At 65.6% G+C, this 54412-nt stretch carries 72 protein-coding genes and 1 tRNA gene (1 of these 73 cut by a window edge); 10 read left to right on the top strand and 63 right to left on the bottom strand.

Features of this window, described 5'->3' with window-relative positions; genetic code table 11:
* The first annotated feature begins 146 nt into the window (after positions 1–146).
* The 4 genes from QH470_RS17060 (at position 147) to QH470_RS17075 (ending at position 4155) form a co-directional block, all read left to right on the top strand.
* Positions 147–1793: a UvrD-helicase domain-containing protein gene (locus QH470_RS17060; RefSeq protein WP_280273357.1), complete on the top strand. Its 1647-nt coding sequence runs from the start codon at positions 147–149 to the stop codon at positions 1791–1793.
* Between the two features lie 62 nt (positions 1794–1855).
* Positions 1856–2068, top strand: coding sequence for a helix-turn-helix transcriptional regulator (locus QH470_RS17065; RefSeq protein WP_280273358.1), 213 nt, complete (start codon positions 1856–1858; stop codon positions 2066–2068).
* A 37-nt stretch (positions 2069–2105) separates the two neighbouring features.
* Positions 2106–2777: a DUF2637 domain-containing protein gene (locus tag QH470_RS17070; RefSeq protein ID WP_280273359.1), complete on the top strand. Its 672-nt coding sequence runs from the start codon at positions 2106–2108 to the stop codon at positions 2775–2777.
* A 100-nt stretch (positions 2778–2877) separates the two neighbouring features.
* Positions 2878–4155, top strand: coding sequence for a GTP pyrophosphokinase (locus QH470_RS17075; RefSeq protein WP_280273360.1), 1278 nt, complete (start codon positions 2878–2880; stop codon positions 4153–4155).
* Between the two features lie 26 nt (positions 4156–4181).
* Here QH470_RS17075 and QH470_RS17080 read toward each other — a convergent pair whose 3' ends face one another.
* The 8 genes from QH470_RS17080 to QH470_RS17115 all read right to left on the bottom strand — a co-directional run bounded on the left by QH470_RS17080 (position 4182) and on the right by QH470_RS17115 (position 10350).
* Positions 4182–4925: a hypothetical protein gene (locus QH470_RS17080; protein ID WP_280273361.1), complete on the bottom strand. Its 744-nt coding sequence runs from the start codon at positions 4923–4925 to the stop codon at positions 4182–4184.
* A 3-nt stretch (positions 4926–4928) separates the two neighbouring features.
* On the bottom strand, positions 4929–6056 hold the full coding sequence (locus tag QH470_RS17085) for a phage upper tail fiber protein (protein ID WP_280273362.1): 1128 nt from the start codon (positions 6054–6056) through the stop codon (positions 4929–4931).
* A 41-nt stretch (positions 6057–6097) separates the two neighbouring features.
* Positions 6098–6601: a hypothetical protein gene (locus tag QH470_RS17090; protein ID WP_280273363.1), complete on the bottom strand. Its 504-nt coding sequence runs from the start codon at positions 6599–6601 to the stop codon at positions 6098–6100.
* 417 nt (positions 6602–7018) lie between these two features.
* Positions 7019–7960, bottom strand: a complete 942-nt coding sequence (locus tag QH470_RS17095; protein ID WP_280273364.1) for a glycine-rich domain-containing protein — start codon at positions 7958–7960, stop codon at positions 7019–7021.
* Positions 7961–8017: 57 nt separating this feature from the next.
* Positions 8018–8416, bottom strand: a complete 399-nt coding sequence (locus tag QH470_RS17100; RefSeq protein ID WP_280273365.1) for a hypothetical protein — start codon at positions 8414–8416, stop codon at positions 8018–8020.
* Positions 8417–8499: 83 nt separating this feature from the next.
* Entirely contained in the window at positions 8500–8766 is a 267-nt protein-coding gene (locus QH470_RS17105) for a hypothetical protein (RefSeq protein WP_280273366.1), read from the bottom strand.
* Positions 8767–8776: 10 nt separating this feature from the next.
* The gene (locus QH470_RS17110) at positions 8777–9790 is read right to left on the bottom strand and encodes a glycoside hydrolase domain-containing protein (protein ID WP_280273367.1); all 1014 of its coding nucleotides are present in this window, start codon (positions 9788–9790) and stop codon (positions 8777–8779) included.
* Complete coding sequence (locus QH470_RS17115) at positions 9787–10350, bottom strand: M23 family metallopeptidase (protein ID WP_280273368.1); 564 nt, start codon at positions 10348–10350, stop codon at positions 9787–9789. The genes QH470_RS17110 and QH470_RS17115 overlap by 4 nt, the downstream gene beginning before the upstream one ends.
* A gap of 134 nt (positions 10351–10484) precedes the next feature.
* On the opposite strand from QH470_RS17115, the gene QH470_RS38240 reads away from it, so the two are divergent.
* Entirely contained in the window at positions 10485–11036 is a 552-nt protein-coding gene (locus QH470_RS38240) for an HNH endonuclease signature motif containing protein (RefSeq protein WP_425302693.1), read from the top strand.
* Here QH470_RS38240 and QH470_RS17120 read toward each other — a convergent pair.
* The 17 genes from QH470_RS17120 to QH470_RS17200 all read right to left on the bottom strand — a co-directional run bounded on the left by QH470_RS17120 (position 11033) and on the right by QH470_RS17200 (position 27946).
* On the bottom strand, positions 11033–12583 hold the full coding sequence (locus QH470_RS17120) for a Gp37-like protein (RefSeq protein ID WP_280273369.1): 1551 nt from the start codon (positions 12581–12583) through the stop codon (positions 11033–11035). The two genes, QH470_RS38240 and QH470_RS17120, sit on opposite strands and share 4 nt — an antisense overlap.
* Positions 12580–13410: a hypothetical protein gene (locus tag QH470_RS17125; protein WP_280273370.1), complete on the bottom strand. Its 831-nt coding sequence runs from the start codon at positions 13408–13410 to the stop codon at positions 12580–12582. The genes QH470_RS17120 and QH470_RS17125 overlap by 4 nt, the downstream gene beginning before the upstream one ends.
* Positions 13411–13431: 21 nt before the next feature.
* Positions 13432–16860, bottom strand: a complete 3429-nt coding sequence (locus tag QH470_RS17130) for a phage tail tape measure protein (RefSeq protein WP_280273371.1) — start codon at positions 16858–16860, stop codon at positions 13432–13434.
* Positions 16861–17009: 149 nt separating this feature from the next.
* On the bottom strand, positions 17010–17378 hold the full coding sequence (locus tag QH470_RS17135) for a DUF7426 family protein (RefSeq protein WP_280273372.1): 369 nt from the start codon (positions 17376–17378) through the stop codon (positions 17010–17012).
* 10 nt (positions 17379–17388) lie between these two features.
* Positions 17389–18027, bottom strand: coding sequence for a DUF7426 family protein (locus QH470_RS17140; RefSeq protein WP_280273373.1), 639 nt, complete (start codon positions 18025–18027; stop codon positions 17389–17391).
* A 25-nt stretch (positions 18028–18052) separates the two neighbouring features.
* On the bottom strand, positions 18053–18829 hold the full coding sequence (locus QH470_RS17145; protein WP_280273374.1) for a phage tail tube protein: 777 nt from the start codon (positions 18827–18829) through the stop codon (positions 18053–18055).
* Positions 18826–19263, bottom strand: coding sequence for a minor capsid protein (locus QH470_RS17150; RefSeq protein ID WP_280273375.1), 438 nt, complete (start codon positions 19261–19263; stop codon positions 18826–18828). Before QH470_RS17150 ends, QH470_RS17145 begins: the two co-directional genes overlap by 4 nt.
* Complete coding sequence (locus QH470_RS17155; protein ID WP_280273376.1) at positions 19260–19601, bottom strand: hypothetical protein; 342 nt, start codon at positions 19599–19601, stop codon at positions 19260–19262. The genes QH470_RS17150 and QH470_RS17155 overlap by 4 nt, the downstream gene beginning before the upstream one ends.
* Positions 19602–19610: 9 nt before the next feature.
* The gene (locus tag QH470_RS17160) at positions 19611–19940 is read right to left on the bottom strand and encodes a hypothetical protein (protein ID WP_280273377.1); all 330 of its coding nucleotides are present in this window, start codon (positions 19938–19940) and stop codon (positions 19611–19613) included.
* Entirely contained in the window at positions 19937–20365 is a 429-nt protein-coding gene (locus QH470_RS17165) for a hypothetical protein (RefSeq protein ID WP_280273378.1), read from the bottom strand. The genes QH470_RS17160 and QH470_RS17165 overlap by 4 nt, the downstream gene beginning before the upstream one ends.
* 77 nt (positions 20366–20442) lie before the next feature.
* The gene (locus QH470_RS17170; RefSeq protein ID WP_280273379.1) at positions 20443–22215 is read right to left on the bottom strand and encodes a P22 phage major capsid protein family protein; all 1773 of its coding nucleotides are present in this window, start codon (positions 22213–22215) and stop codon (positions 20443–20445) included.
* 91 nt (positions 22216–22306) lie between these two features.
* On the bottom strand, positions 22307–22486 hold the full coding sequence (locus tag QH470_RS17175; protein WP_280273380.1) for a hypothetical protein: 180 nt from the start codon (positions 22484–22486) through the stop codon (positions 22307–22309).
* Entirely contained in the window at positions 22483–24252 is a 1770-nt protein-coding gene (locus QH470_RS17180) for a phage minor capsid protein (RefSeq protein WP_280273381.1), read from the bottom strand. Before QH470_RS17180 ends, QH470_RS17175 begins: the two co-directional genes overlap by 4 nt.
* Before the next feature lie 18 nt (positions 24253–24270).
* Positions 24271–25944, bottom strand: a complete 1674-nt coding sequence (locus QH470_RS17185) for a phage portal protein (RefSeq protein WP_280273382.1) — start codon at positions 25942–25944, stop codon at positions 24271–24273.
* Positions 25945–25946: 2 nt separating this feature from the next.
* A complete protein-coding gene (locus QH470_RS17190; RefSeq protein WP_280273383.1) occupies positions 25947–27260 on the bottom strand; it encodes a PBSX family phage terminase large subunit in 1314 nt (437 codons plus the stop codon).
* The gene (locus tag QH470_RS17195) at positions 27257–27688 is read right to left on the bottom strand and encodes a hypothetical protein (RefSeq protein WP_280273384.1); all 432 of its coding nucleotides are present in this window, start codon (positions 27686–27688) and stop codon (positions 27257–27259) included. Before QH470_RS17195 ends, QH470_RS17190 begins: the two co-directional genes overlap by 4 nt.
* Positions 27689–27873: 185 nt before the next feature.
* Positions 27874–27946 (bottom strand) — tRNA-Asn (locus QH470_RS17200).
* 715 nt (positions 27947–28661) lie between these two features.
* Here QH470_RS17200 and QH470_RS17205 point away from each other — a divergent pair.
* A complete protein-coding gene (locus QH470_RS17205) occupies positions 28662–29117 on the top strand; it encodes a hypothetical protein (protein WP_280273385.1) in 456 nt (151 codons plus the stop codon).
* A gap of 25 nt (positions 29118–29142) precedes the next feature.
* Here QH470_RS17205 and QH470_RS17210 read toward each other — a convergent pair whose 3' ends face one another.
* Genes QH470_RS17210 through QH470_RS17260 form a run of 11 tightly spaced genes read right to left on the bottom strand, consistent with a single transcriptional unit; the run spans position 29143 to position 35141 of the window.
* Entirely contained in the window at positions 29143–29865 is a 723-nt protein-coding gene (locus tag QH470_RS17210; RefSeq protein WP_280273386.1) for a hypothetical protein, read from the bottom strand.
* Between the two features lie 20 nt (positions 29866–29885).
* Positions 29886–30347, bottom strand: coding sequence for a hypothetical protein (locus QH470_RS17215; RefSeq protein WP_280273387.1), 462 nt, complete (start codon positions 30345–30347; stop codon positions 29886–29888).
* A 5-nt stretch (positions 30348–30352) separates the two neighbouring features.
* Positions 30353–30922: a class I SAM-dependent methyltransferase gene (locus QH470_RS17220; RefSeq protein WP_280273388.1), complete on the bottom strand. Its 570-nt coding sequence runs from the start codon at positions 30920–30922 to the stop codon at positions 30353–30355.
* Entirely contained in the window at positions 30919–31473 is a 555-nt protein-coding gene (locus tag QH470_RS17225) for a ParB N-terminal domain-containing protein (RefSeq protein WP_280273389.1), read from the bottom strand. The genes QH470_RS17220 and QH470_RS17225 overlap by 4 nt, the downstream gene beginning before the upstream one ends.
* The gene (locus tag QH470_RS17230; protein WP_280273390.1) at positions 31470–32549 is read right to left on the bottom strand and encodes a phosphoadenosine phosphosulfate reductase domain-containing protein; all 1080 of its coding nucleotides are present in this window, start codon (positions 32547–32549) and stop codon (positions 31470–31472) included. Before QH470_RS17230 ends, QH470_RS17225 begins: the two co-directional genes overlap by 4 nt.
* Complete coding sequence (locus tag QH470_RS17235) at positions 32549–33130, bottom strand: ParB N-terminal domain-containing protein (RefSeq protein ID WP_280273391.1); 582 nt, start codon at positions 33128–33130, stop codon at positions 32549–32551. Before QH470_RS17235 ends, QH470_RS17230 begins: the two co-directional genes overlap by 1 nt.
* Complete coding sequence (locus QH470_RS17240) at positions 33127–33657, bottom strand: DUF6378 domain-containing protein (RefSeq protein WP_280273392.1); 531 nt, start codon at positions 33655–33657, stop codon at positions 33127–33129. The genes QH470_RS17235 and QH470_RS17240 overlap by 4 nt, the downstream gene beginning before the upstream one ends.
* Positions 33658–33671: 14 nt before the next feature.
* Positions 33672–33830, bottom strand: coding sequence for a hypothetical protein (locus tag QH470_RS17245; RefSeq protein ID WP_280273393.1), 159 nt, complete (start codon positions 33828–33830; stop codon positions 33672–33674).
* On the bottom strand, positions 33827–34303 hold the full coding sequence (locus QH470_RS17250; protein WP_280273394.1) for a RusA family crossover junction endodeoxyribonuclease: 477 nt from the start codon (positions 34301–34303) through the stop codon (positions 33827–33829). Before QH470_RS17250 ends, QH470_RS17245 begins: the two co-directional genes overlap by 4 nt.
* A 35-nt stretch (positions 34304–34338) precedes the next feature.
* Complete coding sequence (locus QH470_RS17255; protein WP_280273395.1) at positions 34339–34539, bottom strand: hypothetical protein; 201 nt, start codon at positions 34537–34539, stop codon at positions 34339–34341.
* Positions 34536–35141, bottom strand: coding sequence for a hypothetical protein (locus QH470_RS17260; RefSeq protein WP_280273396.1), 606 nt, complete (start codon positions 35139–35141; stop codon positions 34536–34538). Before QH470_RS17260 ends, QH470_RS17255 begins: the two co-directional genes overlap by 4 nt.
* Positions 35142–35354: 213 nt before the next feature.
* Here QH470_RS17260 and QH470_RS17265 point away from each other — a divergent pair, with 213 nt between their 5' ends.
* Positions 35355–36473, top strand: a complete 1119-nt coding sequence (locus QH470_RS17265; RefSeq protein WP_280273397.1) for a Shedu anti-phage system protein SduA domain-containing protein — start codon at positions 35355–35357, stop codon at positions 36471–36473.
* 8 nt (positions 36474–36481) lie between these two features.
* Here QH470_RS17265 and QH470_RS17270 read toward each other — a convergent pair whose 3' ends face one another.
* The 20 genes from QH470_RS17270 to QH470_RS17365 form a co-directional block, all read right to left on the bottom strand.
* Positions 36482–37618 carry a hypothetical protein gene (locus QH470_RS17270; RefSeq protein WP_280273398.1) on the bottom strand — a complete coding sequence of 379 codons (1137 nt, stop codon included), beginning with the start codon at positions 37616–37618 and terminating at the stop codon, positions 36482–36484.
* 234 nt (positions 37619–37852) lie between these two features.
* Positions 37853–38191, bottom strand: coding sequence for a hypothetical protein (locus QH470_RS17275; protein WP_280273399.1), 339 nt, complete (start codon positions 38189–38191; stop codon positions 37853–37855).
* Positions 38192–38273: 82 nt separating this feature from the next.
* Complete coding sequence (locus QH470_RS17280; protein WP_280273400.1) at positions 38274–38594, bottom strand: hypothetical protein; 321 nt, start codon at positions 38592–38594, stop codon at positions 38274–38276.
* Entirely contained in the window at positions 38595–38915 is a 321-nt protein-coding gene (locus tag QH470_RS17285; RefSeq protein ID WP_280273401.1) for a hypothetical protein, read from the bottom strand.
* Between the two features lie 43 nt (positions 38916–38958).
* Complete coding sequence (locus tag QH470_RS17290; RefSeq protein WP_280273402.1) at positions 38959–39768, bottom strand: AbiJ-NTD4 domain-containing protein; 810 nt, start codon at positions 39766–39768, stop codon at positions 38959–38961.
* A gap of 28 nt (positions 39769–39796) precedes the next feature.
* Positions 39797–40234: a hypothetical protein gene (locus tag QH470_RS17295; RefSeq protein ID WP_280273403.1), complete on the bottom strand. Its 438-nt coding sequence runs from the start codon at positions 40232–40234 to the stop codon at positions 39797–39799.
* A gap of 187 nt (positions 40235–40421) precedes the next feature.
* Positions 40422–40634 carry a hypothetical protein gene (locus tag QH470_RS17300; RefSeq protein ID WP_280273404.1) on the bottom strand — a complete coding sequence of 71 codons (213 nt, stop codon included), beginning with the start codon at positions 40632–40634 and terminating at the stop codon, positions 40422–40424.
* The gene (locus tag QH470_RS17305) at positions 40631–41026 is read right to left on the bottom strand and encodes a hypothetical protein (protein WP_280273405.1); all 396 of its coding nucleotides are present in this window, start codon (positions 41024–41026) and stop codon (positions 40631–40633) included. The genes QH470_RS17300 and QH470_RS17305 overlap by 4 nt, the downstream gene beginning before the upstream one ends.
* Before the next feature lie 89 nt (positions 41027–41115).
* Positions 41116–41580 carry a single-stranded DNA-binding protein gene (locus QH470_RS17310; protein ID WP_280273406.1) on the bottom strand — a complete coding sequence of 155 codons (465 nt, stop codon included), beginning with the start codon at positions 41578–41580 and terminating at the stop codon, positions 41116–41118.
* Positions 41581–41607: 27 nt separating this feature from the next.
* On the bottom strand, positions 41608–41886 hold the full coding sequence (locus tag QH470_RS17315) for a hypothetical protein (RefSeq protein WP_280273407.1): 279 nt from the start codon (positions 41884–41886) through the stop codon (positions 41608–41610).
* Positions 41883–42143: a hypothetical protein gene (locus QH470_RS17320; RefSeq protein ID WP_280273408.1), complete on the bottom strand. Its 261-nt coding sequence runs from the start codon at positions 42141–42143 to the stop codon at positions 41883–41885. The genes QH470_RS17315 and QH470_RS17320 overlap by 4 nt, the downstream gene beginning before the upstream one ends.
* Complete coding sequence (locus QH470_RS17325) at positions 42140–42424, bottom strand: hypothetical protein (protein ID WP_280273409.1); 285 nt, start codon at positions 42422–42424, stop codon at positions 42140–42142. Before QH470_RS17325 ends, QH470_RS17320 begins: the two co-directional genes overlap by 4 nt.
* A complete protein-coding gene (locus QH470_RS17330) occupies positions 42421–43401 on the bottom strand; it encodes a DUF3560 domain-containing protein (RefSeq protein WP_280273410.1) in 981 nt (326 codons plus the stop codon). The genes QH470_RS17325 and QH470_RS17330 overlap by 4 nt, the downstream gene beginning before the upstream one ends.
* Positions 43398–43583, bottom strand: a complete 186-nt coding sequence (locus tag QH470_RS17335; RefSeq protein ID WP_280273411.1) for a hypothetical protein — start codon at positions 43581–43583, stop codon at positions 43398–43400. The genes QH470_RS17330 and QH470_RS17335 overlap by 4 nt, the downstream gene beginning before the upstream one ends.
* A gap of 190 nt (positions 43584–43773) precedes the next feature.
* On the bottom strand, positions 43774–43926 hold the full coding sequence (locus QH470_RS17340; RefSeq protein ID WP_280273412.1) for a hypothetical protein: 153 nt from the start codon (positions 43924–43926) through the stop codon (positions 43774–43776).
* Complete coding sequence (locus QH470_RS17345) at positions 43926–44294, bottom strand: hypothetical protein (RefSeq protein WP_280273413.1); 369 nt, start codon at positions 44292–44294, stop codon at positions 43926–43928. The genes QH470_RS17340 and QH470_RS17345 overlap by 1 nt, the downstream gene beginning before the upstream one ends.
* 271 nt (positions 44295–44565) lie before the next feature.
* Positions 44566–45135, bottom strand: coding sequence for a class IV adenylate cyclase (gene cyaB / locus QH470_RS17350; RefSeq protein ID WP_280273414.1), 570 nt, complete (start codon positions 45133–45135; stop codon positions 44566–44568).
* A 7-nt stretch (positions 45136–45142) separates the two neighbouring features.
* Complete coding sequence (locus QH470_RS17355; protein WP_280273415.1) at positions 45143–46519, bottom strand: hypothetical protein; 1377 nt, start codon at positions 46517–46519, stop codon at positions 45143–45145.
* 36 nt (positions 46520–46555) lie between these two features.
* A complete protein-coding gene (locus QH470_RS17360; RefSeq protein WP_280273416.1) occupies positions 46556–46804 on the bottom strand; it encodes a hypothetical protein in 249 nt (82 codons plus the stop codon).
* A 7-nt stretch (positions 46805–46811) separates the two neighbouring features.
* The gene (locus tag QH470_RS17365; protein WP_280273417.1) at positions 46812–47486 is read right to left on the bottom strand and encodes a hypothetical protein; all 675 of its coding nucleotides are present in this window, start codon (positions 47484–47486) and stop codon (positions 46812–46814) included.
* 233 nt (positions 47487–47719) lie between these two features.
* Here QH470_RS17365 and QH470_RS17370 point away from each other — a divergent pair, with 233 nt between their 5' ends.
* Positions 47720–48961 (top strand): helix-turn-helix domain-containing protein, encoded by a 1242-nt coding sequence (locus tag QH470_RS17370; protein WP_280273418.1) that lies wholly within the window; start codon positions 47720–47722, stop codon positions 48959–48961.
* A 3-nt stretch (positions 48962–48964) separates the two neighbouring features.
* Entirely contained in the window at positions 48965–50485 is a 1521-nt protein-coding gene (locus QH470_RS17375; protein ID WP_280273419.1) for a bifunctional ADP-dependent NAD(P)H-hydrate dehydratase/NAD(P)H-hydrate epimerase, read from the top strand.
* Here the strand turns inward: QH470_RS17375 and QH470_RS17380 are convergent.
* On the bottom strand, positions 50460–50819 hold the full coding sequence (locus tag QH470_RS17380; protein ID WP_280273420.1) for a hypothetical protein: 360 nt from the start codon (positions 50817–50819) through the stop codon (positions 50460–50462). The genes QH470_RS17375 and QH470_RS17380 overlap by 26 nt on opposite strands.
* Before the next feature lie 368 nt (positions 50820–51187).
* On the opposite strand from QH470_RS17380, the gene QH470_RS17385 reads away from it, so the two are divergent.
* Positions 51188–51811, top strand: coding sequence for a hypothetical protein (locus QH470_RS17385; RefSeq protein WP_280273421.1), 624 nt, complete (start codon positions 51188–51190; stop codon positions 51809–51811).
* Between the two features lie 277 nt (positions 51812–52088).
* Here QH470_RS17385 and QH470_RS17390 read toward each other — a convergent pair whose 3' ends face one another.
* The 6 genes in view from QH470_RS17390 to QH470_RS17415 are tightly spaced (each overlapping or abutting the next) and all read right to left on the bottom strand, a layout consistent with a single transcriptional unit that may run on beyond the window.
* Positions 52089–52556, bottom strand: coding sequence for a hypothetical protein (locus tag QH470_RS17390; RefSeq protein ID WP_280273422.1), 468 nt, complete (start codon positions 52554–52556; stop codon positions 52089–52091).
* Positions 52553–53440 carry a hypothetical protein gene (locus tag QH470_RS17395; RefSeq protein ID WP_280273423.1) on the bottom strand — a complete coding sequence of 296 codons (888 nt, stop codon included), beginning with the start codon at positions 53438–53440 and terminating at the stop codon, positions 52553–52555. Before QH470_RS17395 ends, QH470_RS17390 begins: the two co-directional genes overlap by 4 nt.
* Entirely contained in the window at positions 53440–53697 is a 258-nt protein-coding gene (locus tag QH470_RS17400; RefSeq protein ID WP_280273424.1) for a hypothetical protein, read from the bottom strand. Before QH470_RS17400 ends, QH470_RS17395 begins: the two co-directional genes overlap by 1 nt.
* Entirely contained in the window at positions 53694–53981 is a 288-nt protein-coding gene (locus tag QH470_RS17405; protein WP_280273425.1) for a hypothetical protein, read from the bottom strand. The genes QH470_RS17400 and QH470_RS17405 overlap by 4 nt, the downstream gene beginning before the upstream one ends.
* Positions 53978–54208 (bottom strand): hypothetical protein, encoded by a 231-nt coding sequence (locus QH470_RS17410; protein ID WP_280273426.1) that lies wholly within the window; start codon positions 54206–54208, stop codon positions 53978–53980. Before QH470_RS17410 ends, QH470_RS17405 begins: the two co-directional genes overlap by 4 nt.
* Positions 54205–54412 carry the 3' portion of a hypothetical protein gene (locus QH470_RS17415; RefSeq protein ID WP_280273427.1) on the bottom strand. It continues 77 nt past the right edge of the window, so the window shows 208 of its 285 coding nt (coding positions 78–285); its start codon lies off the right edge, out of view; it ends in the stop codon at positions 54205–54207. The genes QH470_RS17410 and QH470_RS17415 overlap by 4 nt, the downstream gene beginning before the upstream one ends.

A 54412-nucleotide genomic window follows, 5' to 3' on the forward strand; every position in this document is an offset into this window, starting at 1 on the left:
TGGAGGCGCAGGTCGAGCGCCGTCCTCCCCCCCCCGCCCCCCCCCCCCCCCCACACCCTTACCCCCCCCCCCCCGGCGGCCCGGGCCCACCCGCCCCCCCCAACCCACCACGGGGCCGCCACCCCGCACCCGAGAGGAACCAGATCATGAGCGCGTTCGCGCCCACCCCCGAACAGCTGCACATCCACGACCTGTTCCGCACCGGCGGGCCGATCCGCGTCCGCGCCGGGGCAGGTACCGGCAAGACCACCACCCTCACCCAGCTCGCCGAGATCGTCCACGAACAGCGGCGCGCCGGCCTGTACCTCGCGTTCAACAAGGCCATCGCTGAGGAAGCCAAATCGAAGTTCCCCCAGGCGATCTCGGCGTCAACCGCGCATTCGCTGGCGTGGCGCAACATCTCCAACACGCGGCACGCACCGCTGTTGGACCGGATGCGCACCGGCGCGCGGATCCCGATCGGCGAGACCGCCAAGCGGTTGCGCGTCGACCGCTGGACGACCAGCGTCGGCGACGGTGGCGCGCTCACCGCGTACGAGGTCACGCGCCACGCCCTCGCAGCGGTCGACCGGTTCTGCAAGTCCGCTGTACCGGAGCTGACACCGCGGCACGTCGGCAAGATCCCCGGCCTCGACCACCGCGACGTTCACGGCCAGCTCGTCGAGTTCGTTTTTCCTGTCGCCCAGGCGATCTGGGCCGACCTCCAGGATCCGCGCGGTGAGGCGGTCGCGTTCGGCCACGGGCACTACCTGAAACTGTGGGCTCTGGAGCGGCCCAAGATCGGCCCCGAGGGCGGCGTGGTCTTCCTCGACGAGGCACAGGACACCAGCCCGGTCCTCGCGGGAATCATCGACGATCAGACCCACCTGCAACTCGTCGCCGTCGGCGACCAGGCGCAGGCCATCTACGGCTTCACCGGCGCCACCGACTACATGACCCAGGCCACCGACTCCACCGAGGGCCGCCTCACCCAGTCGTGGCGATTCGGCGAGACGATCGCCGACGCCGCCAACGTGCTGCTCGACCGCCTCGGTGACGATCTGCGACTGACCGGAAACCCCGGCCGCGCCAGCATCGTCGACTACAGCGCGACAGGCCTGCGCGTCACCCTGACTCGCAGCAACGCGACGGCCATCGAGTGCGTGATGGCCGCCCAGGCTGCCGGGCGCAAGGTGCACCTGATGAGCGAGAACCGGTACGCCGTCCAGTTCTGCGATGACGCCGAACTGCTGATGGACCCGAACCGGCCGCGCTGGAAGAAGCCGCGCCTCGCCGACCTCGCCGCATTCAAGGACTGGGACCAGGTCGTGCAGCACGCCAACGACTCGACCGACTCCGCGGACTGGAAGGTGCTCGTCACCCTGATCGACCGCTACTCGACCGCCGAGGTCCGCACCGCTCTGGCCGGTGTGGTCACCGAGCGGCAGGCCGACCTGGTTGTGTCGACCGCGCACAAGTCGAAGGGCCGGGAGTGGAGCAGCGTGCACCTGGAGACCGATATCGCCGAATACGTCGAGCAGGCGGCCGACGGCGTCGCCCAGGCCGAGGCGTGGATCGCCGCGGGAGGTCGGCTGCGATTCGATGCCGACGGCAACGAGGTCCCGAAGCACGTGCACGAGTGGCGAGTACGCCGCTCCAACGATGGCCAGACGCCGGAGGAAGCACTGCGACGCAGCCAGAAGCGGCTCAAGGACGAACTGATGCTGGCGTACGTGGCCGCGACCCGCGCGCAGAACGTGCTCAACCCCGGCGCTCTGGCGACCGCGCCCCGAGCGCTGGAGGTGGCGGCGTGATGCGCACGGCTCGACTCCGTACAGTTGGCGTATGTACGACCAACGAGCGGAAGGACCCTGACGTGATCGACCGCGAGAAGTTGTGGACCGCGCAGCAGTGCGCGGACTACATCGGCGTCAAACTCCGCACCTGGCACGGGTACGTGAAGCGGCCGACGAGGGAGAACCCGGCGCCGAAACCGGTCGACAAGATCGGCTCGACGCCCGTATGGGACAGCAGCGAAGTGAAGGCGTGGCAGGCAGCCAGACCCGGCTCGCCAATCGCCAACCAATAGGCCGGCCGCCACCGGCTCACCCGAAAGGAACCATCCAGTGTCGATCCCTGCCCGGATTGCCGCAGCTGGAACGATCGTGATCAACGTGCTGTCGTTCGCGTTGTCGTTCTACGCGCTGACCGATATCGCGCGCCGCGCTCACGTCGCAGTGCCCGTCGCGTGGCCGCTGATCGTCGACGGCCTGATCATCGTCGCGACGGTCGCAGTCGTCGCGCTTCGCGGATCCGTCTACGCGTGGGTCCTGCTCGTCGCCGGTGCGTCAGTGTCGGTCGCAGGCAACGTCCTTCACGCCGTGTACCCGGAGGGGCCGATTCCGGTGGAGGTCGCGGCCTTCCTTGCCGTCGTGCCGCCGGTGGCACTCGTGGCGGTGACGCACCTGACCGTCCATCTCGCGCGTCACGCCGCGCCGCTGACTTTTCCGGACATCACAGCGCATGACCTACCTGACGCGAACTGGGTCGAGCAGGCGCCGGAAGAGTACGTCGAAGGGTTCGCTCCGAAACAGACAGAGCCGACGACGACCGAGCCGGTCGCCATCGCTGGGCCGGGCGCCGAGCCAGTCCCGGAACCCTCGCACACAGACCCGCGCGAACTGGCCGAAAAGCTGATCCGCGAGACGACCTCGTCGAACTACGCCATTGCCGACCAGGTCGGCGTCTCCGAGGCCACGGTGCGCCGGTGGCGAAAGGTCATGGCGCAGCTGCGGTAACGGGGCTGGATGCACAGTCGATAGCCCGGAGTAACGGGGGATGGCGCCCCCAACGAGGGAGAGGGACGCCTGGGATGACAGAGCGGGTGGGCGGATTGCCATGGATATCATAGATGAGTTTATTATCCAGTATGTTCGCGAATTTGACTACTATACGCGGGTCGCTAAATTCGTAGAGGGACGACTTGATGAAGCGCTCCATTCCGCTGGCATCAAATGTATCGTGACAAGCAGGGCGAAGAGTGTCGACCGACTCCGAGACAAGTGCATCAAGCGAAATAAGAAGAGGGAATATCCGTCGACTGAAGCGATACGAGCAGACATACGCGACCTAGCCGGGGTCCGCGTCGCCCTTTATTTTCCGGGTCAGCGAGATGAAGTAGACCGCATTATATCCAGACTCTTCAATTTGATCGGAGAGCGGAGAGAGTTCCCTCAAATAGGCAAAATTGATGAGTCGAGCGAAGGCGGCTCGAGCCGTAACAAAAATCGATTCTCCGGATACTCCGCGCTGCACTATCTACTTCGGATAAAGGACGAGGATCTATCTGCCGCAGATACAAGATACAGTTCAGCGCAGGTGGAGGTGCAAGTCGCTTCAGTTCTCATGCATGGCTGGTCAGAGGTCGAACACGATCTGGCCTACAAACCATTGCAGGGGGACCTATCCGCGGAAGAGGTCAAGTTGTTGGACCAACTGAATGGGTTGGTTCATGCTGGAGAAATTGCTCTGGAGCAGTTGCAGCAGGCGGGCCAGAAGCGAGTCGAAGAGAGCACGCGCCCATTTGCATCCCACTTCGAACTCGCAGGCTATCTCCTCAACCACGCCCGAGAGATCGGAATAGATACTGTCAGCGAAACGGAGCTTGGCCAGGTTGACGTACTTCACAGATTTGCGAAACGTCTTGGCATCACGACTCCAGGGGAGCTGAAGATATATCTCGCCCATGTCCACGAACGAGTGGAACAGAGAGCGCTTGCAGAACAAGTCATTGACGCGATACTGCGCGAAGATCCTAATCGCATTGAAACACTGATAGAAGTTTTTGCGCCCTATAAGGCTGGCGACAAAGACGCGATGCTCGGAAAAATCGGTGAGTTTGTACTCGCCTGGTCCAGGCTAGAGCAGTATCTCGATCGTCTCGCGCCAGGATCAAAAAGCCCCATTAAAGCTCTGATGATGCTTGAGACAAACCGTCGCGTCGATCCTATTCTCTTGTCTGAGATTCACAATTTACGTCGACTGCGAAACCAGATTGTCCACAGTAGGATTGACCTGAACCTGGACTCTATTTCGAACGAATTGGATAGGCTAAATGCCGTAATTGAACGTGTTCGCGAACTGCTTGATGGTACGGATGGAAGTGGCGCACACTAATCGTGGTACGCCACAGCCTCCAAACCTCACAAGTCGTATCCCTCGATCCAGTCGATCGCTGGCGACCGGTACTCCGCGCCGAACAACGGATAGTTGCCCTCAACGATCAGACCCCACCGGCGATTCGTCGCGCCGGAAGGCACGACGTTGCCGGTGTCCGGCCATGTGAGGAACGAGGTGCCGTTGCGGTACGCGGTGAACAGGTTGCCCACGCGCCGGAACTCGATCTGGTCAGTGGTCGCGATGTTCGTCGGCGTCGACGCACGCTGCGTTTGCCCGGTGCTGCCGGTGGATACGCCGGACGTCGGCGGTAGACCGCTCTGCGTGACGATCGCGCAGCCCGTTCCCGTCGTGACGACCAGGTAGCACATGGTCGCTGCGCCGAAGGTGTCCGCGACCGACAACACGAGGCCGGTGCAGTTGTCGGTGGCGAGGTTCCCCACCGGTGCGATCAGCTGCGCACGCACGCCGTAGTTGTCGGTCTGGAGTCGGCCGCTGTTCGACCCGCCCTGATAGCTGGCCCAGTTCCCGGCGCGGCCGTCGCCGTTGCCCATCGTCTTCATCTGGGCTCGGCTGGTGGCGATCTTGGGCGAGGCGTTCCGGTCGGTCCGCCAATCGCCACCCAGCGAGGCCGAGTCGGCTCGGTTGAGGTCATCGCGGTACGCGGCGCCGGCCTGCCAGATCAACGCGTCGCCCGCGTAGATCCGCGACAGCGCCGCGTCACCCGCGTACACCTTGGAAAGGGTCGCGTCACCAATGCGTTGGGGCACAGGTCACCCCACGATCCCGTACCAAGTGGTCGACGGACGGCCGGACCCGAGCGCGTCGTACTGCGCCTGCGTCATCTTCACCAACGTGATCACCGTGCCGTCGCTGCCGACCTTCGCGTCGACATCCTGCTTGCGCACGGCGTGCCCGTTCGCTGTCGGCGCCGGAACGGTCGGCGAGCTGGCGAAGGTCTTCGCCCCCGAGATCGTCTCTGTGCCAACCAGATGCACGACCGCCGAGTCGTCCGCCTTTGCTGCGATCGCTGAGGCGTTGGCGGCCTGGGCTCGAGCATCGGTGTAGTACCGATTCGTCGAACCTTCCGGCACAGCGTCGGTGCTGCCCGGACTCGGCGATATCTCCGTGAAGGATGAGCCGCCCCACCGGTACACCTTGTTCGAGTCCAGGGCGATGTAGATCTTCCCGGTCTCTCCAGTGCCCGGAAACGCTCCCGTGCTGGCGAATTCGAGAACATCATCCACGTAGCTCGGCAGCTGAGAGGCCGGCACTTTGCCGCTCTCGTCCAGCGCTGCGTACCCGTTCGCGTTCCCCTTGTTCGCCGCGCGTTCCCGCGCGTTCAGTGCGTCGGTGATCGCACCGGTCGCCGACAGCTTGGACTGCGAGAGTCCGCCATCCGCGACATGGTCGTTGGTGACGCCGTTGGGCGCGATCGAGATGACGCGGTTCTGCGACAGGTCGCCGCCGCCGGTCAGGCCCCCGGCGCCGCTGACGCTGCGCGTCGCAGGGACACCGCCCGCTGCTGCGTCGGCAGCGGATTCCGCTGCGTCAGCGGCTGATTGGGCAGCCTCGGCGGCCTTCGCCGCCGCTGTGCTGGCAGCCGTCTCGGCTGCGTTGGCCGCCTGCCATGCTTCGGAGACGACGCCGGGAGGCTGGGGCTCGTACTGGCTGAAGAGCGGGGTCAGCCGCACCGGTGTGGGCTCGTCGGGGATGACGATGTTCTTCGGCGGGCGCCAGATGCCGAATCGCAGCATCACCTTGGCCGGTCCGGGATCCAGGTCTGGGCTTGTCATCTCGCCGTCGACGACCTGGATGACGATGCGGTTCGTCGTCGTAGCGCCCGGACCGTCCGCATCCGGGCTGACCTCGGGGCGCCAGATCTCGACGGAGCCGTTCACAGGGTCATCAGCGATATCGTCGAACTGGTCGAAAAGTACGGTCATCGCGCGACCTCGAAGCTATAGCCGCCGAGTGCTTGAAGGGCGAGAAAGTGGACGCCGTTGACGTAATCCGCGGTGTCCGGGGTGTCGTGCAGCGTGATGCTGCCGCCAAGTTTCCGCACCGATGGCAGCGCACAGGCTCCGGATTCGGTGGCAGGCACAATGCACACCTCCGCGCCCTGATGCGCATATTCCTTCTGGACCCAGATCGTGACGTACCGGTACTCCTGCCCGGCGAATTTCATTGGAGGGTCGAGCTGATAGCAGCGCGCCGGGCCAGCGAAACCGCCGACGTCCGCCCTGTGCAGGGTTGCGGAAGCCATGTCACTCCTCAGTGATGTATTCGAGAACAGAAATGCAGCCCGCTGCCCCCGCAGCACCAGCACCTCCACCGCCGCAGGGGAATCCGCCGACAGCGCCGCTGTTGCCGCCGCCTCCGGATTGAAGCCACTGCCACAGCCACGGGAGGCTGGTGTTGGCCGGGACGCGGCCTGAGCCGCCACCTACCGATTCCGCCCCGGCGCCTCCCCCACCAGCGGCGAGTAGCCGCACTACGCCGGAGGTGGCGGTCTCCCCATGTTGGCCAGCGGCGCCTCCGGCTCCGCCGCGCATTCCAGCGACTAGGCCGCCGAAACCGCCGCTATTGCCGCCGCGCCCGCCGGGTGCGGTGAGGAGATCACCGAACTGGGAATCCTCTCCGTCGCTGCCGTTGTGGCCTCCGGCGCCGACGATGGCGGGTACTGATTCGGGCAGTTCTGAGCCGCGGAGACGTGTGCGCAGAACCGCAGCGCCGCCGCCTCCCCCAACCGTGGCGTTTCCGGAGCCGCCGCCACCGCGAACCAGAAGGTCGATCGCCAGCACACCGGGTGGCCGGACCCATAGCCCTGACGTTGTGTAGACGTGCAGTGCGGTGACGGTGGTCATGTCATGTGCTCGATGACGAATGCGATGCCGTTGCCGCCAGGCTTGCCTGGAGTCGAGGCGGTGACGCCTCCACCCCCTCCTCCTCCGCCACCACCAGGAAATGCGCCGGTGCCGGCCTGCCCGGCGTCGTCCACGGAGCCACCGCCGCCACCCGCACCCGTGGCCGCCCAGGAACTCGGGGCGGAGCCGTCGGCGTCGGGTATACCGCCCCGCGAGATACCGCCCGCGCCGCCTTGGGATCCGGGCCAGATGTCGTTGCCGCCGCCTCCACCGCCTCCACCGCCGCCGTTGAGGCTGTAGGGCGAGACTGAGTTGGCACCGGCGGTCGAGGTGACTGGCTGTCCGACTGCGCCTCGGCCGCCGTCTCCGCCGGGGATCATGCCGACGCCGCCGGGGCCGCCGGGCGATCCGGAAGTGGTGAATGTGGACTGTCCGCCAACACCTCCCCCAGCGAGCATCGCGTTCGTACCGGATCCGATGTAGGTGTTGCCGCCTCCAGATCCGGCCAGGCCGGACGATGGTCCGCCGTCGCCGTGTGCGCCGATCACGATGGGAATCGGCGAGTACCTGCCGTCCGGTTCCTTGTCCAGCATCGCCGACGGGACGACGAAGTGGGTTTCACCTGCACCGCCGCCACCGCCGCCGCCGCAGCGCTTGTCGGTGAGGACATCCCAGCGACCGGACCCACCACCAGCGCCCGCAGCGATGAGAATGAACTCGATCGCAACGATGTTGGGGCCGGGATAGTGAAGACCGTTGCTGGTGTAGACGACTGATTCGCCTTGCAGGACAAGCTGATTGAAGCGCTCCGTCAGCGTGTTGATGCTGTGGCTGTGGTCGGTGATCGTAGGCAGCTGTCGCACGAAGTCGTCGTTCACCGTCGAGGTGATCGCGGAGAGGACGTTGTCGAAACCGCCGAGGATCGCCTTGATGATCAAGCCGAACGGAACGGACGCGGGGTCTACGTGTGGTGGTGGGACGAGTCGGCGCATCGTCTACACCTCGTCAGCGATGGTCAGTGGGACCTGAGGGATGCTGTCGGCGTCAGGCCGGCTCCGTGCCCAGGCGAGCAGTTGGCGGACGTAATCGAGGGCGACCCGGTAGCGAGCACGCAGCGCGTCGATCACGTTGTGCAGGTCGCGGACTTCGTTGCGCAGGGCGTCTACGTCGTCGCGTAGCGGCTGAACGATGGACTCGAAGTCGGCGCGCTGGGAGTCGAGGAGCGTCTTCAGCCGTTCGTCGGCGAGCCGCTCACGCTCGATGTCGTCGTCGGCCGAGGCATTGCGGGTCTCGGCTTCTGTCTTGGTCCGGGCGGCGTGCCAGACGCCGAGTGCACCGGCCAGCACGCCCACGAGGCCGATGATTTCTTTGAGGTAGGGGGCGATGGCGCTCACCGGTTCTCCTCTTTCGGGCAGCACGACGAAGGCCGCCTCTGAACAATCAGGGGCGGCCTTCGGCGGCCGGGATCAGTTGAGGCTCAGGCCGGTTCGGCGAGCAGCCAGGGCGCGAACCGCGCGAGCAGGTCGTTGACCGCGGGCAGCGCCATGAGGCGGGTGATGCCCGCGCACGCGGCCAGAACGACCGCTACGGCACCTGTGGCGGGGATGCCGCCGGTGACCACCACGACGGGAATCAGGGTGACCAGAGCGAGCGCCACCTGGAACACGGTCCGCAAGACTGCCCGCCACGGGTAGACCGTCTGCGAGGGAACGGACGCGGAGAGGGGAAGGGAATGCTGGCCCATGACGGCCTCCTCAGTTGTTGCGGGCGAGCAGCTGGTCGAGCTTGCGCCCGTTCAGAACGCTCTGCTTGTAGATCTCCAGCACGTAGCCGACCAGGCCGCGCCGCTGCACCTTGCCGGGCGTCATGCCGTCCAGCTCGTCGATCGGGTCGGGGTACCCGTCCCAGACCACCTCGTTCCAGATGTCGGCGAGCATCAGCCACGCCCATCCGCCGCGTGCGGCGTCGCGCACGTTGTAGATGGCGTTGAGCGGCTGCCGCAGGCCGGGGCGGTCCGGCGTCGGCTCCCAGGGGGTGAGCTGGGAGGCACCAGCGAGGATCTTGTTCTGGTCTTCCTGGTTGAGAGCCACGAAAGGCTCCTCCTTTCCTGTGCGCAGTTGACCGAAGTCGTCGGTCAGTACGTAGTTGAGATCGGCCTGGACGCCGTCGACCGAGTAGTCGAAGAAGTTGTTCTGCTGCCAGAGGTTGACGTACTGGAACCGGCTGGAGCGCACGCCGTTTCGCCAGTCGCCGTCGAACAGCACGACGCCGTCGCCGCACAGCCAGAAGTAGTCGGCGAGGTCGCGGTTGTGGGCCTCCTCGACCACGGTGTCGAAGCCGTAGACGCCGCGGCCACGCCGCCCGAGCCGTGACTCCTGGAAGCCGCGCAGGCACTCCATTGCCTGATTCAGCTCCCAGTCGTTGCTCGGCCGGAAGTCGACCGAGCAGTAGACGACGGGGATGTCTGCCAGCCCGACCTCGTCGAGCCGGTCGGCCACCCAGTCACCGCGGTCGCGGCCGATGGCGTATCCGCCGGTGCACCAATTTGCCGCCAGGTCCTCGTAATTCAGGGCGATATCGAGGCCGAGCCGCCGGTAGTTGTCGGCCTCGGACCGGCTGATCCAGTCGGGCCAGTCGTGCCGGTTCTTCTTCTCGACGTAGAACATCCGGCCAGCGAACTTGGATCGAGCTACCGAGTCCTCGCGGAGCACGTTGCCGGAGTCGACGATGAGCTTCGGTCCGGGCGGTTCGATTGGGTAGATGGTCACGAGGCGGCTCCTGATGGTGGGAACGGAAGCAACTGCTCGAAACCGGCCAGCACCGCGGCGCGACCGGAGTAGTCGAGCAGATGCAGGAACTCCGGTTCGGCCGGTGCGGGCGGCGGGCCGCCGGGCTCGAGGGCGCCGTGCTCGTCGAGCCACGGCATCGGGTCGAAAGCGGATCCGCCGAGACGGCCGGGCGCGGACCAGGTTTCGAAGTGCAGGTGCGCACCCGCCGGGCCGTTCGGCACGACTCCGCCGTTGTAGCCGACGCGTGCGATCAGGTCCCCAGCGCGCAAGGTCTGGCCGATCGACACCAGGATGTCTTGCGGGAACATGTGTCCGTAGACGGTGTCGACGTCGTGCTCAGCCTGGTGGTCGATGACAATCCAGCAGCCGAATCCGCTTGCAGGACCGGCCAATACGACCCCGCCGTCGGCCGCGGCATAGATCGGCTTGCCTGGCGTCGAGCCGAAATCCTGCCCGTAGTGGAAGCTGCCCCATCGGGGCGCGAAACCGGAGGTCAGGGTGTAATCTCCGGCACGCATCGGACGATAGATATGTGACATGGGTTGCACCTCTTGCGGTTGATGTCGAGTCGCGCCGATTCACCACACGACGGCTCCAGGTCGTCGGTGCAAGCCATTAGCATCAGGCCGTGCCGACCGACCGCCCCCATATTCCTGCCGAGCTTCGACGCGCCGTGCTGGTCGAAGCAGGTCACAGGTGCGCGATACCTACCTGTCGGCAACACCCGGTGGAGGTGGATCACATCGTGGATTGGGCGAAGGTGCGTCGACACGACTTCGACAATCTGATCGCCCTATGTCCGACGTGCCACGCACGAAAAACGAAGGGTGACATTGATATTCAGTCGATGAAGCAGTACAAGGCGAACCTGGGAGTCCTGACCAGCCGTTACGGAGACCTTGAACTCAGACTGCTTCGATCACTGGCTGAATGGGTCCCGGGCATTCCACGTCCGATGGTCTCGGACGGGATGGTGTGGATGGTGGCTGATCTCCGACGTGATGGAGTCATAGAGCTTCGCCAGGACGGTTGGTTCCTCCCGTCTGGATGGCGCGATCGGCCTCGGCCTTCCAAGGAGCTGATCGAGCAAGCCGCGCAGCTCCGAGCCCGGTATGCATCTCTGACCCTGAAGGGAATCGAACTTGTGGAACGGTGGTACGGCGCTCGACCTGTGGACTGGGTAGCGGGAACCGGTCTCACATCGGAGTGGCCGCTTACCGATTAGCCAGTTCCGTTGGCGATGGCGCGGGTCAGCGCTGCCACGCCCTTCATGCGGTCGATGAGGACTTCCCAGGCGTCTTTCAGCTCGTCGTCGTCGCCGATGGTCACGTACTCCGTGCACTTCTCGTCGCGAGAGTCCTCGACCTCGACGCCGGAGACGTAGTTCTCGACGATCGTTCCGCGGTCCCAGAACGTCATGATGTCGCCGACCTTGAACCGCCGGCCTGACCCATCGTCTTCACCAAAGGAGAATCCGCGGCCGTCGACGCCGCCCGCCTTGACCTCCAGCTTCAGCGACTCGCCGCCGCCGTGCTGCTTGAGGCCGGTCAGCCCCACCGCGAACGCGTCCAGCGAGTACGCGCCGGTGTTGTCAACGAACGCTTCGCCCCAGGCGTGCTCGCCGAGATCCGACTTCAACTGCGGGTCGTCGAACTTCTGGTAGGCGAAGAAGATGTCGTCGAACAGGTCACCGACCAGGATCGAACCGAGTCCAGCGCCAGGCACGGCAAGGTTCAGCAGCGCCTGAAGTGCAAGGTTCGCAGCCCACTCGACCGCCATGTTGATGAACTCGGGCGCCTTGCCGCCGACGATCACACTGTGCGCGGTCGGGTGGCTGACACCGCGGCTGTAGTGCTCGATATTTCCGGCGTCAGTGCGCCATTGCATCCAGCGCCGGTCCCGCTTCTTCAGCGTGTCGAACACGTATCCGGCGCGCTGCATCTTCCCCCACTGATCCGGATCCTGAAGGCCGAGAACGTTGTCGGGGTTGGAGAACCACAGGAAGTTGTCACCGGACAGGTCGAGCACATTCTGGAGTCGCGCGAGGCTGTCGGTATTGAACACCTGCGGCGACGGGCCGTCCTCGGGAATCCACAGGTTGCAGGCCACACCGCGGTCCGACGAGTCGAGAGCGCTCTTGAACAGCTCGTCGAGCTGCGTGAACCGCGCGGACAGCACGACGATATCCGCTGTGTATGCCTCGATGATCTCGAGCAGGTCATCAAGGGTGTCGATGCTGTCGAGCTGCGGCAGCTCCGGAATGTCGTACTGGAGCGGCAGCTTGGCGTAGACCGGCTTCTGCAACCGGATCGTGTTCTTCGCGAGGAAGTACTTCAGCACGAAGTCGGTCGGGCCGAACATGATGTCCTGCTTGCCGGTCAGGGCGATCTGCACCTCGGGCGGCAGCAGCGGTTGCACCCACGCCAGGATCGTGAGCAGCCAGTACAGGTTGGAAACGCAAGTGGCCGTGACGATTTCCTCGCCAGGCTTGCCTTCCATCGTCGCGGAGATGACTCGCCCGTCCCACGGCACACCGTTGTAGTAGGTGCGGATCGGGACGACGTCGCGCTTGCACGCCATCAGGCGCCCGGCGAGAGGATGGTCTGCTCGGACCTGGATCGTGCCCGTACCTGGCACCGTCCAGAACCAACCGAACCGCGCCTTGATGTACGGGCCGAGGGGCCGCGACCTGGTGTAATTCTGGTTGAAGACGGTGATGTTGAACGCGGGCGGGCTCTTGGTATTCGGCTTCCATGCCGCATTCGGGTTCATGCGGCAGCCCGCTCGTACTTCTGCGGCATCCACACTTCGATGCGGCTGGCCTCACTGGTCGCGGTGCCCGAAATATTCAGGGCGACAGTGGACTTGGCAGGCACGCTCTTGTACCAACCGACGTTGCCCGCCTGCTCCCAGACGTCGAGACCAGCGCCGTTGTGGATATGCGGGTACTCCGGATTGGTCTCGACCGTCCAGGTCTCACCGGCGGGGATCGTCGGCAAGGTCTGGGTCTCGCCGTCGACGCCGATCGAGTACCGGCCGGGACCGGTGAGCTTGTAGAACACCCACGCAGCGACATCGCCGTCGTTGTGGATGGTCCGCCCTGCGAAGGTGTCCGGGGTGTAGGTTGGCGGATTGACCGTCGCGCCGTTCCACCAGGACTCGTCGGAGCCGAGCACCGCGGTCTCGGTGCACCAGCCAACGTCATTGAGCAGATCGAACGACGGATCCGGGATCTGGTTCTCCCGGCGCACGTACTGGAATCGGTCACCGCCGCCGGGAGAGATGACGTGGAACTCGGCCAGTGCTTGGCCGTCGCCGAGGCTGTCGCGCCACGTGTTCCACAGGTCGAGCGCGACCTCACCTGGTTCGACCGGGCCGAGGCGCACGGTGAGGGTGATCAGGTTGATGTCGCGGTTGCTGCCGCGCCAGGTGGCGCCAGCTTGGCGGGCGTTGGCTTGCCGGACATGGACGATCGGCGCACCGCCGACCCCTTTCGGGGCCTCGGCGAGGCGCAGCGGGCAGTCGGGTTCGCCGAACTGCCATATCGACCGTGGTTGTCCGGGATACTCGACGCCGCGCAGTTCGAAGCGAACAGGCATTGGAGATTCCCGTCTGCGGGGTCAGACCCCCAGCTGTCGGATGTTGAGTTCCGCTGTGCGGCGGCCGGAGTCCACGTCGACGTCGACTTGCACCGGCTTGCCGTCCTTGACCGCGTCGATGAGGACGGTGAGCTTTTCCCCCAGCGCTTCCAGCTGCTTGTCCAGACCGGGAATCGAGGTGTTGCCGGTGTCGAAGCCCCGGAACTTGCCATCCGCGTCCCAGCCGGACGCGCCGGTCAGCGCGAGCCCGGCACCGAACGCCGCTGCGCGGTATGCGGCTGAGGCCCAAACAGCAAGTGGCACATCCTGTTTCGGTGTGGACAGTGGCACCCCGCCTTGGTCGCCGCGGGTCACGATCTCCCAGGAGCCGGTGTGTACTCCGCCGTCGCCGTCTTGGCCCAGTCCGCCGAATCCGCCCATCGCGTACGGGGTGAGCTGAAGACCGAAACGGTGCGCGACCGAGGCGAGGATGGCAGTGGACCGGGCGCGCTTGGCGACCGAGAGCGGGATGTACGCCTCGCCGCCGGTCTCCGGTTCACCCCAGACCCGTAGGTCGCCAGCTGAGGCGATCTGGGCGGTGTGGTCCTCGCTGCCGTCGGCAAACCATCGCGCGTTGAGCGTCGCGATCGGCTTGCGGTCGTCCGTGCTCGACTGCCCGCCGAGCGAGGCCGGCCAATTGACAACGCGGACGTCTTGCACCGAGCCGCTGGAGGATCCGGCGGACGAGGTACTGGCCGTCCCTGCGGATTTGCCGTCGGCGCCGCCGTTCTTCTCGGAGCCTGCGCCCACGCTCGGCGGATCCATGAGCAGGTGCATGACGTTCGGGAAGTCCTGTGCACCAGCGGCTCGGCCGCCGTACTGACCGTTTCCTCCCGCGCCGCCCATCTCCACATGTGTGCCGTCGGGCAGTGTGACCGCGGTGTGGCCGCCGCCGGGCATGTTCGGATCGTTGATCCAGCCGATGCGCAGCGATCCGTCCGGGCCGGGGCCGTCCTGAAATCCGCGGGCCGCCAGCGCCTCGCCCTCGTTGTCGGTGGCGAACCGCCCACCGGTCATCGCGTTGCCGTAAACCGCGAGGTTGGCAATACGGGACGCCGCGCCGGAGCAGTCGGTGTCCCAGGAGTCCGACCAGCCGCCCCAGACGTACTTCGCACCCTCGATACCGCGCGCCTGGACGGCGAGGTCGTCGGTGTGAAGGCCGCCCTTGGAGAACTGGAGCAGGTCGTATCCGAAGCGAGCCGCGACGTCGGCGAGGATCGCGGTCGATCGCGACCGCTTGGCCTGAGCCAGCGGGATATACGCTTCACCACCGGTTTCCGGTTCGGCCCACACCCGCATGTCACCCGCCGGTGCGATCTGAGCGCGGTGGTTCTCGGTGCCGTCGGCGTAGTGCACGTACCCGGACTCTGGCGAGTAGGCCGGTGCGTTCGCACGCAGCTGCGCGTTGTCGATGCCCGCCTGCACACGCTGCCAATCGACTTGCAGATCCAGTGGGATCGGCTTGCCGGTGTTCGCCGTGACGAAGTCATCGAGCGTCTTTTGCGCCTCTTTGGTTTCGGCCGTCACGCGAGAGGTGCCGTCAGGCAGGGTCTCCACCTTGAAACCGAACTCTTCGAGCCGCTGCTTGGCCTCGTCGGTCAGGGCCTCAACGCGCACCGCCTTGCCGTCGGGGACAGCGTTGACGTCGGCGCCGAACAAGCGGGCCATCTCCGCAGCGTTGGCGGACTGCTCGCCCGCAGTGCGGACCGAGTCGCGGATCGCGTCGATCTTGGGCCGCGCGCCGTCGAGCAGGTCGGCCATCTGCCGCGCCTTGTCGGCAGCGGAATCCATTTGGCCGCCGTACCATTCGGTGGCCTTGCCCGCGCCCTCGATCGCCTTGCCGGTGTCCTCCAGGCCGGGAATGTGCTTGATGATGCCGCCGACCTTCTCGGTGAACCCACCAATTGCCGCCAGCGCCTTGCCGATGCTGTCGCCGATGCCCTCTTGGAAGGTCGCGAAGGCACGCAGCGAGCCCGACGCGAACGCGATCAGCCCATCGAGGCAAGCGAAACCTGCGTCCGCCAGATGGGTGAAGAACGAGATGATCTCAGGCTGGTGGGCTGACACCCAGTCCGCGGCCTTCTGCAAGGTCGGACCGAATGCCTCAGCGATGGAGAACTTGACGCCGTCCATCGCCTGAGTGATCGAGTTCCGGGCTGCCTCGAACTTGTGCGCCGTGGTGTCGCCGATGGTGTTCGCGGCCTGGTCCGCAGCACCGGCTACGTTGCCGAATTCCTGAGTGGCCGTGTCGAGATTCAGGGCGTACGCGGCGTCTTGGATGTCCTCGAACTTGGTCCCGAACAGGGCCAGTGCGGCGTTGTAGCGGTCCTGGGGGTCCTTGATGTTCTGGAGTCCGCGGAGCAGCGTCGCCATCATGTCGCGGGCCGCCTGGCCGCCGGAGGACATCGCTTTCCGCGCTTCCTCGGCCTTGACGCCGAGCTTGTCGAATCCGTCCGCGCCTTCAGCTGTGCCGTCGGTGACGCGCAGTTTGAATTCCTTCAGCGCGTCGATCACGACGTCGGTGTCTCGCGCACCAGCCTTTACGCCCTGCGCGACGAGAGCCCAGCCTTCGGCACCTTGCAGGCCCAGTGCCCGCAACTGCGTCGAGTATTCGTCGAACGAGTCGAGCAGGTCATCGGAGTTGTTCAGGCTGTTCTGCTGCGCCTTCACCAGCAGGTCGAACGCGCCAGCCGCGTCCTTCGCGATGCCGTTCTTCACGGCCTGGCCCGCAGACCGGGCAACCGCGGGCAGGTCTTCGCCCATGAGCTGCGAGACGACGTTCAGCTTCTCGATGACAGGCTGCATCTGACCGGCGGTCTCGGTGCCGTTGAGCAGCCCGGCCTGAATCGCAGCCGAGACCGCGTCCATATTCGAATTGACCGATTCGCCCCAGCCGTTGGCGAAGGCATCGCCAGCCGCCGTGCCGATGACCTTCATCTGCTCGTCGGAGACACCGAGCCGCGCCTGGACCAGCGCGGCGTCCTTCTCCATCTGCATTCCGTCGGAGATGGCCTTCGCGAGCACCGAGCCCGCAGCCAGACCGACCGCGGCGACACCGACCAGCGACATGGCGATCGGTCCGCCCTTGCCGCCCAGCCCCTCGAGCTTGCCAGCGAAGCCGGAGACAAAAGAGTCGCCCATTTGTGTTCCCGTGGAGGACATCTCGGTCGCGCGAGAGCCGATCTTGCCGATCGCCTCCGATGCGCGATCAGCCGCACGGGACAGGCCGGCGGGGAGGTCGATGCGCCGAGTGGCGCTGGACGCCTGCTCGGCCGAGCGCTGGATCCGGTCGACGTCGCGGGCCGCGCCTTGTGCCGATTCGCCGAACCGTTCGACGTCGCGGGCAGCGTTGCGCGCTCCGAGGCCGCCGCGCTCGATGCTGGCGCCGGTGCTGGAGAAGCTGCGGTCCACCTGTCCGGCAGCGCGTTCGGCCGCGCCTCGCAGTCCGGTGAATCCGCGCTCGGCGTTGTCGATGCTCCGCTGGAATCGGGAATCGTCCAGGGAGAGTTCGGCGTAGATCTCACCGACCTTGGTCGACATGTACGCCTCCGTTCAGGGGGTTAGTCGCCTTCGGTCTCGTTTCCGGCGTCGAGTAGCGCCTGGAGGTCGACGAAGTCGGCGAGCTGTGCGAATTGCCAATTGGCGCGGCCCAAGTCGGGGCTGCCGCCGAAGTGCAGGAGCGCGGTCCGGCCCGCGTGCATGGCCATCGTGTCGGGCACGTCGTTGCGTGCCATCTCCTCGCGCGCCGGGCCGAGGATCTTCACGATCTCGTCGTATTCGGCTGCTGCGGTGAGTGTTTGGTCGATAATCAGCGTGCGGAGCCGGTCGGCTTCGTTGATGCCGGGGCACTTGATCTTGTAGACGACGCCGCCGATCGGCAGTGAGAGGTCAGGGTCGTAGAACTCGGTCAGGTCGCGCAGCGCGGCCATAGGGCAGTCCTTACGGGGTGGGAGTGAAGATGGCCCGGTGGAGGCGGGTGCCCGGCATGACGGCGAGGTCGCGGATCCGCATCTCGAGCCATCGCCACGGGCGTTCGTGCAGCACACCGGAATTGAGGTCGACGCCGAACACGGAGTGCATGTCCAGCTCGATCTGCGTCCAGCACGCGAAGACGTCGCGCCACGGCATTGTGGGCGTGGCGGCGTTCTCCGGTGCCAGCTCGGGCGGGTTGAACCAGCGGCGCAGCCCAGTGACCGGGTCGATCGGGCCGCCGCCGGGATCATCTGGGCCCAGATGGCCGGGTGCGGATGGGTCGGTCTGCTCCCCCGCGGGCGGCTGGTCGGTGTCGAGTTCGCCGTTCCAGTACGCGGCAGCGACGTCCGGGCCTTTGCCGTAGTGCAGCAGCGCGGTCCGGCCGACGAGCGCTATCGCGGTCTCGTCGGCGCCGAGTGCATCGAGCTGGTCCCACGCGGCGCCGAGGATTCGCCGGATCTCGGCGCGCTCCATCTCGGGTGTGAGCGCGCCGAGATCGGCCATGATCTTCCGCAGCCGCAGCCCGTCCCAAGCGGACGGGGATGCGATGCGGATTCGTCGGCCGCGAACAGGCAGGTACAGATCGGGATCCAGGAACTCGGTCAAGTCCTGCACGGTTCGGGCCTTCCGATCACTCGACGTTGACGGTGCCGCTCGGGGTCAGGCCCGAGCCGGAAGCGGTGACCGCGGTGACGGTCACGGCGAAGGTGACCGTGTAGCCGGTCGCAGCGGTACCGGTCACGGTCGCGTTGCCGGTGCCGACGGTGGGCAGCGCCTCGAGTGCACTCTTGAACGCCGCAGCGGTCGTGTTGTTGGCGATGCCCGTAGTGGTCTCGCCGTCGACGGTGACCGTCCAGGTGCCGCCGGTGGTACCAGCGGGCAGCGTGAACGTCTTCACGATTTCGGCGAGCGGCTTGCTGATCCGCTTGTGCTGGCCCTGGCCGGTGCAGGTCGCGGTGAACGACAGCAGACCTTCCTTGTCGTCGGCCGCGCTGACCCAGTTGACGGCGAAGTAGCCTTCCTTGGCCTCGCCGATGTCATCGGTCCGCCAGTACCGCAGGTGCGCCGTGTTGGCGTCGCCGATCTCCTCGCCGTGCGACCGCAGCTTCTCCTGACCCGGATCCGGAATGTAGCCGGGGGTGCGGTTGCCCTTGCGCAGTCCGCCGAGTTCCAAGTTCTCGCCGATCGCGGTGGCGATCTGCGACTTCCGGCCGCCGGAGTGGATATCCCCGTTGTCCTGGAAGGTGATGTCGTTGGTCGGATTGACCTTGTTCAGGCCCATGATGAACACCCACTGCGGGGTGCCGGCCTGAGCGGTGCCGTAGTTGATGTCGATCTGTACGGCGTAGTCGCGAGCGAGTGCGGTCGCCATGCCAGCGGAGTTGGGGGCCTGGAGCGGAGTGGTCACGAAGTGCCTCCTGGGTTGAGGGTGAAGACGTAGGAGTCGGCGCGCTCGTAGCGGCCATTCGAATCGGGCGTGGTGAGCCCGCGGACCTTCCTGCGGCACAACATGACCCGCACTGCACCGGGCAGGATGAAATGCGCCTGATCGTGCACGAGACGGTTGGCTGCGTCTGCTGCGTCGTCGGTGGTGCGCGGGTCGGTTCCGGCTGTGCGCCAACGAAGTTGGACGTACAGGTCCGGATTGTGGTCGTCGCGGTCGAACACCTCGTCGTAGACGGTGATCGCCAGCGCGGCGTCCGGCTGCGCGGGCAGCAGGTTAAGGAAGACCGCCGGTACGGTGCCCGCCGAATATGCGCCAACGGGCTGGTACCGCACGAGCCCTGCGCTGTCGAGGTAGCGGGCGAGCGAGTCGACGAATGTCCCTGTGTCGGTGCTCATTTGCCCATCCGCTTGCTGATCGCGGCGCCGACGATGCGCTCCAGGGCGGCACCGAACTGGTTGAGCGGCTTCTCCAGGTACTTCGCCTGTCGGCCGTTCGGGTGGTGAGCGGTCAGGTCCTCGTGCTGGCGGTACGCGTAGGGCGTGTTGTAGCCGACGCGGGCCTTGCCGTCGCGCACCTCAGCGGTACCGGAGTTCATCAGCGGTCCCTCGTCGAGTGGGACGATCGCATTGGACTGCGACAGCAGCACCTCGCCTGCCTGGAACAGACCGTCCTCGGCGGCGTCGCGGGCCGCTGCGGCGATGTCGTCGCCGTTCCAGCGGAACGTCAGTGCCATCGCAGCCTCCTATTCGAGGTAGATCACTTGCGTGTCGGGAAACGGTGGCCCGGCAGCGGAGGCGGAGACGGCGACGACTTTCGTGGTGCGCCCACCGAATTCGCTGGGGAGCGTCACCTCTGATCCAGGCGGGATCGCGGCGACGCTCGGGGGGAATGAGATCGACGCGGAGGCAACGACCTCGTCGCCGCTCGAGTCGCGCACCATCTGGTTCTTGACCGCCACGTTGCCGCGCTCGGCGATGGGCTGATCGAATACCGAGCCAGCGGCGCCACTGCCGGAGTAGCGGCGCACCAGCGGCATGTGGCGCCAGAAGACCGCGAGGGGGTCGCTGGTCATCGCCGGGCCACCATCGACGAGGCCAGCCCAGCGTTGCGCAGGACCAGATATCCGGCGTCCGTGAGTTCGGTCAGCAGCCGCGCGCGGGCGGCGGCCTGCTCAGCGCCGTTGTAACTGACCGATGAGCCGTTGGTCGACGCGGACGCGACGGTCGGTGCGAGGCCGGCGGGACCAGACAGCGGTACCACGTCGTTCTCGATCCACTCGCGAACCTGAATGCATGTCGCGTCCGTGAGCGCTGCGGCGAGAACAGGATCGGTGGGGACACCGGCCGGACTGGCGTCGTACAGGTCGTTCTTGGTGGCGTTCCGGACGATCTGCGACGCGGCCTGGAGATAGCGCACGTCGTCGCTTTCGGCGAGCTTGTCGAGCTGCGCCGCGGTGACGTGCTCGGCGAGCTGGTCGGGTGTGGCGTAGGTGAGCACGGAGCCCTCTCAGGTGCGGGCGTGCCTGACCGGCCGATGCTGGACCGGCCGGTCAGGTTCACGGGGTGATCGTCAGATCAGGGCGCGGTCGCGGCCGGGGGCGCCAGCAGCACCGACGCGGAGGCCAGTCCCTCGGGGCGGAACACCTTGCCGCCGTAGATGTTCAGACCGCGAACGATGTCGGCGAACCGCTTCTGATCGCGGATCGTCTCGACATTGTTGATCTGGTTCGCGAAGCTCAGCGCCTCGGAGATGCCAGCGACGACCACGTAGTCGTCCTTGTTCGCGCCCGAGCCACCGACCTTGGCGATGTTGTTCGACTCGAGGATGTCGAAACCGGCCATCCGGCCCACGGTGCCGTTCAGCAGCGGGGTGTTGGGGGTCGCGCCCAGCTTGTCCGCCGAGATGAAGCGCTCGTCGAGCAGTAGCGGCGACAGCAGCTCCGGCGGGACGGCGATATACCGGCCGACCTTGGGGATCGACGCCCGATCCAGCCTCTCGCGCAGCTGCACCGCGACGCGGTACATCGACAGCTGACCGACGGTCGCCTTCTCCGGCTCGGCGTCGCACACGGTGACGCGGCCCAGCTGGTTGCCGGACTGCACGCCAGCCGTCAGCAGCTTGTACAGGAACAGGTCGACCTTGTTCTGCAGCTTGTAGCCCGCGCGGGCGGTGGCCGGGTCCTCGAAGTTCTCCGCGGCCTGAAGCTCGTCGATGTCGTTGACGCGGAAGGCGAAGTAGTCGCCCTGGTCGATGACCATCGCGGTCTCGTCGTCCGACAGATCCTCGACCTCGAGGTCGGTGGTCTTGTCGTAGGTCTTGACGGTCGGATCGCCGATGGTCGACACGTGGACGGTGTCGCCCTTCTGGCGGATCTGGCCCTCGTACTTGCGGTTCGCGACCTTCGGCTGACCGAAGACCAGATCGGACTCGAACGGCAGCTGGACGACGTCGGACCAGAATTCGGGGATGAAGTTGATAGCCATGCGGCCACTCCTTGAATGGTGGTGTGCGGCAGAGAGAGAGGGGGTTACTTGCGGCCGAGGATCTTGTTGGCTCGGCCCTTCCTTGACTGCCTTCACGCGCTCCTGCACCGGAAGTGCCTGGTACTGCGCGTAGGTGAGCTGCCCGGAGTTCTCGCCCTTGCCTGAGCCGGTGTCGGCGCCCGACCGCTTCGGCGGCTTCGGGGGCTCGTTGGCTGGGGTGATGCGGAACTTGGCCGGGTTCTTGTCGACGGCCTTGGTGATCTCCGCGGACACCTGGTCGGCGAAGTCGTCGGCGGCGGGGTCGAGCTTGGCGATGGCCGCGGCGAAGGAGCGCGAGTCGAGCAGCGCGTCAGCGTCGACGTCCTTACCGGCACTGCGGTAGACGGCCAGCTCGACGCGAGCTTCGTTGGCGTCCTTGACGGCGGACTCCAGTTGGCCTGTCAGCTTTCTCGGGTCGGTGGCGTCGTCATCGGAGACGAATCCGAACAGCTTGCCGACCTGCTGCTTGAACGCGTCCAGATCCGTCTCGGCCTTCTTGGCGCGAGTGCGGTGGTGAGCGGCGTCGTTCCGTGCGGCGCGCAGCTTCGGGTCTTCGGCCTGGCTGCCTTTCGGAGCCTGGTCGCCGTCTGCGGAGTCGGCGCCGGCCTCGGGTGCGCCGGTGTCGGCCGCGCTGTTGTCGGCATCCTCCGTCGCGTCAGAGTCCTCGGCGCCGGTGTCCTGCGTGTCGGCGGCGGCGGGCGGCGCGTCGCCGGTGTTGCCGTCGCCGGTCCCGTCTCCGCCGAGGATCGGCCACACGGGATTGCCTCCGACGATGCCGAGAGCGCGCAGGCCGGTCACGGGGTGGGTGGGCAGGACGATGGACATGAACCCTCCTGGGGTGTTCGGTGATTGCCCACTCCCGGTGGGCGCGCGACGAGGTCCCGGCGGGCCGGGGTGTCGCGAGTTCGAGTGAGGATCAGGCGGTTTCGTCGTCGGGGACGTCGAGCGCCTTCTTCAATCGGCCGCGCAGCCAGAGCTGAGCGAGCCGTTCGTTCTTGCTGCCGGGCGCCGCAGGGGCGTACGGGTTGACGGCGTCGACCTTGTCGGCTGCGGCAAGGCCCGCTTGGTAGGCACGGAGGAAGTCTCGACCGCTCATCTGAGGAAATCTCCTCTCGCGCTGCGCATCTTGTCCGCCGCTGCCGGATCCAGGAGGTCGGCCTTGAACTCGTCGAGAGTCGGTCGGCCGTGCTTGTCCCAGTAGGCGCGTAGTTCCTCCGAGGCGTACTTCTCGGCGGTTTTGGCGTTGCCGAACCACAGCGAGCGCGGATCGACTCCGGCCGCTTGTCCGGCCCGCGAGAGCATGTAGCCGTTCGTCGCATCCTCCGCGGTGAGCCAATGCTGGTACGCGTGATCCTTGAAGGCGTGCCGGGCCAGGTCGTTGAACGAGTTGCCCTCGTAGCCCTGGCCTCGCAGCATCGCGATAGCCGCCTGCGAGCGCTGCGTTTTCACGGAGACGCCGTACGCCTTCTCGACGGCTCCCTCATGGTCTACGCCCTCAGCGACCAAACGGTCGTACTCACGCTCGTACCCTGCCCACCGTTCGGCGCGCTGGGCGGTGAGCTTTCGGCGGTGTTGGTCCTCCGCTTCGAGCCGGTCGAGCAGGTCCATATCGAGGTCTTCAACGGCCTGCTCGATCCGCGACGTCAGCTCCTCGTCGTTGAGGTGCTTGAACTCGCGTGCGTGTCGCGTCGGCTTGGCGGGTGCGACGGCCGATGTCGGCTCGGGCGGCGGGGTCCGCGTCAGCTTGGCGGGCTGTGTCGCGTTGCCTGCGTCACCGACGCGTAGCTGTTCGCGGGCGTTGCGACGCGGGACGCCGGTCCTCGCGACATGGTCGCGGATCGCCGCCTGACGCTCGCGGACCTTGCGTCCGGCAGCCTTTTTCGCGGCGGGGGTGATCGCGGCGGCTTGTTGCCGCTTGGCCTCGCGGACTTGCCGTTCGAGACGGCGGAGCTTCTGCTCGTCGGCGTAGCCCTGCAGGTCGGACGCTTCGACCTTCGGGCGAGGTGCGCCGGGCACCCACAACGTGTGCGTGTGCTTGCAGTTGGGGTGGTGGAGCCCTCGGGCCTCGGCCTCGGACATCGACGCGAACACGGTCGCCGTCACGCTCGCGCCGGTCAGCGGCGAGACAGCCTCAGTCTTTCCGGCCGGAGTGCGGCCGGTGAGCGAGACGATTTTGCCTTCGAACGGGCGGCACTGCGGCGCCGGATTCGTGTGCGACGAGATGACGACGAGGTCGTATCCGCGCTGGAGCAGCCGGTCTGTGTGGCCCTGCTTCATCGCGCGCAGACTGGCTGTGCGGACGGCCATCTCGGCGTAGGTGTCGATCCGCCACTTCCGGCCGGCCTTGTCTCGGAACGAGGTCAGCCCTTGAGCCGCGAATCGGTCGAGCGCGGCCTGTGTGGCTTCGCGCCGTGTCGCGACGCCGGTCACGACGCGACCGGCCGCCTCGGTGACGACCTCGCGGTATCCGTCGACGGTGGACCGGAGGATCTGCGAGTGGGTGCCGACGACAGCCGATGTCGCTTCAGCTGCGAGCGCGGCCACCGCTTCCTGCGAGACGACCGGCGTGGTCGACGGCGGTCCGGGGATATCTCCGTCGGCTGCGGCGACGCCGGTCGCGTGTGCCTGGATCAGGGCTTGCTCGATCTGCTGCGCGACAACCGGATCCAGAGCGAGCAGGAATCCGCGCGCTTCCTTCGACAGTCGACTGATCTCGGCGAGCTGGACACTCACCCACTGCGGGGTGTCGATGCCCTTCTCGATCGACGCGGCGACGCGGGCGAGTAGCTGCACCTCTGCGTCGGCGTAGATCTGCGCGACCGCGTCCTGCAACCCTGCAACGTTGGCGGGCTCGTACGCCATGACGATGCCCGCCTTCCGTTATGCAGCGAACGGCAGCTCCTCGCCGTCGTTCTCGTTGTCGTCTGCTGGTTGCTCGTCGCCGGTGTCGTCGACCGGCTCCTCGTCCGCGGCCGAATCCGCCTCCGGGAACGGCTGATCGGCGCCGAGCGAGAGCGGGTCGGCGACGGCGCCTTCGTCGAAAATCCGGGCCACCTCTTCGGCGACCGCGGTGTCGTCGTACTCGGGGTTGAGGTGGCGGACCTTCCATTCGGTCGAGACCGCCTTGGCGGATTCGAGCGCCTGGAGGGTCTGGCCCTTGGACTGCATCGACTCGCGTGCAGCGGGCGGCCAGTGCACCTCGAGTTCCTGGCCGAGCGTCGCGCCGGTCTCGAACACTGCGGCGTCGACCTCGATCAGCGTGCGGGAGGCGCGTGCGAGCACGGCCTTCCAGATGCCGGACCGGGTCTTGAACGTCGCGGTGCTGGCGTCCTTCTTCGCGTCGACCTCGGTGGCCGTCATAGCGGCGCCGGAATCGTCTGGGAGCCCGAATGTGTACGGGGAGAACCCGACTCGACGCAGGATCGCTCGCAGGAAGCCTTCGCCGGTGCGGAGGTGATCGTCGACGCGGATCGCGAACTGGTGTGCCTCGATGACGGGGTTGCCGTTGGGGACGCCGCCGACCTTCTCGTACACCTCTTGTTCGACGTTGAAGGTCGTGCCCTTGCCCGGTCCCTTCACTTCCAGCAGGTGCTCGGATACCAGCAGGCGCGCCTTGGCCAGCCGGACGTCACGGGCCAGCGACGAGTAGGTCTCGTCGATCTGGTCCATCAGGCCGATGACTGCTGGGTCGCCGATGTCGGAGCGGCCGAAGTGCCGCAGTGTGCCCTTGCCGCGGAACATGGGATTGGGCAGCGCATTCGGGAAGTAGAAGGCAGTGAGGCCGATGACGCCGGTGTCGACGTAGCCTTCCTCGTTGACCGGAATCCCCTCGGTCTCGGGGTGCTTCGCCAGGTCGATCGGACGGCCGAGCGAAACCGCGGTGCCCTCGTAGAGCTCGTGGTAGATGCGGCCGTACTTCTGCTCCTCGGTGCCGTCGCTGTAGTACTCGATGTACCCGGCCTCGTGCCGTTCCAGGTGCCGCAGCACCTTGTCTTCGGCCTCGTTCTGGTCGACGACTTCCCAGAAGGTCACCGCCGACAGCTCGCCGTAGATGAACTCGGGCACAGCCTGATCGGCGTCGACGAAGTCGAGCCAGGCGTGGTCCTTGACCGACGCGTTCCAGACGATGCGCGCATAGACGCCACCCAGGGCGGAGCCGGACTCCGCGCCCTGGAGCATGGCCGAGTGCATCTGCGGCGCGTTGAGGATCATGTCGACGCGTTCGCGTGCCTTGTCGTTGGCGTCGGTGTCATCGGCCGCGACGCGGAAGGCCACCGGATCGGGCAGCAGCAGCGATGCCGCGGTCTGCACGATATCGGCCGCGATCGGGATGTGGATCTGCCGAATCTGGTTCGACACATCCGGTTTGGTGCCCCAGAACAGGCGCCTGATCCGGTCCTTGAGGCCCACGAACCCTGAGCGTGCGGGCTCGCCGTGGGTCGCTGACAGCTTCTCGGCGTCTCCCTCCCACCACACCTGGCATGTGGAGAACATCTGGAACGCGGGGGCGAGGTGGCGGGGAGGCCACGGCGTATTCGCATCAGGCAACGGCATGACTACGCTGCCTCCTTGGCGGCGGGGATCGCGACAGGGATCGCGAGCGAGTTGAACCACGCGTACTGCGACGACGCCACGGCGTACCGAAGTGCGTCACAGAAGTGGTCGGCGAACTTGACGGGCTTGTCCTCGCCCTTCTCCGAGGCTTTCGGATCCCAGACGTAGCCGGGCACCTCGTCGAGCAGGTGAGTGCAGCGGTCGGTGATCAGCAGCTGCCCCGACGAGAGAAGTGCTGCGACGGTGCGGATTCCGTCGAGGACGGAGTTCTCGGCGTCGGCGACGCGGGCTCTGCTGTCCCGGTACAGCTGAAGCTTGAAGCTCGCCGCGGCCGGGTCGACGAACACCCAGTCGGGCTCGTGCTTGTTGTCGGTCAGCCACTCGGTAAGCGACTGCGACAGTTCGGCGTCGGTGCCTCGCTGGGGCGCCCACTCGTCGATGACGTAGAGGCGGCCGTCGACACCCAGGCCGAGCAAAAGGCCGGCGGTCGGGTTCGTGGTCCCGTAGTCGACGCCGAGCCCCAGCACGCGGGAGAGGGCGGGGACGTCGCTCGCTGGGATGACGTGGCGACTGGCGTCGAACGCCTCGTAGATCATGCCGTCGGCGAGTGCCCAGCGGCCGAGGATCATCCGCTGGTAGAACAGGCCGGTGTACGACGCCTTGGTGTTGGCGACGTAGTCCGGCGGAAGGTTGTGGCTGTTGTCGTCGAGCGTGAACGTGATCCGGTGCAGGTTCAGCGGCCGGTCGGGATCTTCCGGCGGCAGGTCGCGGAATTTGTCGCGGCGGTCGTGGAAGACGCCGTCTCCGTCGATCCACAGCTTCGCCCGGTGGAGCCACTTCGTCAGGAACCAGTGCTGCGGCCCCTCGGGGTTGCAGGTCGCCCAGATCTTCGCGCCCTGGACCGACATGCGCGAAACCAGCATGTTCCAGAACGACTCTGGCAGCGTCGCCGCCTCGTCGACGTAGGCGCCCGCAAGGGTGAGGCCCTGGATCTTGGTCCGGGCCGCCTCGTTGTTCGCGCCGACCAGCAGCACCATGCGACCGCAGATCGTGACCGTTCCGGCGCCGGTGTTGATCACGACGCGGTCGGCGCCGTAGATCTCCTGAAGCGGCAGCAGCAGGTTGTTGATCAGGGTGCGTTCGGTGCGGCCAGCCATCAGCAGGTTGCCCTCTGGGCCGGTCCGGATGAACTCGACCCAATCCATCAGTGAGCCAATGGTCTTCCCGGACCGCACCGAGCCTTCGAGCACGTTGATCGCGGCGATGGCATATCGGTAGGCGAGCAACGCCTTTCCGCGAAGCGGGTTGACGTTCACTGCTCGTCCTCGTCTGCCGCCTTCTCGCCGAGCAACGATGCGTGGAACGCGTCGACGGCCGAGAGTTCGCGGCCCTCGCCACGGATGCGGAGCGCGGCCAGGTGGTCGAGACCGACGAACTTCGAGCGGCGCTCCATGATCTTCAGAGCGCGGTCGATGGACTGGAGATCGCCGCGTGACGCCTTCTTCCAGACGCCGAGGAACATCGCATCCAGTCGCGACAGTTCGAGCTGGAGAACCGATTCCGCGGGCTCCTTGGTCAGCTCCTTCATCGCTTCGGTTACGTACTCGTGCGCCGTGGAGATGGAGATGTCGAGCGCTTGCGCGATCTGCCGGAAGTTCGCTCCGGTCTCGCGCAGCTGCAATGCCTGGGCCATGCGCTTGCGGCGCTCGATGGACTCTGCGCTGGTCTTACTCTTTCCTGGCACCGCGGTGCCTCCTCGTGGTGCTCCGGCGCTCCTGGCGACCGGGGTAGGGCCGGTGGCCGTCTGGGCTTCCGGCTTGCGCCTCCTGCGCGGCGCCTCGTCCGCCAACGGGTCTGTGTGATGTGTGCGGGGGCGGCTGCGCAGGAGGGCAAGAAAAGACCCCGACCGGTGACCGGCGCGGGTGGGTGCTCGCGAACCAGGGATCGAACCTGGAACCTCCCGGTTAACGGCCGGGTGCTCTGCCAGTTGAGCTATTCGCGACTGTCCCGGATTACGCGCCGGGCCGCGGGTCCTTGCTCAGGCGAGGGCGGCAGAGCCGGTCTCGATCAGCAGGACGAGCAGGCGGATCAGGCATTCGGTCACGGGGCACCTCCTTCAGCAGAAAAGCGCCCGCGCTCTACCGGTGTGGGAGCGCGGGCGCTGCGAGAGGGCGCCGTCTGTCGCGGCTACCTGCTCTCGAATCATGTAGGCGCGGACTTGATCTCAGTGTCTACGTCATGCGCCAACGGCAGCAGCCTACCGGCGGAGTCACGACACCGCGGATTTGGAGTCAGGACAACTGCGGGCAACTGCGAATTGTGCGTATCTGGCGCGAAATCGAAGGTGAGCACGCGTCCAGGGGATCTGGTCAGCATCCTGGGCCGCACCTTCCGTATCCAGGACGACCGCTTCCTCCGCCCCAGAAGCCGCCACCCAACATCGGCCCTGCGATATCGTTCGCCCTGTGAAAGCCACACTGGCCCTAGTTATTTCGCCGGCAGTCATAGCCATCGGATTTGGAGTAGCTGCCCTCAATCGGCAGCTTCATTGGGGCATCCAATGGGGGCCAGTCGGTACGTGGGTGAGTGCGATACTTTCTGCTGTCGCCGTGAGTGTAGCCCTCTGGGTTGCGTTGGAAAACGATTCGGAGAGGAAGCGCGAACGTCGTGAAGAGAAGGAACGCGCGGCACGGAGGGCGCGAAGGATCCACCTCACTGTGGCCGCTGCAACCGAGAGCGGTTTCATCTGGCGACTGGATGTCCGAAACCGTGATGATCGACCAATCTACGACCTGCGCTTTGACCGAGGCTGGATCATCGACTGGCTGGATCAAGCGGCATACCCTGATGTGAAAGTAAACTTCCAGCCCCCAACGCGCATGATTGCAGCGGGCGATGAATGGCGCTCCGACGTGCTCGACGTAGCAGCGCGACATCTGCCCATAAAAAACTTGGAACGCTCAATCTACCTGCCTGCTGCAACTTTCGAGGACGACGACGGATACGTGTTCTGCTGGCACAACGATCCGTTGGAAACCATTGTCGAGCAGGGGGGCCGTGTTACTGGAACTTGGGTCATCCAAGAAGAAGGCGGCGACTACCCTGCGAACCAGCCAGCGTTTCATGCCGCTCTTGGACTCCGAGAGGGTTCGCAACCGCCAGCGAGCACCTAAAGGCACCAGTGTTCGGCTCCGCTGCTCAAGCTGCCCGCGGCACCGGCCGCAATTTCGCCCGCTGAGCGCGATGCAGCGCCAGCACATCACCCACCCGGAAAGTAGTCCCGCGCTGCTCGACACAGCCGATCAGTTTCCCGCGCTCATGCCACTTCCGGATCGTCGCCGCCTTCACCGGCGCACCCTCGAAATGCGGAAGCAACCGCGCCAACTCGGCAGCCGTCCCCGTGTACTCATCGGCTGCCTCACGCATCCATTCGCGATACAGACGCGCCTGATGCTCAGTCCCACACCGACGGCACTTCAGCACCCTCAGATACGAAGGACCGGCCACAGTTGTGCCGCAACCCTCGCAGTAACCGGCGATCTCAACCGAGGCCGGCGCGTCGACCGCACCCCACGCCTTTGTGATCGCCCCTAGCAGACCGCGGACCCACTTTTCAGCGCCGGGGCCGCGGCTTGCCCTCGGCAGATCCTCGAGAATGTCCAGCGCGGCGTCTTTCGGCGATAGTGCACGGGGCGCATACGGAACCACCGCGGCGGCGTAGCGCAGCGTCCGCAGCAGGTCGTGGCGTCGGTCGCTGGCGTAGTCGTTGAGGATCAACGGCCGGTCGTGGCCGCTGCCCGGCGTGCCCTCACCGCGCGGACGCGTGATGTCGGTGCGGGTGATCGTGACGTCGAGCTGTGCGAACAGCTCCGGTATGCGGCGCAGGTCGCGTACGAGCGCGTCGATCAGCTCAGCAGGCACGGCGGACAGCGGACGTCTCCTCAGAACAGCGCGCCGACCGGCTCGACCGGCGCGTTCGGATGGATGAACTTCACGGGCGCGAGCCCGTCGAGGTAGGTGGCCCTGCGCGGAAGATTCGCGGCGCGGCCGGGCCAGCGATTCGACGCACCGACCAGGTAGTGCTTCTTGATGGCGTAGAAGCCGCCGCGCTGGGTCTGCGGGTTGGGCCGGTACCCGGCTCGGATCCAGGCTGTGAACTCCGCCCAGAGGTCCGGTTGCCGGAATCTCATGTGCAGGATCAGGTGGCAGGTGATACACAGCGGCACATACGTTTCCGGCTGTGCGTAGTCCTCCAGATGGCCATGTATCGCGCCGTCGGTCTGCGCGCACACCGCGCATTCGGTCGGCGGATCCCACAGGCCAGACTCCCACATCCGGTTCAGCTCCATCTGGACGCGTTCGCGGTATGCGCCGGGGAATCCGTTGTACGTGGACATGGCCATGACGGCTACTCCTTCACGGTGAGATAGATGCGATGCTTGCCATCGAAAGTGACTGTCTGCCAACACTTTTCGAGTTCGGCAATTTCGTCGGTCACCGATCGTAGCCTGTGCGTCGCACCCTGACGAGGTGCGCGACCTTCCAAAAACAGGTGTCGCACACCCGCATTCGCGAGCGTCGCGCCCAGCATCGCGGGCGTCACTCCGGCGTTGTCCAGCTCCGGGAGTACCCGGCGCGCAACCACGATGCGGATCCGTCGAGAGTCGATGAAGTCGAACAGTTTCGGCATCTCGTCCGGGGTGAGCGTCCAGGGGCAGACCGCGCACCCGCGCCCGTAGGTGCCAGCGGCCTTCCCGGCTTCGATCGCCTTCGCATCGGCCTCGATGGCGGTCACGTTGAATCCGGTGCCCTCGAGCCGACGCGCGAGCAGCCCGGTCGACGAGCCGAGGTCGAGCAGGGCGCCGTCGGTCAGGTCGACTTCGGACCTGATCAGGTTGTAGATGTCGTCGTGGATCTTCGGGTACCGCCCGCTGCGCTGCCAGTCGTACAGGTGCTCGGCGGAGTCGTATCGGCTCATGCTGCGGCGTCCTTCGGATACCAGGCTTGCGAGTACGCCCACTGGCTGATGTTGCGGGCAGTGAACACGCCGTCCTGGGCCAGTAGGTCGACCTCGGCGCGAGTGCCGCCTATCTCCTGCGCGATCTGCTCCGGGTCCATGTGGTGCACTTCGAGCAGTTCGTGCACGATGGCCGACATCTCGACGGCGGCGTGCGAGCCCTTGGCTCGGTTGATCCGGATCGTCATGAGCATCGCCGCCGGCCTGTCGACGTCGAGCACCGCGACCGGCACGCGGCCCTTCCATCGGGCGTGGACTTCCTTCGAGTCCTGCGACAGTCGCCAGCGGTGGAATCCGTCGATGATGATGCGATCCGGATTCACCAGGAGCGGCTGTACCCAGCCGGTGTGCAGCAGCGACCGCGCGAGCAGGCGCAGCTCCGGCTTGTGGACGCGGTTGGGGTTCCACACATTCGGATCGAGCGTGTCGGCCGGTACCCACTGGATGTGGTTGAGCGGATCCTCGCCCGCGGGTGTCGGCGTCAGTTGGGGCAGTCCCTCGGTGTTGCTCACTTGGCGGCTCGTTTCTTCTGGTCAGCCTTGGTCAGTGGGGTGATATCACGCTTGTAGGCGCCAGCCATGACGGCCTTGAGAACGTGGTCCGGCGGGTATGCCTCGGGGCTGCGCCGCGCACGGATCCGCACGCCGCGCAGCACCTTCAGGGCCTTGGCGCGCTGGCGCTCGTCGGTGATGTTTTCCTCGATGTACGCCTGGACGCCGTCGAGCGAGCCTCCGTAACGGCGCATGAGGGCGTGGCGGTCCAGCTCGCCGTAATAGCGTTCCTGTACAGCCATTTCCGGCACGAGCTGAATCACCTGCTCGTAGAACGTCGGTGCGTACGAGCGGAGACGGCCGAATGTCTTCGCCGACTCGGCGTGCAGCGGCGTCGATACTCGCAGCGAGGTCCCGGACAACACCTGCGCGTCGTAGATCGGGCAGTACCGAATCTCGCGGTCGTAGAAGTACCGGAAGACGTCGTTCTCTTGCCAGTCGAACAAGGGCTTCACGGTCATCACGCGCGGGTCCTGGGTCGCGTTGATGTAGTTGTCGTGGAGCTTCGCCTTCATCGCGTTGAAACGCATGATCGACTCGGCCGCACGGACGCCGGTGACCATCGCGATCTTGCCCTTCTCGCCGCGAGAGACGACGGTGTCCGCGGTGTACTGGTCGAGCACCAGATTCCGCGGCAGGCCGAGCTTTTCGGCGGTCAGCGCCCACTCGGGCATCGGCCGCATGTGCTCGCGGTTCGGATCCCACTGGATGTAGCGAGTCGACTGGCCGAGGATGTACTTCGTCGACTCCAGCGGCACGCAGTACCAGCGCAGGTCGATCCAATCGAGCTGCCGGTAGTGGTTGACGAAGTCGATCACCTGATCGGGGATCAGCTCCTCGTCACGGAACACGGCCTTGATCGGCTGGTGGTCGCCGCGCTCGGTCGCCACTTCGTGCACGAGGTGCAGTGCTGCGAGCGAGTCCTTGCCTCCCGAGAATGCGACCAGCACCGTGTCGAACAGGTCGTAGACGCGGTGCATCCGCTTCTTGGCCTCGTCGTACACGTTGGCGTCGATGAAGCCTTTCACCCGCGGCATCAGTCGCGCTCTCCCACGGTCGCCTGGAGGTATTCGGTCAGCCGCTCGGCGACGGTGTCCTTGTCCGAATACGTCCGCTTCAGCCACTTCGTGAACTCGAACCAGACGTCTTGCTGCTGCTCGTCGTCAAAGATCAGGTTGTACGAGATGACGGGGTCGCCGAGTCCGGGCTTACCCTCCTCGTCGTCCGGCACGTCGACACCGGTGTCGATCGAGTCGAGCAGCTGGTCCAGCTCGGCGTCCGAGTAGCCGGTGCCCTCGAGGTCCGGGAGATCCTGCAACAGGTCGGTCAGGGCCGTGATGTCGTAGTGACCCTTGTCGGCGGTCCGGTTGTCGGCCAGGACGATTCGCTTCGCCTGCTCGTCGTCGACATCCACGTAGTGCACGTCGATGTCCTTCCAGCCGAGGTCTTTCGCACCGAGCAGGGTGTGATTGCCAGCCAGCACGAACTGGGTGGACTTCTGGACGACGATGGGGCGGTACTGGCCGTTCTTCGCGAGGCTGGACTTGATCGCGGCAACGTCACCGCGGCGCGGGTTGCCGGGGTACGGCTTGAGCTTGCTGATCGCGACGCTGGTCACTGGGCAATCCTTTCGGCGAGAACGGCGTAGCCGCAGATGTCGACATACGAGTCGCGGTGGAATCCGCGTTTGGCGCGCGAGACCTTCATCAGCACCATGAGATTGGCGACGTCGCGCGGGTCGAGAGGCACGCCGAGGTAGGCGGACCACAGGCCGGCGATCCGCCGGAACGACTCGGCCGGATTGCCGTACTGGGTCTCGCGGTCGCCGTCGATGAGGGCGGCAGCTTCCTCCAGCACGGTCAGCTGGCCAGGCTGCTCCTCGTCGTCCTGGTCGTCGAACGGGTCCGGGTAGATGTCCGCTGCGTGGTCGCCGGGCAGGGTCTCGCCGCGGTTGTTGTTCGCCGGTCCGGCCGGGCCGCCAGTTGCGAACGGGATGTTGGCGCCGTCGGGGATGCGCTGCATCGCGGCTTCGAACTGGACGCGCATGTTCTCTTTCAGGGGGCCGTCCGGATACTGCTGGGCCAGCTCCTCGAACTGGTTGGTCAGCTGCTCCTTGGTGATGCTGTTGACGGTCGCGGCGGACATGGGTTCCTCTCGGGTCACTGGCAGTCGCATTCGGTGTCGTCGTCGTCGATGTAGGGCGGCTCGCGGAATTGCTCGGTCCAGACGGCGGATGCGATTTCGGCGGGGTCGACGCTGCGGCAGATTTCGAGACTCAAGGTGATCCCGAGCGGCAGCTGGAGACGGAACTTGATCACGCGGCGACCGCCTGCGGGTCGGATCCGTCGTCGGCCAGGCGCCAGACGAGTTCGACCCACAGCGAGCCGGGCTGACCGGGCTGCGCGGCGTGAATGATCGGCTCTGGCTTGGTCATCCAGCGCGGTGTGTCGTCTGGGACCATGCCGTAGCCGATCTGCGCGGGCACCGGCCGCCGGGTGCGTGGCGATATGCGTGCCGGCCTGCCCTTGGTGAGTGCGTCGTAGATCGGCTTCGCTGTCGCGATCAGGTTGTCGGTGTCGCGTACGCGGTTGTCGCGTGGCCGGTAGTGCAGTTGGACGGTGACGTGGTCGACGCCGCGCGGGAGGTAGGCGAGAGCGGCGAGGCGGCACACATCGGTGCGCAGCTGCTTGCGCTTGCGGGACCTGGCGAGGGCGGCGCCGCGGGATGCGCCGGAGTCGTTCAGTGACAGAGGCGGTTTGGTGTACGGCAGCGGTAGGACGGCACTGCTCATGGGGGCTGGCTCCTCGTGTCGATGGCGGTCGACGGTCAGGGTTCGAGGGAGATCGGAGTGTCGTTCGCCAGCGTGAGCGGCTGCTCTCCGGCGAATCCGGAAGTGACCCAAGCGACGGTGTGCGTCGTCTTGCGTTCCAGGCCGACGAGTTTGACGCGGTGGCAGCGTCGGCTGTCGCGGTAGACGAGCATCATGCCGATGTCGCGGCGGTCGAGCTGGGCGAAGGTCTTGGTCATGCTGCCTTCTTGGTGAAGCGGCGGAATTTCGTTTGGCAGGACAGGCATCGACCGCGGGAGTGATGGCGGACGTGGCCTTCCGGGACTTCGGCGTTGCGGCCGACGAGAGGGCGCTGGCAGTCGACGCAGTGCGTCGGCCGGATCTTGTAGACCTTGGCGAGTTGGCCTGAGCGGTCGGTGGCGGAGTAGCAGCCCTTGCACAGTCCGCGGGCGGCAAGGTGGGCCTCGTTGACGCCGAGGGGCTGACCGGCCGGGACGAGGCGGCGCTGGCATCCGGCGCAGACGGGGATCCGGTCGTCTCCGCGTCCATATCGGTTGATCATCTCCTGTAGCGCCAGCGTGGTTTCGTTGTCGCCGCGGCATACGAGTCCGGCGGCGATCACTCCGTCGGCGGGGAGGGTGATCTCCGGCTCGGTGGCGAGCTGGCCGGAGCCGAGCGCACGGCGCGCGCAGGCGACGAATCGGCTGATCGGGCACTCGGTTTCGCAGATCGTGATGGCGGCGATCGTCTCCGGGTAGAAGTGCCAGTCGGGGTCGTCGCCGGGCTGGACGAAACGGGCGTCGCGGTGGCACGGCGCCTGGCCTTCCCTGCTCTCCGTCACACAGCAATGCTCGCCACTGCGCGCGCATTGCGCAACACCACTGCGCGTCACCGTGTGTTGCAAAGCCTCAGGTATGACCTATTTTTCGAGGTCATTGCCCTGATGAGGCGAGATACAGCAACACACTGGCAAGTCGTTCCGCCTAGGCTACGTACACTTTTCCGTAGCGTGTTAGGCCAGCATCCCCGACCCCCGCCGCCCGGAGTGCAAAAGATGTCTTCCATCGACCCAACCGATCCACGACCGTACTCGCACCTGTCGGATTACCTCGTGACGCACGGCAGCATTCAAGCTGCGGCAATCAAGGAATATGATGAAGCTCTCGACGCCGCTCCCAATGAAGCTGCGATGCAGAAGTTTCTAGAAGAGCATCCTCGATTCTTGACTCAGCTCCTTAGAGGTGGTGGTGATCGCTGGGTTATCCCAACAAAGAGGTTGGGCTCGGAGCATGTGACCGACTTCCTAATTGCGGATCAAGATTCAGCGGGTCTGGTTTGGTATGCCGTCGAACTCGAACGTCCACAAGCCAAGCTGTTCACAACAAAAGGTGACCCAACGTCCGCACTAACACATGCAGTTCGGCAAATAAATGACTGGCGCAGCTGGTTGTCCCGAAACCGCGATTACGCGAGCAGATCCCAAACGGAATCCGGGCTTGGCCTGCAGGACATCGATCCGGAACTCGATGGCATTATCGTGATTGGACGCAGAACTGAGCAAGCGCGGGATATTGATGATCGGCTGCGCCGACTTGCCCGAGATCATCGTCTTACAATCTGCACCTTTGACTGGCTCGCCGAAACCGCACGCCAGACGCTCCCCCCTCCCAACCCGATGGCGGACTTCCTTCTCTCTTTCAGGAGCGAGAAGAGGGTAAGCGAGCAGGCGGTGCAAGAGGTATTCGGCAGCATCGGCTCGGCTACCAGTTTTGTTAGTGCCGCTCGGACGGTCGATTGGGAATCTGTCGAAATTGCCGACGGTGTAGACGCTTTATTTTACATAGTAAGGACGTACCGTAAACATCCGCCTGAGCTGGGTCTATACGATTGGAACGATTGGCAATCATGGATAATCGAGAACGGTGTTTCTGAAAATAATATGAATTTCATGGTCTCCGAACAGGAGCCAAGCTCAGAGCTTCGCGAAAAATTGGAAGTTAACGCTGATGGCGTGTGGTCCCTGCAAGAGAAGGGTCGTTGGCCTCAGCTAAGTGTGTTGGCATTCATCCCACGTGATCTCGAGCTCGACATAGCAAAGAAGCGTGCAGAAGTAGCGCGCGAACTCTTCATCCGATACTGGAATTCTCGGTCGACAGCGCAGGAGTTTGAGTAAACCAGCGACTAAACCAACGATAGGTCAGCTATGTCTCCGCCGCGGGTGAGGTAGATCAGAGCGCCGCGGCGGGACTCGACGCCGTGCTGCTCGCGGTAGTAGTTCGAGCCGCCGTCGAGCGTCGAGGACTGGATCCGCGCACGCTTATCCGTCGTCTCCAGCTCCCACGTGTGGTAGTGGCCGTGGACCAGAACGTCAGCGGCTCCGGGGTTCTGGCCGTGGAACGCCTGACCTGCCCACCACTCCATCGCCTTGCCGCGGCGCCACTGATGGCCGTGCGCGATCGTGAAGACGGTGTCTCCGGCCGGGACGGTCATGTAGCCGCGCTCGGGGTCCGGCGTGCGGATCTGCACGTGCCCGTACGCGGCTGCGTTGCGTTCGAGGCCCTTGGCGACGCTGCTCGCGGCATGGGTGGCCCAGCCGTCGCCGGGCCGGGTGATCTGGAATCGCTGCGCCTCATCGTGGTTGCCGTTGACGACGTCGACGAGCAGTTCGTCTGTGCTGTCGGCGAATCCGTCGATCGTCGTGTAGAGCAGCTGCTCGAACACGGCGATCTGCTCGGTCACGGTGAGATCGGTGCGCCACCAGTTCCGGCCGCCCTGGCTCTGGTTCCCCTCGACGCAGTCGCCGGGGAACATCAGGTGAACCGTGCCGACGGTGCGCGCGGCGCGCAGCTGCCGGTACTTCTCGATGGCACGCTCGACCGCTTCGAGGTAGCGGGCAACAATCTGATCGGTTCCGCCGTTGTCGCTCTTGCCGATCTGCAAGTCCGATGCCTGGAAGTTGAAGACGGCCGGTCCGCCGGCCTGCGGGCGCGGGGCGGGTGCGCGGTCGATGATCTGGGCGATCAGCTGCTCGGCTGCGACGCCGCCTGGTCGGTCGGCGACGATATAGAAGCGGTCGGCCTGGAGCCATTCGCCGGTGAAGCTCTGCCAGCGCGAGATGCGCACGGGCCGCTCAGGATCCAGCCGCACTCCTTGTCCCGCAAGGCCGTGCTTCTTGAGAAGTTCGTCGAACGCGACCGTCTCGTCGACGGGGTGCGGGTCCGAGTCGACGAAACCGGTCCGGCCGTCGTACTCGATGCGTGGTTTGTACTGCGGTTCACGGGCGGGCGGCTGGGCGGCCAGATCGGCGGCGATTCCCATGCTCAGTCCTTCGGGGGCAAGGGCAGTCGCCGAGCGTGTGGGCGTAGAACATGGCGGAGCTGCCGGTGTAGCCGCGGGCGCGGGCGACTCGGAGGAGCGCGGCTTTGGTGCCTCCATTGGAGAGCCACGCGTCAGCTTCGGCGCGGTCGGAGTCGGTGAGTGTGTCGAACCATCGGCCGCTGATACACGCTTTCGCGGAGGCGGATTCGGCGATCAGGTCGTCGGTCAGGCTCATCAGAACCCGATGCAGTAGCGGATGACCTGGAACGGTCCGCGGGCTGCGAGGTCCTGGCTGTCCAGAGCGACGTCGGAGCCGGTTGTGTACCAGCTTTCGCGCGCCTTTTCCCAGATCGAACCGTCGGTCTTCGACATGACGATCGCGTTGTCGGTGAATCCGTCGAGAAACTTCACCACGTCGGCCGAGGCTGCGACGACACTCGGCCAGTTGCTGGCCGTCAGGCTGCCGAGTACCCGCGCGAGGGAACACAATTCGGCAGTCCCCGCGGCGCATTGGCGGCTGAAGTCCGGGTCGACTTCGACAGCGATGGCGGCGTGGAGAACTGCGTCGATCACGCGGTAAGGCTGGGCAGGCAAACGGTGCTCCTGGGGGCTGGTTCGGTGAGGAGAGGGAGCGGCCTGGCGGGACCGCGCCGTCTCAGGCTGCGGGGGCGAGGTACTTCGCGGCGACCGCTTCGGGGCGGGCCGGGTAGAACTCGCCGAGTGGGCCTTGGAGCACCCAATCGTGTGCCTTGAGCGGAAGCCATTGCTTCCGTTCGCTGTTCCACACTTCGGCTGTGATGTCCGGGTCCTGGTAGGCGGCCGGGTATGCCTGGTCGCCTGGGTATTCGCGCACGCAGGGGACGGGGCCGAATGCCTTGCGGCCGAGCATTTCCACATTGATCTCGTGGACGTTGTCGCCGGTGTACTGGACGGCCTTGATGTCGATCGGCTTGGCTCGCAGGGTGACGGCAGGCATTTAGGCGCGCACTTCGATCAGAGTTGCGTCGGCGGGGGCTTCGATAGTGAGACGCCCGGTGTGGTCGTTGTCCGTTGCGGGGCCGAGAGTGATGGGCCAGGCGGGGACGGGCCGGGTCTCGTTGGTCGGGCCGACTGCGATGTTCCAGCATCCTGTGTCGGGGTCGTCGTCCAGGCGGACTCGGAGTTCGCCTGTCGCGGAGACGATGTGGAACTGGGCGCCGCTATAGGCGTCGAACTCGTCGCGTCGGCCCTCGAAGTCGTCGGCAGTGACGACGACTGCGGTGTCGTCGTTCTTGCCGGAGAAGCTGTAGCGGGGCACGCGCTGACCGTATGGCCTGTTGGAGCTGGTTGCAGAGTTGGAGTCACCGTGAGGGCGGAGTACGGCCCTCAGCGTAGGCAGCAGTCAACAGATTGATGAAGGCAGAAGCCGTTATGAGGATGTACCGTGCAAGTGCTTGCGACACTTCCGGAGCGTTCTCGCCACCATGGCGGATCCCGTCTGCATCGCTCGCGTAGCCGTACATCTTCTTCCATGCGTCAAGTAGAGCCGGGTGGCTGAACTGGCCGTCACGCTTGAGTTGGTCGACTGCTCCACCAAGTGTGTTCTTGCCGGTCAGCGATCCCGCAAGTGCTTCCACTGCGCTGATTGATTCTTTGACGGAATTCGGATAATCGGGCTCAGTCCTGTTGGACAGCAAGGAGACTGCGGCACCCAGATGGTGTTGAACGGCATCGTGCTCAACCGACAGTGCCTGTTCGATCTCCTTCAATTCGCCGGTATCGCTGATCGGGACAACTTCACCCTTGGTCACGCGGTAGCCAGCGAGGTTCCGTTCGAGAATATAATTGAAGGTGGAGATGTCTTCGTCCTTATTCTCTGCCACCTCCTCAAGTATCGCCTCGATTAGGTCGTAGACCTCGTACCACTCTGAGGATTTGAACCGTATCTTAATCGCTGCTTCCAGCTCGGACCTCCGCTGCGGGTACTTATCCAAATCAAGGAAGAAATGGTGTACCCAGACTTGTCTGAAGATTTCATCGGGATCGTCATTCTCATTGAAATACAGGGTGTATACGAGATTCCAGAGATCGGTGCGAAGGTCGGCGTCTATCTCTTCGACCTGAGCGACTTTGCGCACAGGAACGTAGCCGAGCCGTTGTGAGAATTTCATATCGGAATGATGCCAGGCCACACCGACCTCATGGACAGTGTGCACTCGGCACGGCGCCGTCGAACTTCCCGAGGTCGCCGGTCTGGGCGATGCCGAGCTTGCCAATTCCGATGTGCCCGTTGGCCAGCCGGTGATCGTAGGTGTCGGTGCTGCCGGTCGAGCAGTTGATCCGTACCCAGTACCCACCCTCGGCCAGCGTCGGCCGCAGCGTCCGGGCCACCTTGTTGTAGGTGTTCAGCAGGTCGGTCGGATCGGCGCTCGACGTTGTCACCCGGATCTCCTTGCCGACGACCTCGTGTGTGTACGGAGGCGGCTCGGGGAAGGCGGTGGCCGAGGCCGGCGGGGCGCTCTTGGTGGACGACGGCGCCGCGCTGGTGCTGTCGGTGCTGGAGCATGCGACGACGACCGAAGCGGCGGCAGTGGCGATGAGAGCGACCAAAACGGCCGGTCGAGCAGAGCTGATCACGAATAGATCATCCTGGCTGGAAGGGTTCTCGTTACCAGAAAGCCCCGCTGGCGGGGGATCGCCAGCGGGGCTTGGTGTCCGGTGCTCTACAGCTCTCCGGCCTGTTCGAGGATCCGCATCGCGTATGCGACGGCGTCGGCGCTGTACATATCGCGGTGCTCGAACACGTAACGAGCTTCGGCCGTCGTCATGCGGGCCACCCCACTTCGCGCCGGAACGCGGCCTTGCGGCGCTCCTGCAAGTCGCGCAGCTCGTGTAGATCCTCGCGGTACTTGATCCGGTCGCTACTCGACGGCGTGGCCTGCAACTTGTCGGTCAGGGTGCGGATCTGCTGATCGAGCGCGACCCGTTCGTCGTGCGCGGCCTGGTCGACGATCCGCGGCTGATCGGGGGCCGTCACTGCGCGACTCCGTCCCTGTGCGGCTTCGGCATTGCGGCAGCCAGCTTCTCGGCGGCGATCCGGGCGATCGTGGCGCACTGCTGGGCCTGCGCGCCGCGGTGCGCTGACGGGTGGGTGAGCACCGCGCGGATACGTTCGAGGGCCTGGTGAGCGTCCCGCGCGGCGAACACCATGTCGATGAGCGTTTCCCGGCGGGTCTCGGCCCGGTTGTCTGCGGTGCGGAATTCCCGCGAGAGGTTGGCGTTGCGCCGATTCATGGTCGCGAGGTGGTCGAGCAAGTCGGCGGTCTCGCGGGTGGTGAGAGTGAGGGTGGGGTGCTGCTCGCCGCTGAGGATGGCGTCGGCCGCGGCGGTGGCCACCTTGGCGTGGAGCGTGTCGACGATATGGGGCACGATCTGGTTCCTTTCGGTGCGCTGGCGGGCGCGTGGTGCGAGGATGACCGGGCTGGGCGGGCCACTGTGCGTGACCCGCCCGGACCAATTCATTCGGGGGTCAGAACGGCGGCTGCTCGTCCTTGGTGGTGGTGCCCCAGGGATCCGTCGTCCGCGGCGCTCGACCGCTGACCACCGTTGCCGTTGCCGTTGCGGCTGACCTTGCTGACCTTCGCGGTCGCGTACTTCAGCGACGGGCCGACGTCCTCGACCTCCAACTCCACGCTGGTGCGCTTCTGGCCGTCCTTCTCCCAGCTGCGGGACTTCATGCGGCCGTGGACGATCACGCGAGTGCCCCTGGTCAGGCTCTCGGCGACGTTCTCGGCCGACTCACCCCAATACGCGCACCGCATGAACAGCGCTTCGCCGTCCTTCCACTCGTTCGTCCGGCGGTCGAACGTGCGCGGCGTCTGGGCGACCGTGAAGTTCACGACGGCCTGCCCGGCGGGCGTGTACCTGAGTTCCGGATCGGCGGTCAAGTTGCCCATCAGGGTGGTCAGGGGCTCGTTGGACATGGTTGTGTTCCTTTCGGGTGGGTTACTTCAGGACTTGCGGTCGTTGTGGGCGTTGCGGCACGGGAAGCACCGGCAGCCCCAGTTCTGGTAGGTGCTCGCGGTGCCGTGCTGAAGCCGGTTGCCCTTGTTGTCGCAGGGTGCGTACCAGCGGCCGTTGCGCAGGATGCGCCGGTCGAGCCGAGCGCGCCGGATGCCAGCGGTGTAGACGCGCAACGCTTCTCGGCAGTCCGCGCATCGGCAGCCGTGCTTGGTGTAGCTGTTGAGGCTGCCGTGCCGGATCACCGGGGGCTCGAGGACCGCGGTCACTGCTCGGCCTCCGCTACCCGCTTGAACCCTCGGCCGCCGAGCCGGTCGGCGCGCATCTTCGTCGGCCGCATCGGCTCGGTGACCTGGCCGTCGTACTCCTGGCGGGTCACGATGCACAGCGCGAACGTCTCGCCGTACTCGGCTTCGAGGCTGTCGACCAGCAACGTACGAACGTTCGACGGACGGGTGTCCTGGAACTGGTCGCCGGGGCGGATGGTCAGGCCCTTCTTGGTGGTGTAGGCGGTTGAGGTGGTCACAGGTCGAACTCCATATCTCGTGCGAGGTCGGTGTAGTGGTCCTCGGCGTCGGCGAATGCCGGGCCGTCGTCGACGACACAGCCGGGGCACTGGCACAGGGCCGGATCGTTGGCGACGTAGCTGCGCCACGCGCAGTCGCAGAGGTGGGCGTGGTGCGCGTACGGGTCGGCCAGGTGGACGTCCATGCCGACGTGGCCGGAGAGCACGATGTCGTAATCGTCGGTGTCGTCTGCGATCTCGCGGAGGTCGGCGACCGAGAGCCGCGCGTAGAGGATGCTCACGCGGACACCTGCGCAGCCTCGGCGGCGGACTTGATTCCGCGGATCTCGTGATAGACGACCGTGTCGGTGTAACCGGGGACGTAGAGGCTGTCGACGCTGACCGACTTCGCGTTGACGCGGACGACCTTGTACCAGCTGCCTCGATAGTTGATCCAGTCGCCCTTGCTGACGTCGGCCTTGCTGTAGCCGGTGGTCTCGCCGTTGGCGATCTGCTCGGCGCGGACGCCCTTCCAGTACTCGATCTCGTCGGCGCGCTGGGTCATGCGGGCCTGCACACGTTCCCGATAGTCGCCGCTGGCCGGAGGGTCGATGAACACGTACGGCGGACGTCCGCGCTTTCCTCCGTCCAGGGTCCGCTGGTCGCCGCGCTGCTCGGCTTCCAACTTCTCGATGCGGTTCGCGACGGTGACCGGCGCGTACCTGTGATCGGTTGTGCGGGAAGCAGCTTCGGCGCGCTGTTGGGCGTGGTCGGCTGCTTTGTGTGCCTCCACCGATCGGCCGAGGGCGTCCCAGGCTCGCTCGATCGACTTGCGGTGTCGATGCTCAGAGTGGTGGCCGATCTTGATCGGCTCTCCCATCGGTGGGACTGCGTCATGGGCGCGCTGGTGGGCTGCGTCGGCGGCTTGAGCCTGCCGGCCTCGCCGGTCGGCCTTCGCCTCCAGGGCCGCGACCCTGTCTTCCTGCCGTTCGGCGCGGGCGGCCTCGGCGTCGGCGGCGGTGCGGGCGGTGCGGTCGATGGACAGTTCGACCGCGTATCCGGCGGCGCGGAGCGCCTTGGCGGCGGACTCGATGTGCCACTGCTTCGGCTGCCTGTCGCGGGAGTTGAGGATGATCCAGCATTGGAGGCTGCGCGCCCATTTCCAGTGGCCGACAGTGCGTTTCACGCTGAGCATGACTTCGTAGGTGCCGTCGCCTCGCTCGGTGCCTTCGAGCATGGTGCCTTCGGCTGCGGTGTGGGTGATGGTCAGGTGGCTCATGCCTCACCCCGCAGGGTGCGAAGCTCCTGGTCGATGGCCTCGAGTTCGATGCCGGTCTCGGCTGCGACGGTCTTGCGCTGGTCGGTGAGTTTCTGGCGCCGGGCGTGGAGTACCCGGATCCTGGCCATCAGCCGATCTACGTCGGCCTGGGGCGCATTTGTGCTCTGTCCGTAGTCGGACATGGTTGGTTCCTTTCGGGTCACCGGTGGCGGCCGGTGTGGGGGTGTGACCGTGGCGGCGGTCAGCGGATGATGACGACGATCTCGCCCTTGTAATTGCAATGGCGGCAGCCCTGCCCGTTGCAGGGATCGCAGATCGCCCAATGGGGGAACGGCATTGGCTGGTTCCTCGGGGTTGTGACCGTGGCGGCGGTCAGGTGTCGTCGGCAGCGAGGTCGAGCAGGTCGCTCGGGTACTCGTGGCCGTCGGTGTCGATGTTGAACAGCAGATCGAGCGGCTGCTGTGGCTTGCCGGTGGGCCGGAGCGCCGCCTGGATGCGGCGGCGCTTCCGGTCTCCGTCGCTCACTACGCGACTTCGGCGTCGTACTCGGCGTTGATCTGGTACGCCTCGTCCTCCATCGCGGCCTCGTAGGCCGGGGACTGAACGGCAACGACGGTGTGCCCGGCGGCGTGCAGGGCGGCCACGCATTCGGCGACCTTCTCGACGATGCGGTCGCCGGTCTTCGGCCCGTAGGTCTCGGCGTCGATGGCGGCGGCCTCGTTGAGCCGGTGGAATGCGCCGACGTTGCGGGTCGCGGCGACCGGCCACGCCTTGTCGAGCCATCCGGCGACACCCTCGGACGGGATGACCAGAATGTCGCCGTCGGCGATCTGATCGTCGCACTGGCTGCGGTCGTACGCTTCGTCGGACGACGCGAAAATATGCACTGTCACGGTGCTGGTTCCTTTCGAATCCCGGTGGCGGCCGGGGGTTTTGGGTGTTGGTCCGGTGTTTGCTGGTCATCGGCCCAACGAAATCGAAACTATCCTGCACACCGCGCACTGTCAAGCCACTGCGCGCACACTGCGCATAGTGCTGCGCGCTTTGCTGCGCGTTGTGCAGATTCGTCGCAGTGCAGGAAAGTGCAGCGCAAGGCTCGATGCACGTCGCCGGGAACGCGAAACCCCGCCGGGTCAACAACCTGGCGGGGCTCAAGTAGGGCGATCATGACTGCGCAGCGGCTATCACCAAATCCCGATACGGCAGGCGCACCACCAGGCAGTCGACGATGCCGAGTTCGCGTTCTATCCGCTCGAGGTCAGCCACCGCTGCATCTCGATCGACGGCGGTGATCTCGGTTTCGACGAACACCCCAGCCCCCGTGACAACGTCGATCGCGATCAGCACGTTGTCGCGCTCTGGATGCCGGTACTGAGTTCGCGCCTTCTCGACCTTCGCCAGCTCGACCATGCCGATTGCGGTCAGCAGGGCCATAGCGGCGCCTGCCTGTTCTGACTCTGAAAGGTGGACGTTTGTCTCGACCTTTGCGATCACATCGCCGGTGCGATGTGTGTCGGCGCCCGATGGTGGCTTATAGGTTATTTCCGCGAAGCCGTCGCGGCGTCGAACTCGCAGGCATTCAACGGTTTCCATGAAATTGACGTCGGGGCGGCTGTAGTAGACGTCGGTTTCGTGGAGGTGCCCGGCTTCGCGGTAGCCGAGTTCGGTGAGCCGTTGACGGAGGGCGTCACTGTCGGGGAGTTCGCGTTTGCGTTCGACCTCGATCAGGTTCATACGGTGATCATCCTCTCCAGTGGATTGTCGTGTGCAGACGGGCGAGATTAGGTTTCGAACAGAACGACCGCAGCGTGTCCAGTGCGCGCTGGACGGCTTCCGAGTCGGCGACCGGGACGTTTTGAAACAGCACCAGCTGTTTGGCATCGGTCAGCGGGTTCGACAGTCGTTTCGCGAGAAATCGGTTGTAGTAACGTCGATCTCGGGTAATCACGTCGTCGGCACAGACCGGCACCAGCACGGTGTCTTGGTGAGCGGTTGCCTCGATCGAGTTGACGGCGAATGCAGCAAGCAACTCGTCCGCGGTCAGGTACGCGTAGGTTTCCCGACCTTCCCGGACGCGCCACGCTTCCCACGTCCGCGCACATTCATGGTCATTTCCGGCGGCGGTCATGAAAGCCATCAGCGCGACATCAGAGACAGCGTCGAAGATGTCGCCGTCGATGACGAAGTGGTCGTCGAACGGCTCACTGACCGCGAGCAGGTTCGCTTGATGTGCAGCTGGCATCCAGTCGGATTCAGTGACGGCGTAATGGACGCGTTTGTGTCCGGACCGGAAGTCGATCCAGTCGCCAGACAGGGGGCCGTCGAGGGTCGGTCGGAACCCGAGAACGCCTGAGCGCCAGACGTGATCGCGGAAGGTGAGGTAGTGGCGCTGTACTTCGCGGAAGATCCCGACGGGGGCTTCGACTACTGCACAAATGCGGGTGTCCAGCTCGGCAACAGGCACTATCCGTGAGTTCTGCCGTACCACCACCTCGTCGTCGTGGTGGTGGTACGGGTGCACGCCCTCGCGGAGGTAGTGCGGCAGGAACATGCGGAGAAATTGCAGCCATGCCTGTGCGCTATAGGACTGGACGACTCGTTCGTGCAGGCTCGGCGCGTCGACGGCGTACACGTCGCGGTACACGAAGTATCCGTAGTGCCGGATGACTGTTGGCAGGGTGCGCATCATGGTGTGCAGGCCGGCGTATGCCCCGCCGTAGGAGTAGATCTCGTGCAGCAACGCTGATGCCGAGACGACGTCGACCGGTTCGTCGAAGAGCCCGCCGAGGTCTTGTGCCCAACCGTGAACGAGCACGCAGGAACCGATGTCGTTGAATCGCTCGATTGCTGCCGTCAACGATTGCGACGTCACGCCGGGAGCCTCGAGGAGAGTCAGCTGCACTGGCCGCGGTTGCTCGGTCAGCCGGGAAGCAAGGAATTCGACCGCAGCGCCGCCGCCAGGGCCGATCTCGACAATGTGCGGCCGGTCGGTGTCGACGCGCTGTAGAGCGCGGTGGACGAGGAGCCCCTTTTCGTCACCGTGATCGTTGGTGGCCCGGTCCAGGTACATCGCCACCGATTTGTGTTCGTGCGCAAAGCGATTGGCTGTTTCGATCACGAGCGCCTCCCTTCACTTCATATTCGCCCGGATCGGTCAGTAGGTGCGCCCGGAGTCCGGCTTGGTGCGTCCGGCGTCGACCAACGCTCGGAATGCAGCGGCTTTGCGTGGACAGTCCGCGGCCAGGCATTCCAAGTGCTGTTGCATGATTCGGTGCGCGCGGTCCGTGGTCAGTGGCTCCGCGGGGGCGTCATGTGTCCAGCCGACCGCTTGCTGCTCGTGGGCGAGCCGTGCCTGAATCTCTTCCACGGTGGTGCTCGTCGAATCCTTACTCCACCAACTCATCACTCGCCTATCCCTCGGATCCGGGCGACAAGCGAACTGCGAAGGCGTGCTCTTCGGCATCTGCCACCAGTCCGTCGAGCACGGCTATCAACGTCTGAAGGTCTGTGCCGAGCGGTGCGAACGGCTCGGCCGACGGTCGGTACGGGATACCCCGCGCCGCGGCTCGCTCCCGCTGTGTATCTACGGGCGGGACAATCTTCCCCTCCCGGACCAGACGGCCATACGCACTCGACTTCCGTGGGCACGAGACTGCGCGACATCCGATGTGTTCCTGCATGATTCGCCGCGCCTCGTCGACAGTGAGCGGGTGGTCCGGATACGTGTGGTCACGGTCCACAACGTCTGGCGCAGCGGCCCAGGTCTCCGGAGGGTAGACCGTTTCCAGGTCGAACATTTCGCATATCCGCGAGGGCATGTTATCGACAGTGGCGAGGTCGTAGACGAAAAGCGCGTCCACACCGAGGCCGGCAGCCATCCCGAGCGCATACCCGATGGGGTCAGGATGATCAGCTGGCGGCCGGACGGTATACAGGTGGTCGTACCCCAGCTTCTCGGCATGGCGCTGAGTCTCGATTGCATGCTGTGGAGCTTCGAGCCCTGAAACGTCCGGCCGGACGAGGGACATCGCCGTAGGCTTCTCGGAAATGCGTTGCGGTACAGCATATTCGGTAGGTTCGGACACGCGTGACTCCCTGGTGTGATTGTGTGCACCCAGAGCGCCGGTACCGGCCGCCGGAACCGAGGTGTTCCGGGTGGTTTGGGGCGCGCCCGACCGCCCTCTCTGTCGCCGACCAGGCGCGCAACCACATCCGCTTAGTGATGAGGTCGCACGGTCGGGCGCGTGCACCAAACGTACGTATCAGCAGCCCGCAAGACTCATATAAAAATATGAGTCTCAACCGGTAGCCTTGTGTTATGAGCGCACAACATCCGTCCCTGACGCAGGGAATCGGCGACAGGGTCCGGATATACCGCGACGCAGCCGGTCTATCGCAAGTCGAATTAGCCGCACTGATCGGCCGTTCCGCCGTGTGGGTTTCGCAAGTGGAACGCGGCATCAGCCACGCCGAGCGGTTGACCGACATCGTCAATATCGCTGCCGCGTGCCGATGCTCACCGCAAGACCTCCTCGGCGGCTCCATCAACGCTCTGGCGCCGAAGGCTGCACCGCGACGGGAGCAAGTCGCGGAAGTGCGCGAAGTGATCATGCGGACTGCGTTGCCAATCGTGCAGCCATCGTCAGCTCCGCCAGTCTCACTGGACGAAATCGGCGAGCGAGTTGCACAGGCGTGGACGACATGGCACACGTCCCCAACCGCTCATGGTTCCGTCGGCCGGGTGCTGCCGCAACTCATCCTCGACGCGAATACCGCCTACCTCACCGCCGACACCGATGTGCGCCGCCGAGCCGCGCGCACGCTGTGCGGCACATACCAGATCAGTCGACTGTGGCTGCATCACCTCCCTGAAGCCGAACTCGCCTGGGTTGCTGCCGAACGTTCGGTGGCGACCGCCCGCGAAGCAGATGACCCGCACCTGCTGGCGCTCGGGGCGTGGGCCATGTCGGCGAGCTACCGGCGCGCTGGACAGCAGGAGGAAGCCACGCGAGTCTGTCTCCAAGCGGCCGACGACCTGCAACGTCGATTCGGGGACAACCCATCCAACGAACTGCTCGCGGCGTACGGGATGCTCAATTTGGCGGCTGCGATCTCGTCCGCGCAGTCAGACGAGTCCGGGAAGGCGTGGGCACTCCACCAGGCGGCGGAGGACGCTGCCCGCGCGATCGGCTCGAGCTACGACCCCTGGACCATGTTCGGCGCCGGGAATGTCGACATTCACGGCCTTGCCATCTCTGCGGAACTCGGCGATCACGACGCGGTGGTCGACAAGATCTCGCGCCTGGATATCGACCGCGTGCCTTCTGTCGAGCGACGCTCGCGGCCATTGGTCGACGCCGCCCGCGGCTATGTGAAACGCAAGGACGATCTCGCTGCGGTGCTCGCGCTGCTCGACGCGGAAAAGATCTCCGCCGACGAAGTCCACGACTCCGGCCTTGTCCGCGAGCTGGTGCGCGAGCTGCTGATGCGAGACCATGCCCGCGCTCGGCCGCACGTGCGCGCGCTCGCCGTCCGCTGCCACCTGCTCATCGACGGTTGATTCATGCTGCGGTCTGATGGAATGGGCAGGGTGACGACGAGTTGGACGGCCTACCCCGCTGCAGATGTGCAGGCGGCGGTGGCGAAGGAACTGGAAACCGGGCGCCCGGATCGGTTGCTGCGCAAGGCTGCCGCCGGCCTGGCGGTGGTGTGCGGCGACGAACTGCTCCGCCGCGGTGGCACCGTCTACGGGCGTCGGGTGGCCCTGTTGGTCGGGACCGGGAAGAACGGTGCGGACGCGTTGCTCGCTGGGATCCGGCTGCGCCGCCGCGGCGTGAAGGTCGACGCCATCCTTACTGGCAACACCGCGTACGAGCCTGGAGTGGTCCAACTGCGCGCAGTTGGCGGGCGGATCGTCGCCGCGGTCGACGTCGACGCCGCGAGGCACGCGGTCGAATCAGCCGAGTTGGTCGTTGACGGCATCATCGGTGAGAGCGGCGTCGGTGGGCTCCGCGACCACGCTGCGCAGCTGGTCGACGCGATACCGGCCGGGACGCCGGTTATCGCGGTCGATCTGCCCAGCGGGATTGCCCCGGACAACGGCGAGATCCGCGGGGTTCATGTGCGCGCGGATGTGACCGTGACGTTCGGAGCTTGGAAGGCGTGCACGATCCTGCCGCCCGCGAGCAACATCGTCGGCGAACTCCGCTTTGTCGACGTCGGCCTCCCCGAGATCGACGCACCTCCAATCGCGCGCCGCCTGAGTGCCCGCGACATCGGCGCACTGTGGCCCGTGCCGCCGCGAGTTGCGCACAAGTACACGCGCGGTGTCCTCGGTGTAGTCGCCGGATCCGACACCTACCCCGGCGCCGCAGTGCTCGCAGTCCACGGCGCGGTCCAGTCCGGCGCCGCGGGCATCGTACGATTCATCGGCCCCGAAGGCGTTACCGCACAGGTGCTTACAGCTGTTCCCGAAGCGGTACCCGGCATCGGCCGGGTGCAGGCGTGGTTACTGGGCTCGGGTGTCGAGGATGACGAGGACCAGGACAAGGCTATCGACGAAGCACTGACCAGCGGTATGCCGTGCGTAGTTGACGCGGGCGCCCTTGAGGCGTGCGTCCGGCGGCGGCTCATCGGTGAACGCGCCACCAGCGCTGACCGGATGCTCCTCACACCACACGCGGGCGAGGTGGCGCGCATCATGGGCTGGCTTGGCCAGCCGACAGAACGTATGGATATCGAGTCCAGGCCACTGCATTACGGCCATGTGATCGCGAGCGCTCTCGATGTAACCGTGCTGGTTAAGGGGCCGACAACGATCATCGTCGACCCGTCGGGGTTCGCTGCCAGCCAGGCGGAGGCGCCGCCGTGGCTCGCGACCGCCGGGGCCGGTGACGTGCTCGCGGGTATTGCTGGCGCGCTGATGGCCGCCGACCTGTCCGCCCTCGATGCCGGGGAGGTTGCGGCGCATGTGCATGGCCGGGCGGCGATGGTTGCGCACCGAGCCCGGAACGGTGGACCACTGACCGCCAGCGCGGTTGCGGAGGCGACACCGGAGGTCATCGGCGCCTTGCTCTCGGCGTAGCCGTCCGGCCGGTGTTTTCCGCTGGCGCGAGCGCCTGCCTCGGAACCAGTTGCGCGACCGGCAGGCGACCGTGCCCGTTGCCGGTCTCGATGGTGAATTCGCAGAGGCCGAGCCAGCTGCCGTCGGTGGCGCGTGCCCAGCCTCGGAGTAGGCCAGGCACGGTGCCGGTGAGGTTGAGTCCGCCGGCCTTGATGCGCATGGCGACTTTGTTGCGTCCGAATCCGTTGGGTGCCTGGGTTGGGATGGCTTGTCCGAGGTCGATGAGGACGGGTTGTGGTGGGTCGACGGCGCGGCGGAGTGGCGGGGTGAACTGCTCCGGCCAATCCTCGAACATAGATTCGAATCATAGCGTGATCGAAACGGAATCGGTGGACGCGGTGATACAAGCTCCTGCCACGGCATTGCGGGCCGTAGCAGGAGATGTGTTACGACCAGCGAGAGAGGATCGCGGTGAGCGATTCGGAAACCTACTCGGCACCGCCGGACGACGCCGATCGGGCGCCAACAGACGATCAGGCGTCAGCATCTAATTCGACAGCTACGCCAATGGTGTGGCGGAGGATCGCCGAGTTAATGCAGCCAGTCCGCGTTCGCGGGCGGAGTGTTGTTGTGGTCCTTCGGAGGTTGCTCAAGGCCATCAGGTCAGAAGTTCGCCGAGGGTTCTCCATTGGGATGCTCATCGCCCGCCGATGGCAAGTGCCTGTGACCATCATTCTCGTAGTGGCTGCCGCCGCAGTCTTCTTGGTGTGGTTGTTGCGCTTCAAACATGTCAAGCCCGAGATCGTGCCTCCGTGGATCTCCGCAACGGGCAGTATCGCAACCTTCATCAGTGTTGCGGTGGCGGTGAGCACGTACCGTTCGCAGCGAAGGTCCACCATCGAAGACCAGGCATGTCAGGTACGCCTGCTTCGCACCCGGTTCATACCTGGTCCGACACGCAACGACAAGTTCACGTGGTGGATGGAAGTTACGAACCGCAGCGACGAGAGCGTCTACGACTTGAACATTATGGCGGTGAGGGCCAACGTCGAACGCGACCCCGGCACTGGTGTTCCTGTCTGGTTACGGTCTGTCGAATTCTCGGAACTGATCCCCGGTCTGATCACGAGCGCGCTACCGAAGAACTCCCAGATCAAGCCCAGCGAGACCTGGGAAACCCAGTGGGTCATAGACGACGAACAAGGCCGGCATCGTGGTCGATCGGTGGTTGCTTTCCAGATGACCGTGATGGATGCAAAAGGTCGGATTTGGCTGGTGTCCGACAACTATGAACCTGAGAAGATCACGCGCCGCGCTCGATCACGCAGCCGACAACTTCGAACGTGACTCGCCTTGGGCAGTTCTGGCGCGGAAGGTCAAGTACAGGCGAGTCACATCGCCTACGCAACGGCCAGCAACCTTCCAGCGTCCAACCTGCCATGAACGATTCCATCGACCGCGAGGCACTGCTCGGCGCCGGCCTAGACCCCGATGACCCAGAAGAATGGGCGAGCTAATGGCGAATACACGCGCTCCTGAGATGGCGAGCCACGCAACCCGACTGGCGTGACCAGACTGGCCGAGTACGTCCCGCCTCGCGATGACGCACTCGACCAGCCTCCGACTACCCGCCCCCGTTGGACCGCAACCGATCCAGCATCCGCCCCAGATCACCCGAGAACGCCCGAACCGGCTCCGCACCGGCCTCCGGTGTGGTCGACGGCTCCACGACGCGCCTGCGACGCAATCCAACCTTCCGGGGCTCGTGTGTTCGGTCCTTCGGGGCGAACAGCGAACGGGCCGCGGCTCGCTGCTCCGCAGTCGCCGGTGGCGCCGCAGCGAGAGCGGGCCGATACTCCGGCGCATATCCGGGCGCCTTGGCCGCGGCCTTGATCCGGGCCGTGACGTGTCCGGGCATGATCCAGTCCGTCGACTCCGCGTAGTGGGCGCGGATCGCAGTCAGGGCGGCGTCTCGGTCCCAGCGTGCGCGGTGCGCGGCGTCGAGCCACGACGACTGCATGATGCGGTCGATGTTGCGGTTGTCGTACGACTGGGCCACTTGCAGCAGCACCAGCACATCGTCCGGCGTCACGACGCGGCCTCGATCGCGGACTGTCCCCACCCGTCGAGCTGCGGCTGCGCGACGGTCTCGGGCATCGGGATTCCGGCGGCGGCGAGGATCCGCGGGTCTGGGTTCTCCTTCAGCGCTTCGGCTTTCGCGAACTTAATTTCAGCCGGGGTGAGAACGCGGCCCTGCGGCGCGCTGGCGGACCTGCCACCGTTCCGCGGGTTCTCGGCCGCCCGGCGGATCCAGTTGCGCCAGGTGGCGTTCCAGTCGGCGCGGCGTTCGTCTTTGGATCGCCAGTAGTCGCAGAACTTCCGGTGTTCGGCCTGGAGGTCGACGCCGGGGCATTCGGCCTTCATGGCGTCGATGACGGGCTGATCCGGCATCCAGTCGTTGGGGAGGGCGGTCGCGCGCTTTTTGCGCGGCTCTCTAACTACTTCGTTAGAAGTAGTTGGTACGGGACGGGTCGGGAGTTCAACGGGCGGAGCTTCGGTTTCGCTCGGCACGATGCTCAGCTTGGGCGAAGCATCTTGCTTCGTGTTCGGTTCGCTGTTCGCTTCGTCGATTTCGCCTCTGCGGGACTGTCCGGACCGCTTGCCACCTGCGCGTCCTGCTTCGCGGAGCTGTTCGCGGCGGGCCTCGACTTCGAGCTTGAGGGGGTTGTACTTCTTCCAGTTTACGAACTCGAAATCGCCGTTTGGACGTTCGATCCACAACCCGATTTCGACGAGTTCCCGAGCGATTTTCGGTCGGATTCCGAGCATTTTCAGCGCGTTTTTGGAGACGATTCCGTCGGTCAGCTGGTCGGCGCAGTAGCTCCCGGCGATGCACCAGGCGCCGATGGCGGCGTGGGAAGCGCGGAGCCTCTGTGGGCTGGACCAGAACTTGTCGTCGATCTTGAACCACGTCATCAGGCGGCGTTGCTTTCTACGAGGGGCTGGTTCGGTTCCAGCGGGATCGACTCGCGGACGCGGACCGTGGTGTAGGTGGTCCACTTGGTGTGCTCGGCGATCTCGCGGTCTGTCATTCCGACGGCGACCAGCTGGCGGACCAGTAGCCGTCGGTCTTTCGGGGTGAGCACTTCGGCGGGTAGGCGCCCGGCGAGCGCCTGGTTGTACGTGTGCTCCTGCTCAGGCCGGAGATGGTCGGGAATGAAGCTGAAGCTCATCGGACCGGCCTGAGGTTGCTGACTGCGTGGCCGAACGTGGGGAACGTCCGGCCACACCGGCGGCACTGCACGAACGGGTACGCCATCGCGGCCAACTCGTCGAGATGCCTTCGGCAGATGTAGGAGTCGGTGCGGAACGGCGGCGGTGCATCGCAGTCGTGCCGGGTGATCTCGTAGTCCGGTGGACACTCGCAGGCGGGCCGGGCGCGCAGCATCGTCCGGCCGACCTCGCAGCGGATGTGGATCCAGACTGCGAGGCCGGCGAGCGTCGACGGATTGGTCACGCGGCTGTCGCGACGTCCGCGTAATACGCGTCGCGGGAGGTTTCCCCACGACGCACAGAACGCGGGAGGTGCCCGATGTGGAAGCCGGGCGCCGCGACGCACTCGTACGCGCTCATACGCGTGCCGGGCACGATGTGGACAGCCTGCTTGGCCGCCTTGCGCGACCGGTACCGGCGCTTGCGGCAGGTGTTGCACCAGACCCAGTCGCGCCACTCGCCGCGACTCACGACGCGATCCGATCGAATCGCGCGACGAGCTTGTCGACGGCGGACCGGCCGAGGGCCTTCTCCACCTCAAGCTGACGCTCGACCGATGTTTCGAGGTACATCGCCGCGAAGAGTGATGCGTCGACCAGGACCCGTCCGTCGCGGAGTCCCTGCCGGTCGCGCCGTGCCTTCGTCGCGGTGGCGTGCGCGTCGCGGCACCATTGG

Origin of the sequence: Nocardia wallacei, assembly GCF_029868745.1 — a bacterium.
GTDB lineage: Bacteria > Actinomycetota > Actinomycetes > Mycobacteriales > Mycobacteriaceae > Nocardia > Nocardia wallacei_B.

What these genes read in the sequence shown, in the direction of transcription:
- QH470_RS17255 (WP_280273395.1), bottom strand. Translation starts at nt 34,539, where the DNA reads ATGACCAAGACCTTCGCCCAGCTCGACCGCCGCGACATCGGCATGATG.
- QH470_RS17160 (WP_280273377.1), bottom strand. Translation starts at nt 19,940, where the DNA reads ATGACCAGCGACCCCCTCGCGGTCTTCTGGCGCCACATGCCGCTGGTG.
- QH470_RS17280 (WP_280273400.1), bottom strand. Translation starts at nt 38,594, where the DNA reads ATGCCTGCCGTCACCCTGCGAGCCAAGCCGATCGACATCAAGGCCGTC.
- QH470_RS17075 (WP_280273360.1), top strand. Translation starts at nt 2,878, where the DNA reads ATGGATATCATAGATGAGTTTATTATCCAGTATGTTCGCGAATTTGAC.
- QH470_RS17310 (WP_280273406.1), bottom strand. Translation starts at nt 41,580, where the DNA reads ATGTCCAACGAGCCCCTGACCACCCTGATGGGCAACTTGACCGCCGAT.
- QH470_RS17240 (WP_280273392.1), bottom strand. Translation starts at nt 33,657, where the DNA reads ATGTCCGCCGCGACCGTCAACAGCATCACCAAGGAGCAGCTGACCAAC.
- QH470_RS17125 (WP_280273370.1), bottom strand. Translation starts at nt 13,410, where the DNA reads ATGCCTGTTCGCTTCGAACTGCGCGGCGTCGAGTATCCCGGACAACCA.
- QH470_RS17380 (WP_280273420.1), bottom strand. Translation starts at nt 50,819, where the DNA reads ATGTTCGAGGATTGGCCGGAGCAGTTCACCCCGCCACTCCGCCGCGCC.
- QH470_RS17185 (WP_280273382.1), bottom strand. Translation starts at nt 25,944, where the DNA reads ATGCCGTTGCCTGATGCGAATACGCCGTGGCCTCCCCGCCACCTCGCC.
- QH470_RS17155 (WP_280273376.1), bottom strand. Translation starts at nt 19,601, where the DNA reads ATGGCACTGACGTTCCGCTGGAACGGCGACGACATCGCCGCAGCGGCC.
- QH470_RS17150 (WP_280273375.1), bottom strand. Translation starts at nt 19,263, where the DNA reads ATGAGCACCGACACAGGGACATTCGTCGACTCGCTCGCCCGCTACCTC.
- QH470_RS17170 (WP_280273379.1), bottom strand. Translation starts at nt 22,215, where the DNA reads ATGTCCATCGTCCTGCCCACCCACCCCGTGACCGGCCTGCGCGCTCTC.
- QH470_RS17175 (WP_280273380.1), bottom strand. Translation starts at nt 22,486, where the DNA reads ATGAGCGGTCGAGACTTCCTCCGTGCCTACCAAGCGGGCCTTGCCGCA.
- QH470_RS17265 (WP_280273397.1), top strand. Translation starts at nt 35,355, where the DNA reads ATGTCTTCCATCGACCCAACCGATCCACGACCGTACTCGCACCTGTCG.
- cyaB (WP_280273414.1), bottom strand. Translation starts at nt 45,135, where the DNA reads ATGAACCTGATCGAGGTCGAACGCAAACGCGAACTCCCCGACAGTGAC.
- QH470_RS17120 (WP_280273369.1), bottom strand. Translation starts at nt 12,583, where the DNA reads ATGAACCCGAATGCGGCATGGAAGCCGAATACCAAGAGCCCGCCCGCG.
- QH470_RS17135 (WP_280273372.1), bottom strand. Translation starts at nt 17,378, where the DNA reads ATGGCCGCGCTGCGCGACCTGACCGAGTTCTACGACCCTGACCTCTCA.
- QH470_RS17105 (WP_280273366.1), bottom strand. Translation starts at nt 8,766, where the DNA reads ATGGGCCAGCATTCCCTTCCCCTCTCCGCGTCCGTTCCCTCGCAGACG.
- QH470_RS17370 (WP_280273418.1), top strand. Translation starts at nt 47,720, where the DNA reads ATGAGCGCACAACATCCGTCCCTGACGCAGGGAATCGGCGACAGGGTC.
- QH470_RS17250 (WP_280273394.1), bottom strand. Translation starts at nt 34,303, where the DNA reads ATGAGCAGTGCCGTCCTACCGCTGCCGTACACCAAACCGCCTCTGTCA.
- QH470_RS17335 (WP_280273411.1), bottom strand. Translation starts at nt 43,583, where the DNA reads ATGTCCGACTACGGACAGAGCACAAATGCGCCCCAGGCCGACGTAGAT.
- QH470_RS17230 (WP_280273390.1), bottom strand. Translation starts at nt 32,549, where the DNA reads ATGCCGCGGGTGAAAGGCTTCATCGACGCCAACGTGTACGACGAGGCC.
- QH470_RS17375 (WP_280273419.1), top strand. Translation starts at nt 48,965, where the DNA reads ATGCTGCGGTCTGATGGAATGGGCAGGGTGACGACGAGTTGGACGGCC.
- QH470_RS17400 (WP_280273424.1), bottom strand. Translation starts at nt 53,697, where the DNA reads ATGAGCTTCAGCTTCATTCCCGACCATCTCCGGCCTGAGCAGGAGCAC.
- QH470_RS17360 (WP_280273416.1), bottom strand. Translation starts at nt 46,804, where the DNA reads ATGAGTTGGTGGAGTAAGGATTCGACGAGCACCACCGTGGAAGAGATT.
- QH470_RS17215 (WP_280273387.1), bottom strand. Translation starts at nt 30,347, where the DNA reads ATGGCCATGTCCACGTACAACGGATTCCCCGGCGCATACCGCGAACGC.
- QH470_RS17060 (WP_280273357.1), top strand. Translation starts at nt 147, where the DNA reads ATGAGCGCGTTCGCGCCCACCCCCGAACAGCTGCACATCCACGACCTG.
- QH470_RS17330 (WP_280273410.1), bottom strand. Translation starts at nt 43,401, where the DNA reads ATGAGCCACCTGACCATCACCCACACCGCAGCCGAAGGCACCATGCTC.
- QH470_RS17290 (WP_280273402.1), bottom strand. Translation starts at nt 39,768, where the DNA reads ATGAAATTCTCACAACGGCTCGGCTACGTTCCTGTGCGCAAAGTCGCT.
- QH470_RS17180 (WP_280273381.1), bottom strand. Translation starts at nt 24,252, where the DNA reads ATGGCGTACGAGCCCGCCAACGTTGCAGGGTTGCAGGACGCGGTCGCG.
- QH470_RS17115 (WP_280273368.1), bottom strand. Translation starts at nt 10,350, where the DNA reads ATGTCACATATCTATCGTCCGATGCGTGCCGGAGATTACACCCTGACC.
- QH470_RS17220 (WP_280273388.1), bottom strand. Translation starts at nt 30,922, where the DNA reads ATGAGCCGATACGACTCCGCCGAGCACCTGTACGACTGGCAGCGCAGC.
- QH470_RS17270 (WP_280273398.1), bottom strand. Translation starts at nt 37,618, where the DNA reads ATGGGAATCGCCGCCGATCTGGCCGCCCAGCCGCCCGCCCGTGAACCG.
- QH470_RS17395 (WP_280273423.1), bottom strand. Translation starts at nt 53,440, where the DNA reads ATGACGTGGTTCAAGATCGACGACAAGTTCTGGTCCAGCCCACAGAGG.